This is a genomic window from Polaribacter sp. Hel_I_88 (genome assembly GCF_000687935.1).
Classification (GTDB): Bacteria; Bacteroidota; Bacteroidia; order Flavobacteriales; family Flavobacteriaceae; genus Polaribacter.
The window spans coordinates 3,492,059-3,549,729 of record NZ_JHZZ01000001.1; the positions used below are offsets into that span (position 1 = coordinate 3,492,059).

The 57,671-nt window shown below is 29.1% G+C and carries 61 protein-coding genes (2 of these 61 running past the window's edge); 27 read left to right on the forward strand and 34 right to left on the reverse strand.

Going from position 1 to position 57,671, the window contains the following annotated elements; translation table 11 throughout:
• On the reverse strand, positions 1–567 hold the start of the coding sequence (locus tag P161_RS0115570) for a DEAD/DEAH box helicase (RefSeq protein WP_026777824.1). Its footprint begins 981 nt before the window's first position; only the first 567 of its 1,548 coding nucleotides appear in the window; the start codon lies at positions 565–567; its stop codon lies off the left edge, out of view.
• 59 nt (positions 568–626) lie between these two features.
• Positions 627–1,028, reverse strand: a complete 402-nt coding sequence (gene ytxJ / locus P161_RS0115575; protein WP_026777825.1) for a bacillithiol system redox-active protein YtxJ — start codon at positions 1,026–1,028, stop codon at positions 627–629.
• 200 nt (positions 1,029–1,228) lie between these two features.
• Here ytxJ and clpB point away from each other — a divergent pair, with 200 nt between their 5' ends.
• The 3 genes from clpB to P161_RS19965 all read left to right on the forward strand — a co-directional run bounded on the left by clpB (position 1,229) and on the right by P161_RS19965 (position 5,910).
• A complete protein-coding gene (gene clpB / locus P161_RS0115580) occupies positions 1,229–3,838 on the forward strand; it encodes an ATP-dependent chaperone ClpB (protein ID WP_026777826.1) in 2,610 nt (869 codons plus the stop codon).
• A 94-nt stretch (positions 3,839–3,932) separates the two neighbouring features.
• Positions 3,933–4,433, forward strand: a complete 501-nt coding sequence (locus P161_RS0115585; RefSeq protein ID WP_026777827.1) for a histidine phosphatase family protein — start codon at positions 3,933–3,935, stop codon at positions 4,431–4,433.
• 121 nt (positions 4,434–4,554) lie between these two features.
• Positions 4,555–5,910: a transposase gene (locus tag P161_RS19965; protein WP_026775629.1), complete on the forward strand. Its 1,356-nt coding sequence runs from the start codon at positions 4,555–4,557 to the stop codon at positions 5,908–5,910.
• A 161-nt stretch (positions 5,911–6,071) separates the two neighbouring features.
• On the opposite strand, the gene P161_RS0115595 is transcribed toward P161_RS19965, so the two are convergent.
• The gene (locus tag P161_RS0115595; protein ID WP_026777828.1) at positions 6,072–6,800 is read right to left on the reverse strand and encodes a DUF6503 family protein; all 729 of its coding nucleotides are present in this window, start codon (positions 6,798–6,800) and stop codon (positions 6,072–6,074) included.
• Positions 6,801–6,954: 154 nt separating this feature from the next.
• Here P161_RS0115595 and smpB point away from each other — a divergent pair, with 154 nt between their 5' ends.
• From smpB to P161_RS0115620, 5 genes are all read left to right on the forward strand, one after another.
• Complete coding sequence (smpB, locus tag P161_RS0115600; protein WP_026777829.1) at positions 6,955–7,416, forward strand: SsrA-binding protein SmpB; 462 nt, start codon at positions 6,955–6,957, stop codon at positions 7,414–7,416.
• Between the two features lie 12 nt (positions 7,417–7,428).
• Complete coding sequence (locus tag P161_RS0115605) at positions 7,429–8,007, forward strand: Maf family nucleotide pyrophosphatase (protein WP_026777830.1); 579 nt, start codon at positions 7,429–7,431, stop codon at positions 8,005–8,007.
• A gap of 117 nt (positions 8,008–8,124) precedes the next feature.
• On the forward strand, positions 8,125–9,078 hold the full coding sequence (locus tag P161_RS0115610) for a transketolase family protein (protein WP_026777831.1): 954 nt from the start codon (positions 8,125–8,127) through the stop codon (positions 9,076–9,078).
• A 36-nt stretch (positions 9,079–9,114) separates the two neighbouring features.
• Positions 9,115–9,708, forward strand: a complete 594-nt coding sequence (locus tag P161_RS0115615) for an outer membrane beta-barrel protein (RefSeq protein ID WP_026777832.1) — start codon at positions 9,115–9,117, stop codon at positions 9,706–9,708.
• An 87-nt stretch (positions 9,709–9,795) separates the two neighbouring features.
• Positions 9,796–11,334, forward strand: coding sequence for an IS1182 family transposase (locus P161_RS0115620; RefSeq protein WP_026775472.1), 1,539 nt, complete (start codon positions 9,796–9,798; stop codon positions 11,332–11,334).
• Positions 11,335–11,470: 136 nt separating this feature from the next.
• Here the strand turns inward: P161_RS0115620 and P161_RS0115625 are convergent, their stop codons facing one another.
• The 4 genes from P161_RS0115625 to P161_RS0115640 all read right to left on the reverse strand — a co-directional run bounded on the left by P161_RS0115625 (position 11,471) and on the right by P161_RS0115640 (position 13,579).
• Positions 11,471–12,010, reverse strand: a complete 540-nt coding sequence (locus P161_RS0115625) for a DUF4252 domain-containing protein (RefSeq protein WP_026777833.1) — start codon at positions 12,008–12,010, stop codon at positions 11,471–11,473.
• Positions 12,011–12,078: 68 nt separating this feature from the next.
• On the reverse strand, positions 12,079–12,597 hold the full coding sequence (locus P161_RS0115630; protein WP_026777834.1) for a DUF4252 domain-containing protein: 519 nt from the start codon (positions 12,595–12,597) through the stop codon (positions 12,079–12,081).
• Between the two features lie 51 nt (positions 12,598–12,648).
• Positions 12,649–13,083, reverse strand: a complete 435-nt coding sequence (locus P161_RS0115635) for a hypothetical protein (protein WP_026777835.1) — start codon at positions 13,081–13,083, stop codon at positions 12,649–12,651.
• Positions 13,070–13,579: an RNA polymerase sigma factor gene (locus tag P161_RS0115640; protein WP_026777836.1), complete on the reverse strand. Its 510-nt coding sequence runs from the start codon at positions 13,577–13,579 to the stop codon at positions 13,070–13,072. The genes P161_RS0115635 and P161_RS0115640 overlap by 14 nt, the downstream gene beginning before the upstream one ends.
• A gap of 154 nt (positions 13,580–13,733) precedes the next feature.
• On the opposite strand from P161_RS0115640, the gene P161_RS0115645 reads away from it, so the two are divergent.
• A complete protein-coding gene (locus P161_RS0115645) occupies positions 13,734–15,188 on the forward strand; it encodes a S41 family peptidase (protein ID WP_026777837.1) in 1,455 nt (484 codons plus the stop codon).
• Positions 15,189–16,652 (forward strand): S41 family peptidase, encoded by a 1,464-nt coding sequence (locus P161_RS0115650; RefSeq protein WP_026777838.1) that lies wholly within the window; start codon positions 15,189–15,191, stop codon positions 16,650–16,652.
• Between the two features lie 50 nt (positions 16,653–16,702).
• On the opposite strand, the gene aroQ is transcribed toward P161_RS0115650, so the two are convergent.
• On the reverse strand, positions 16,703–17,116 hold the full coding sequence (aroQ, locus tag P161_RS0115655; protein ID WP_026777839.1) for a type II 3-dehydroquinate dehydratase: 414 nt from the start codon (positions 17,114–17,116) through the stop codon (positions 16,703–16,705).
• 73 nt (positions 17,117–17,189) lie between these two features.
• The gene (locus P161_RS0115660) at positions 17,190–18,113 is read right to left on the reverse strand and encodes a hypothetical protein (protein WP_026777840.1); all 924 of its coding nucleotides are present in this window, start codon (positions 18,111–18,113) and stop codon (positions 17,190–17,192) included.
• A gap of 53 nt (positions 18,114–18,166) precedes the next feature.
• On the opposite strand from P161_RS0115660, the gene P161_RS0115665 reads away from it, so the two are divergent.
• Entirely contained in the window at positions 18,167–18,538 is a 372-nt protein-coding gene (locus P161_RS0115665) for a TM2 domain-containing protein (RefSeq protein ID WP_026777841.1), read from the forward strand.
• 127 nt (positions 18,539–18,665) lie between these two features.
• Here the strand turns inward: P161_RS0115665 and P161_RS19190 are convergent, their stop codons facing one another.
• The gene (locus P161_RS19190) at positions 18,666–19,154 is read right to left on the reverse strand and encodes an outer membrane beta-barrel protein (RefSeq protein ID WP_026777842.1); all 489 of its coding nucleotides are present in this window, start codon (positions 19,152–19,154) and stop codon (positions 18,666–18,668) included.
• A 200-nt stretch (positions 19,155–19,354) separates the two neighbouring features.
• Between P161_RS19190 and xerD the strand changes: the two genes are divergently transcribed.
• Positions 19,355–20,260 carry a site-specific tyrosine recombinase XerD gene (gene xerD / locus P161_RS0115675; RefSeq protein WP_026777843.1) on the forward strand — a complete coding sequence of 302 codons (906 nt, stop codon included), beginning with the start codon at positions 19,355–19,357 and terminating at the stop codon, positions 20,258–20,260.
• 232 nt (positions 20,261–20,492) lie between these two features.
• Here the strand turns inward: xerD and rny are convergent, their stop codons facing one another.
• The 3 genes from rny to P161_RS0115690 all read right to left on the reverse strand — a co-directional run bounded on the left by rny (position 20,493) and on the right by P161_RS0115690 (position 22,911).
• Complete coding sequence (gene rny, locus P161_RS0115680; RefSeq protein ID WP_026777844.1) at positions 20,493–22,061, reverse strand: ribonuclease Y; 1,569 nt, start codon at positions 22,059–22,061, stop codon at positions 20,493–20,495.
• Between the two features lie 252 nt (positions 22,062–22,313).
• Complete coding sequence (locus P161_RS0115685) at positions 22,314–22,607, reverse strand: cell division protein ZapA (protein ID WP_026777845.1); 294 nt, start codon at positions 22,605–22,607, stop codon at positions 22,314–22,316.
• A gap of 13 nt (positions 22,608–22,620) precedes the next feature.
• Entirely contained in the window at positions 22,621–22,911 is a 291-nt protein-coding gene (locus P161_RS0115690; protein WP_026777846.1) for a hypothetical protein, read from the reverse strand.
• A 146-nt stretch (positions 22,912–23,057) separates the two neighbouring features.
• Between P161_RS0115690 and P161_RS0115695 the strand changes: the two genes are divergently transcribed.
• Both P161_RS0115695 and P161_RS0115700 read left to right on the forward strand, forming a co-directional pair.
• On the forward strand, positions 23,058–24,761 hold the full coding sequence (locus tag P161_RS0115695) for a M23 family metallopeptidase (RefSeq protein ID WP_026777847.1): 1,704 nt from the start codon (positions 23,058–23,060) through the stop codon (positions 24,759–24,761).
• A 5-nt stretch (positions 24,762–24,766) separates the two neighbouring features.
• Positions 24,767–27,214: a TonB-dependent receptor gene (locus P161_RS0115700; protein ID WP_026777848.1), complete on the forward strand. Its 2,448-nt coding sequence runs from the start codon at positions 24,767–24,769 to the stop codon at positions 27,212–27,214.
• 1 nt (position 27,215) lies between these two features.
• Here P161_RS0115700 and P161_RS0115705 read toward each other — a convergent pair whose 3' ends face one another.
• The 5 genes from P161_RS0115705 to P161_RS0115725 form a co-directional block, all read right to left on the reverse strand.
• Positions 27,216–28,247 (reverse strand): AI-2E family transporter, encoded by a 1,032-nt coding sequence (locus P161_RS0115705; protein ID WP_026777849.1) that lies wholly within the window; start codon positions 28,245–28,247, stop codon positions 27,216–27,218.
• 105 nt (positions 28,248–28,352) lie between these two features.
• Positions 28,353–28,712 carry a cupin domain-containing protein gene (locus P161_RS0115710; protein ID WP_026777850.1) on the reverse strand — a complete coding sequence of 120 codons (360 nt, stop codon included), beginning with the start codon at positions 28,710–28,712 and terminating at the stop codon, positions 28,353–28,355.
• 4 nt (positions 28,713–28,716) lie between these two features.
• Positions 28,717–29,106: a hypothetical protein gene (locus P161_RS0115715; RefSeq protein ID WP_026777851.1), complete on the reverse strand. Its 390-nt coding sequence runs from the start codon at positions 29,104–29,106 to the stop codon at positions 28,717–28,719.
• 8 nt (positions 29,107–29,114) lie between these two features.
• Positions 29,115–29,672 (reverse strand): hypothetical protein, encoded by a 558-nt coding sequence (locus P161_RS0115720; protein WP_026777852.1) that lies wholly within the window; start codon positions 29,670–29,672, stop codon positions 29,115–29,117.
• Positions 29,673–29,719: 47 nt separating this feature from the next.
• Positions 29,720–31,279, reverse strand: a complete 1,560-nt coding sequence (locus P161_RS0115725) for a helicase HerA-like domain-containing protein (RefSeq protein ID WP_026777853.1) — start codon at positions 31,277–31,279, stop codon at positions 29,720–29,722.
• A gap of 165 nt (positions 31,280–31,444) precedes the next feature.
• Between P161_RS0115725 and P161_RS18795 the strand changes: the two genes are divergently transcribed.
• Positions 31,445–32,575 carry a BspA family leucine-rich repeat surface protein gene (locus P161_RS18795; RefSeq protein ID WP_051605779.1) on the forward strand — a complete coding sequence of 377 codons (1,131 nt, stop codon included), beginning with the start codon at positions 31,445–31,447 and terminating at the stop codon, positions 32,573–32,575.
• Between the two features lie 60 nt (positions 32,576–32,635).
• Here the strand turns inward: P161_RS18795 and P161_RS0115735 are convergent, their stop codons facing one another.
• The 7 genes from P161_RS0115735 to P161_RS0115765 all read right to left on the reverse strand — a co-directional run bounded on the left by P161_RS0115735 (position 32,636) and on the right by P161_RS0115765 (position 36,696).
• Positions 32,636–33,391 carry a LytTR family DNA-binding domain-containing protein gene (locus P161_RS0115735; RefSeq protein ID WP_026777854.1) on the reverse strand — a complete coding sequence of 252 codons (756 nt, stop codon included), beginning with the start codon at positions 33,389–33,391 and terminating at the stop codon, positions 32,636–32,638.
• A 243-nt stretch (positions 33,392–33,634) separates the two neighbouring features.
• The gene (locus P161_RS0115740; RefSeq protein ID WP_036841593.1) at positions 33,635–33,946 is read right to left on the reverse strand and encodes a 2TM domain-containing protein; all 312 of its coding nucleotides are present in this window, start codon (positions 33,944–33,946) and stop codon (positions 33,635–33,637) included.
• Positions 33,933–34,286, reverse strand: a complete 354-nt coding sequence (locus P161_RS0115745) for a 2TM domain-containing protein (protein WP_026777856.1) — start codon at positions 34,284–34,286, stop codon at positions 33,933–33,935. The genes P161_RS0115740 and P161_RS0115745 overlap by 14 nt, the downstream gene beginning before the upstream one ends.
• Positions 34,287–34,290: 4 nt before the next feature.
• Positions 34,291–34,578, reverse strand: coding sequence for a 2TM domain-containing protein (locus tag P161_RS0115750; RefSeq protein ID WP_026777857.1), 288 nt, complete (start codon positions 34,576–34,578; stop codon positions 34,291–34,293).
• 1 nt (position 34,579) lies between these two features.
• Positions 34,580–34,903: a 2TM domain-containing protein gene (locus P161_RS0115755; protein ID WP_026777858.1), complete on the reverse strand. Its 324-nt coding sequence runs from the start codon at positions 34,901–34,903 to the stop codon at positions 34,580–34,582.
• On the reverse strand, positions 34,903–36,264 hold the full coding sequence (locus P161_RS0115760) for a 2TM domain-containing protein (protein WP_026777859.1): 1,362 nt from the start codon (positions 36,262–36,264) through the stop codon (positions 34,903–34,905). Before P161_RS0115760 ends, P161_RS0115755 begins: the two co-directional genes overlap by 1 nt.
• Positions 36,265–36,282: 18 nt before the next feature.
• Positions 36,283–36,696, reverse strand: a complete 414-nt coding sequence (locus P161_RS0115765) for a DUF2141 domain-containing protein (RefSeq protein WP_026777860.1) — start codon at positions 36,694–36,696, stop codon at positions 36,283–36,285.
• 474 nt (positions 36,697–37,170) lie between these two features.
• On the opposite strand from P161_RS0115765, the gene P161_RS0115770 reads away from it, so the two are divergent.
• The 9 genes from P161_RS0115770 (at position 37,171) to argH (ending at position 46,360) form a co-directional block, all read left to right on the forward strand.
• A complete protein-coding gene (locus tag P161_RS0115770) occupies positions 37,171–37,788 on the forward strand; it encodes a GNAT family N-acetyltransferase (RefSeq protein WP_026777861.1) in 618 nt (205 codons plus the stop codon).
• On the forward strand, positions 37,785–38,963 hold the full coding sequence (locus P161_RS0115775; protein ID WP_026777862.1) for an argininosuccinate synthase: 1,179 nt from the start codon (positions 37,785–37,787) through the stop codon (positions 38,961–38,963). The genes P161_RS0115770 and P161_RS0115775 overlap by 4 nt, the downstream gene beginning before the upstream one ends.
• Before the next feature lie 69 nt (positions 38,964–39,032).
• A complete protein-coding gene (gene argC / locus P161_RS0115780) occupies positions 39,033–40,013 on the forward strand; it encodes an N-acetyl-gamma-glutamyl-phosphate reductase (RefSeq protein ID WP_026777863.1) in 981 nt (326 codons plus the stop codon).
• A gap of 128 nt (positions 40,014–40,141) precedes the next feature.
• Positions 40,142–40,933 (forward strand): pyrroline-5-carboxylate reductase, encoded by a 792-nt coding sequence (proC, locus tag P161_RS0115785; protein ID WP_026777864.1) that lies wholly within the window; start codon positions 40,142–40,144, stop codon positions 40,931–40,933.
• Between the two features lie 4 nt (positions 40,934–40,937).
• Positions 40,938–42,068 (forward strand): aspartate aminotransferase family protein, encoded by a 1,131-nt coding sequence (locus P161_RS0115790; RefSeq protein ID WP_026777865.1) that lies wholly within the window; start codon positions 40,938–40,940, stop codon positions 42,066–42,068.
• A 42-nt stretch (positions 42,069–42,110) separates the two neighbouring features.
• A complete protein-coding gene (locus tag P161_RS0115795; protein ID WP_026777866.1) occupies positions 42,111–43,049 on the forward strand; it encodes an acetylornithine carbamoyltransferase in 939 nt (312 codons plus the stop codon).
• 82 nt (positions 43,050–43,131) lie between these two features.
• A complete protein-coding gene (gene argB / locus P161_RS0115800; RefSeq protein ID WP_026777867.1) occupies positions 43,132–43,908 on the forward strand; it encodes an acetylglutamate kinase in 777 nt (258 codons plus the stop codon).
• Between the two features lies 1 nt (position 43,909).
• Positions 43,910–44,977 (forward strand): M20 family metallo-hydrolase, encoded by a 1,068-nt coding sequence (locus P161_RS0115805; RefSeq protein ID WP_026777868.1) that lies wholly within the window; start codon positions 43,910–43,912, stop codon positions 44,975–44,977.
• A gap of 108 nt (positions 44,978–45,085) precedes the next feature.
• Complete coding sequence (argH, locus tag P161_RS0115810) at positions 45,086–46,360, forward strand: argininosuccinate lyase (RefSeq protein WP_026777869.1); 1,275 nt, start codon at positions 45,086–45,088, stop codon at positions 46,358–46,360.
• 194 nt (positions 46,361–46,554) lie between these two features.
• Here argH and P161_RS0115815 read toward each other — a convergent pair whose 3' ends face one another.
• The 7 genes from P161_RS0115815 to P161_RS0115845 form a co-directional block, all read right to left on the reverse strand.
• On the reverse strand, positions 46,555–47,151 hold the full coding sequence (locus P161_RS0115815) for a hypothetical protein (protein ID WP_026777870.1): 597 nt from the start codon (positions 47,149–47,151) through the stop codon (positions 46,555–46,557).
• A gap of 5 nt (positions 47,152–47,156) precedes the next feature.
• The gene (locus tag P161_RS0115820; RefSeq protein WP_026777871.1) at positions 47,157–47,945 is read right to left on the reverse strand and encodes a metallophosphoesterase; all 789 of its coding nucleotides are present in this window, start codon (positions 47,943–47,945) and stop codon (positions 47,157–47,159) included.
• A 276-nt stretch (positions 47,946–48,221) separates the two neighbouring features.
• Complete coding sequence (locus P161_RS0115825) at positions 48,222–49,361, reverse strand: lycopene cyclase family protein (protein WP_026777872.1); 1,140 nt, start codon at positions 49,359–49,361, stop codon at positions 48,222–48,224.
• Between the two features lie 51 nt (positions 49,362–49,412).
• Complete coding sequence (locus P161_RS0115830; protein ID WP_036841598.1) at positions 49,413–49,865, reverse strand: sterol desaturase family protein; 453 nt, start codon at positions 49,863–49,865, stop codon at positions 49,413–49,415.
• Positions 49,866–49,867: 2 nt separating this feature from the next.
• Positions 49,868–50,710 (reverse strand): phytoene/squalene synthase family protein, encoded by an 843-nt coding sequence (locus P161_RS0115835; RefSeq protein WP_026777874.1) that lies wholly within the window; start codon positions 50,708–50,710, stop codon positions 49,868–49,870.
• 1 nt (position 50,711) lies between these two features.
• Positions 50,712–52,178 carry an NAD(P)/FAD-dependent oxidoreductase gene (locus P161_RS0115840; protein ID WP_026777875.1) on the reverse strand — a complete coding sequence of 489 codons (1,467 nt, stop codon included), beginning with the start codon at positions 52,176–52,178 and terminating at the stop codon, positions 50,712–50,714.
• A gap of 63 nt (positions 52,179–52,241) precedes the next feature.
• Positions 52,242–53,135, reverse strand: coding sequence for a MerR family transcriptional regulator (locus P161_RS0115845; protein ID WP_026777876.1), 894 nt, complete (start codon positions 53,133–53,135; stop codon positions 52,242–52,244).
• Between the two features lie 118 nt (positions 53,136–53,253).
• Between P161_RS0115845 and P161_RS0115850 the strand changes: the two genes are divergently transcribed.
• Genes P161_RS0115850 through P161_RS0115860 form a run of 3 tightly spaced genes read left to right on the forward strand, consistent with a single transcriptional unit; the run spans position 53,254 to position 54,858 of the window.
• Entirely contained in the window at positions 53,254–53,748 is a 495-nt protein-coding gene (locus tag P161_RS0115850; RefSeq protein ID WP_026777877.1) for an RNA polymerase sigma factor, read from the forward strand.
• Between the two features lie 2 nt (positions 53,749–53,750).
• Positions 53,751–54,365: a hypothetical protein gene (locus P161_RS0115855; protein WP_026777878.1), complete on the forward strand. Its 615-nt coding sequence runs from the start codon at positions 53,751–53,753 to the stop codon at positions 54,363–54,365.
• A 10-nt stretch (positions 54,366–54,375) separates the two neighbouring features.
• Positions 54,376–54,858: a hypothetical protein gene (locus tag P161_RS0115860; RefSeq protein WP_026777879.1), complete on the forward strand. Its 483-nt coding sequence runs from the start codon at positions 54,376–54,378 to the stop codon at positions 54,856–54,858.
• Here the strand turns inward: P161_RS0115860 and P161_RS0115865 are convergent.
• Complete coding sequence (locus P161_RS0115865; RefSeq protein ID WP_026777880.1) at positions 54,855–55,874, reverse strand: low specificity L-threonine aldolase; 1,020 nt, start codon at positions 55,872–55,874, stop codon at positions 54,855–54,857. The two genes, P161_RS0115860 and P161_RS0115865, sit on opposite strands and share 4 nt — an antisense overlap.
• A gap of 58 nt (positions 55,875–55,932) precedes the next feature.
• Positions 55,933–57,671 carry the 3' portion of a zinc-dependent metalloprotease gene (locus P161_RS0115870; RefSeq protein ID WP_026777881.1) on the reverse strand. The gene runs 685 nt beyond the window's last position, so the window shows 1,739 of its 2,424 coding nt (coding positions 686–2,424); its start codon lies off the right edge, out of view; its stop codon occupies positions 55,933–55,935.

Sequence of the window (57,671 nt, forward strand, 5' to 3'; positions counted from 1 at the left end):
AATTAAATCTTGAATAGATTCACCCACAAACAATTCTTGATAGTTCTCATACATTGGTAGTTTAATGTTAGAACTTAAAGGTGTTGCAGTAACTCCTAAAATAAAAGAATCGTGAAAGAATTTAAAAATCTTTGTAAAAGAGTTGTAATGTGCCTCATCCACAATTACTAAACCAATATCAGAAATATCAAGTTTATCATCATTCAATCTGTTTTTCAAGGTTTCCACCATGGCTACAAAACAATTAAACTCATCTTGATCGTCTAATTTTGCAGTAGAATTAATTATTTTATTTTTTACACCAAACTCCTTTAACATTCTAGAAGTTTGTTTGCTTAACTCAATTCTGTGCGTTAAAACAAGTACTTTTTTGTTAAATTTTTGAATATAACGTCTTACTATTTCAGAGAATATAACTGTTTTTCCACCTCCTGTTGGTAGTTGATATAACAAGTGATAATCTTGTGGAGTGGAATCAAAACGTTTAAAAATCTCTGTAAGAGCGTCTTGTTGATATCCATATAATTCTTTTCCGATAATAGGTTCTGAAGTTTTTAAATCTGCCAAAAGTATAAAAATTTAGAATACAAAAATAAGACTTAAATAAGGTTTAATCCAAGTTTATCCTATACAAATCTTGTTAAATTTGTTTCTGTGATGTCAGAATGTGATGCATGATGAACAGAAACTCCATTTTGAACCACAATTAATTGTGGTGACTGGTGCATAACTTGAAACATTTCGCCTATTTCTGTAGATATATCTCTGTAATTTAATAAATCTAAATAATACACTTTTAAGTTTTGATGCTCTTCCTCGAACAAATTTTCAAACTGCTTAATCACCATTTTACTAATTCCACATCGTGTAGAATGTTTAAAAATTAAAACTGCATTTGTTTTAGATTGTTCTTTAATTTCTTCTAACTGCTCTAAAGATGTTAAAGGAATCCAATTTAAGTATGACTTTTTTTTCTCTTTTGATTTTTCATCCTTATTACCTCCAAACATGTTATTAAATATACCCATTTTCTATTTTTTATAATTTGATGATGCAAATATAAGAAACTTTAACCAGTCAAAAAGTCAGTAAAAATAGTACTTAACAAGACAATTTGACTTCTTTTAACTGTAAATATCAATTGGTATTATAATTGACATTTATCGATTGTAAAAGAAATATAGACTAACAACAAGGGGTTTAAATCCCTTGCTAAAACATAAAGAAAATGAATTTTAGTAATTATACCACAAAATCGCAAGAAACCATACAAATGGCGCAGCAAATTGCGCAAAGTTTTGGTCATAATCAAATAGAAAACGAACATATTTTCAAAGCACTAACACAAGTAGACGAAAATGTATTGCCTTTTTTATTAAAGAAATTAAACATCAATATTGATATTGTAAATCAAATTGTTGATAAGCAATTAGAAAGTCTTCCAAAAGTTTCTGGAGCAGAATTAATGATTTCTAGAGAAGCAGGTAAAACGTTAACTGAGGCTTCTGTGATTGCAAAAAACATGAAAGATGATTATGTTTCAATCGAGCATTTAATTCTAGCTATTTTTAAATCGAAAAGCAATATTGCTCAGGTTTTAAAAGATCAAGGAGTAACAGAAAAGCATCTAAATGCAGCTATTGATGAATTAAGAAAAGGCGAACGAGTAACTTCTCAATCGCAAGAAGAAACCTATAATTCTTTAAATAAATTTGCTAAAAATTTAAATGATTTAGCCAAAAACGGAAAATTAGATCCAGTAATTGGTAGAGATGAAGAAATCCGTAGATTGTTACAGATTTTATCTCGTAGAACAAAAAATAACCCAATTTTAGTAGGTGAACCAGGAACTGGTAAAACTGCGATTGCAGAAGGTTTAGCACATAGAATTGTAGATGGTGATGTCCCAGAAAATCTAAAAGACAAATTAATTTTTTCTTTGGATATGGGTGCACTAATTGCAGGTGCAAAATACAAAGGGGAATTTGAGGAGCGTTTAAAGGCAGTCATCAAAGAAGTTACCAATGCAGAAGGAGATATTGTACTTTTTATTGATGAAATTCATACATTAGTTGGTGCTGGAGGTGGACAAGGTGCCATGGATGCAGCCAATATTTTAAAACCTGCTTTGGCTCGTGGAGAATTACGTGCAATTGGAGCAACTACTTTAGATGAATATCAAAAATATTTTGAAAAAGACAAAGCTTTAGAAAGACGTTTCCAAAAAGTGCAAGTAAATGAGCCAGATACAGAAAGTGCTATTTCTATTTTAAGAGGTATTAAAGAAAAGTACGAAACACATCATAAAGTTCGTATTAAAGATGAAGCTATTATTGGTGCTGTAGAATTGTCTCAGAGATATATTACAAACCGTTTTTTACCAGATAAAGCCATTGATTTAATGGATGAAGCTATGGCTAAATTGCGAATGGAAATCAATTCTAAACCAGAAGAATTAGATGTTTTAGATAGAAAAGTGATGCAATTAGAAATCGAAATTGAAGCGATTAAACGTGAAAATGACGAAGTTAAATTAAAATCTTTACGTTCTGATTTGGCAAATCTAAAAGAAGAACGCAATGAAATGAATGCAAAATGGAAATCTGAAAAAGAAGTTGTTGATAATATTCAGAATGCAAAAGCAGCTATTGAAGATTTTAAAATTGAAGCTGAAAAAGCAGAACGTGAAGGAGATTATGGAAAAGTAGCAGAAATTAGATATGGAAAAATTAAAAAAGCACAGGAAGATTTAGAAGGTTTTCAGAAAGTTTTGGCAGAAAATCAATCTGAAAAATCCTTGATAAAAGAGGAAGTAACTTTAGATGATATTGCAGAAGTTGTTGCAAAATGGACAGGTGTTCCTGTAACTAAAATGATTCAATCTGAACGAGAAAAATTATTGAAACTAGAACATCAAATTCATAAAAGAGTTGTGGGTCAAGAAGAAGCGATTGTTGCAGTTTCTGATGCTGTTAGAAGATCTAGAGCTGGTTTGCAAAACCCAAATAAACCTATTGGGAGTTTCCTATTTTTAGGAACCACAGGAGTTGGAAAAACGGAGTTGGCAAAAGCATTAGCAGAATATATGTTTGATGATGAAAATGCGATGACCAGGATTGACATGAGTGAATATCAAGAAAAACATTCTGTAAGTAGATTAGTTGGTGCACCTCCAGGTTATGTGGGGTATGATGAAGGTGGGCAATTAACAGAAGCTGTAAGAAGAAGACCATATTCTGTAGTCTTATTAGATGAAATTGAAAAAGCGCATCCAGATACTTTTAATGTGTTGTTGCAAGTTTTAGATGAAGGTAGATTAACAGACAATAAAGGTAGAGTTGCAGATTTTAAAAACACGATTATTATTATGACATCGAATATGGGAAGCCATATTATTCAAGAAAAGTTCGCAGATCCAAAAGCAGATTTAGAAGCAGTTACAGAAGTTGCAAAAATTGAAGTAATGGGTTTATTGAAACAATCTGTAAGGCCAGAATTCTTAAACAGAATTGATGATGTAATTATGTTTACGCCTTTAAATGAAAAGGATATCTTTCAAATTGTAAAATTACAAATTGAACATTTAAAGAAAATGATTGGCAAACAAGACATTACATTAGATGCAACAGATGAGGCAATTAGTTATTTGGCTAAAAAAGGATATCAGCCAGAATTTGGAGCAAGACCTGTAAAAAGAGTCATTCAGAAAGAGGTGTTGAATCAACTTTCTAAAGAGATTTTATCAGGAAAAATTACAATTGATAGCATTATTTTATTAGATGCTTTTGATGACAAATTGGTTTTTAGAAATCAATCTGACTTAGTTGAAGAGTTATAAAATTTTAGTTTGATTAGTTCGTTCGGAAAAAGTGATGCTTGAAAAAGTGTCGCTTTTTCTTTTTTAAGTATATTTGACAATCAATATCAACCTTATGAAAAAATATTTCTTCCTTTTTGTCTTTGCTTTTAGTCTATTGGTTTCTTGTTCTTCTGATGAAACTACGACTTATTATTTAATTCGTCATTCAGAAAAAGACAGATTTGATAAGACCAACAACAATCCTAATTTAAGTTTTGAAGGTGAAAAAAGAGCACAAAAATGGGCCACTTATTTTAAAGATATTGAATTAGATGCTGTGTATTCTACCAATTATAATAGAACCATTCAAACAGCAACTCCAACAGCAATGAGCAAGAAAATAGAGTTACAATTCTATAATCCTTCTAAAATGTACGATTCAATTTTTCAAGCTAATACCAAAGGAAAAACTGTTTTAGTGGTTGGTCATAGCAACACAACTCCAGTTTTTGCCAATGAAATTTTAGGCGAAAAGAAATACGAAAATATGGATGATCATGACAATGCTAGTCTTTATAAAGTAACTATTTCTGGCGATGACAAAACGAGTTCTGTTGAAAAAATAGAAAATTAATTAGGCACTTTCAGAATTAAATAAACACTTGTTTATCAGTTAAATAAGTTGTATTTTAGATAAACCAAACCCCGTAAATAGGCAAAAAGCCTAAAAAACGGGGTTTTTCTTTTTTACAAATATGAAAATACGAAGAATTTCTGACTTCCAGTACTCTTTTTCTTTTTTATCCTCTACAGAGGAATTAGAAAAATTCAAAGCACGTTTTTTAATGTCTGATTTAGGTAAAATTTACAGTGCAATTCCTTGGAAAAATTTAGTCAAATCATTTAAAATTACAGAAGCTATCAAAGGACCAGACTGTATTTTTAGCCCTCAAGGAAAATTAGGTTTAATGTTTTTAAAACATTATGCTTGTTGTTCTGATAAGCGTTTGATTGAGCAGTTGAATTCCAATTATAATTATCAGTTTTTTTGTGGTATTTATTTAGGATTTGATACCCTTGAAAACTATAAAATAGTGAGTCAAATACGTTGCGAATTAGCTGCTGATTTAAACATTAGTTCAACAGAAAAAATACTATTTAATTATTGGAGTAAATATATTGATGAACAAGAAAAAGCAACAACAGATGCCACTTGTTATGAGAGTGAAGTTCGCTATCCAACAGATCAAAAACTATTGAAAGAATCTGTTGACTGGTGCTATAAACAAATGAAGATAATTTGTAAATCTTTATGTGTAAAACTTCCTAGAACCAAATACTTGAAATGGTCAAAAAGATATGTTGGTTATAGTAAAATGCGAAGAAAAACAACAAAGAAAAGAACCTCCATAACAAGAGCTTTTTTAAAACTATTACGCAAATTATTAGCGGAGATTAAAACTCTTGAAAAACAACATTATTTTACAATGCCAAATCGTTTTTATAAAACACTAAATACAGTAAAAAAAATATTCTCACAACAGTATTTACTGTTTGAGAAAGGAGAAAAACCAAAGAATAGAATCGTAAGCATAAGCAAAGATTACTTACGTCCAATAGTGAGAGGAAAAGAGATAAAAAAAGTAGAATTTGGGGCAAAAGTAAACAAACTTCAAATTGATGGAATTAACTTTATACAGAAAATAAGTTTTGATAACTTTAATGAAGGGACACAATTTAAAAATACAGTTTATAAGGCACAAGGATTAACCAATAGGAAAATTAAAATACTTGGTGCAGATGCTATTTATGCAACGAATAAGAACAGAGTTTTTGCAACTTCAAACCATATACAAACAGACTTCAAACCTAAAGGAAGACCTTCAAAGCATCATAAAGAGCAAAAAAAGCTCAAAAAAATGATTACCAAAGAAAGAGCTTCTAGATTAGAGGGGGGTTTTGGTAAAGAAAAGGAACATTATCATCTAAAAAAGATAAAAGCGAAAACCAAACCAACAGAAATACTTTGGATATTCTTTGGTATTCATACTGCAAATTGCCTTGAAATTGGCAGAAGAATGCAAAATCAAATTTTACAAAAAGTAGCCTAAATTTTTAAAATAAAAATTAAAAACACAGGATAACTATGCAATAAGGTTACTGCGAAACATAAAAAAGGTATATAAATTAAAAAAGTGATAGAAAATTATAATTTTCTATCACTTTTTTAAAATAATTTTCAAAAAATTAAACTACTTCTGAAAGTGCCTAATTAATCTAAAAGTTCAACTTTAATATCTTCTAAAACTATTTCAGAAATTTTTTCAAGTTGATCGTTTTCAAAAGCTTTATCTAAATTTGTGAGCTTAATTTCTTTTGATAACGGTTTGTAATTCTGATAATCAACAAAACGAATTCCGTTTTTGTTGCATTGTTCTTTTAGAACTCTAAAACGTTTTCCACCTCCATTTATATGATACGAATAGGCTAAATAATCAATTAAAAAATCTTGTTTTCCAATCCAATAAATAAAAATATCCTCAAAGTCCTCTCCTCCTCCATTTTCTACAAAAGAAATTTCAACTTTATAATATTCTTTGTCTTTTATACTTGTTGATGGCAGTAATTTTTTACGAACAGCTTTATCATTCAAACCAAAAGGCAACACAGAAAAATAATGTACAGAATTAATGGAATTGGTAATTTTCTGATTCATTTCTTCGTCAATTTCGGCTTCATTTCCTTCAATAAAACGTGTAAAACCATCATTGGTTAAAACATCTTTAATCATGTCTAACTCTCTTATTAACTCAAATTTGCCATTATTTCTAATGGCTGTATAATTCAAATCTCTAAAACTGAAGGTAATTTTTGAATTTTCAACTTTATCAGTTCCAGAGGCAACAATTGTTTTATCAATAATTTGTTGAGCTGTTAATTTTTTTTCTGTAGATGAACAAGAACATAAAAGAATAGAAAAAAAGAATAGAAAATATTTCATTAAAGGTTTTTTGGTTGATTGCAAATAGATTTCAAAATTACATTTCTTTCTTGAATGTAAAAATGTATCTTTGTTAAATTGATTATAAACTTAAATTTTATCAATTTTTTATGTTTTTCTATAGCATAAATCATCATAAAAAAACACTTTTACGTTGCAGAAAAAAATTAACATACAGAATAAAAAAGCGCGTTTCGAATATGAAATTCTCGACAAATTTGTTGCTGGAATTCAATTAACAGGAACCGAAATAAAATCGATACGATTAAGCCAAGCAAGAATTACAGAAAGCTTTTGTGAATTTAATGATCGTGGAGAATTGTTTATCGTAAATATGTACATTCAAGAATATATGTTTGGGCATCACTTTAACCATAAACCAAAAAGCGAACGTAGATTATTATTGAATAAAAGAGAATTACGTAGCTTAAAAAAAGATGTGGAAGCAAAAGGAAATACAATTGTGCCTTTAAAACTTTTTATTAATGATAGAGGTTTTGCCAAATTAGAAATAGCTTTAGCAAAAGGTAAACAAACGCATGATAAGCGTAATGTAATTAAAGACAGAGATAATAAGCGTGATTTAGCCAGAATTAAAAAGAAATTTAACGCTTAAATTTTATTGCTGATGCTTAAAGAAAAGCTTAAAGATTACAATATAATATTAGCTTCTAAATCTCCAAGAAGACAACAGTTTTTTAAAGATTTAAATCTCGATTTTACAATTCAACTGAAAGAAGTTGAAGAAATTTATCCAAAAGAATTAAAAGGCATAGAAATTACTGAGTTTTTAGCCGATTTAAAATCGAAAGCGTTTATAAATTTAACGGATAAAGACCTTTTAATAACTTCAGACACGATTGTTTGGTTAGAAAACAAAGCTTTAGGAAAACCAAAAAATGAAGCTGATGCATTTAAAATGTTACAAAATTTATCAGGGAAAAAGCACGAAGTAATTACATCTATCAGCATTAAAAACAACAATTTTCAAAAGATTATAAGTGATGTAACTTCAGTTTATTTTAAAAATATTTCTGATGAAGAAATCAATTATTACATCAAAAATTATAAACCTTTTGACAAAGCTGGAGCATATGGAATTCAAGAGTGGATTGGCTTTATTGGAATCGATAAAATTGAAGGAAGTTATTTTAATGTAGTGGGTTTGCCTGTTCATAAACTTTACGAAACTTTGATGGACTTATAAATAATAAGATTTTTTGAATAACTTTTTAATAAGTCTTTTTTCTTAAATCTATTTTCTTTGCTCTAAAGAAAAATAAAAGTTTATTTTTACGCAAAATTTTACAACATACTATTTATAATGAAAAAATACACATTCACAGAAAAGAAAGATACACGTTCAGGTTTTGGTGATGGCCTAACAGAATTAGGAAGAACAAATCCAAACGTTGTTGCTTTATGTGCAGATTTAATTGGTTCTTTAAAAATGGATCAATTTATAGAAGAAAATCCTGAAAGATTTTTCCAAGTTGGTATTGCAGAAGCAAATATGATTGGTATTGCAGCTGGTTTAACTATTGGTGGTAAAATTCCTTTTACAGGAACTTTTGCTAATTTTTCTACAGGAAGAGTGTATGATCAAATCCGCCAATCTGTTGCGTATTCTGGTAAAAATGTAAAAATATGCGCTTCTCATGCAGGTGTAACTTTAGGTGAAGATGGAGCAACACACCAAATTTTAGAAGATATTGGTTTGATGAAAATGTTGCCTGGAATGACGGTTATAAATCCTTGTGATTACAACCAAACCAAAGCAGCAACAATTGCAATTGCAGATTTTGATGGCCCAGTTTATTTGCGTTTTGGAAGACCAAAAGTGCCAGTTTTTATGCCAACTGATGCCAAATTTGAAATAGGAAAAGGAATTCAATTAACGGAAGGAACAGATGTAACCATTGTTGCAACTGGTCATTTAGTTTGGGAGTCTTTACAAGCAGCAGAGAAATTAGAAGCTGAAGGAATATCTGTTGAAGTAATTAACATTCATACAATAAAGCCTTTAGATGAAGAAATTATCTTAAAATCTGTTGCAAAAACGGGTTGTATAGTTACAGCAGAAGAACATAACATTATTGGTGGTTTAGGAGAAAGTGTTGCAAGAACATTGTCTTTAAATGCACCAACAGTGCAAGAATTTGTAGGTACGAATGATACTTTTGGTGAGTCTGGAACTCCAGAACAATTAATGAAAAAGTATGGTTTGGATGCAGAAGCTGTTGTAAAAGCTGTTAAAAAAGTAATTTCTAGAAAATAAGTACGTTTTACTACATATAACTTAAATCAAATAATTATGAAAAAAATAGTTTTATTTTTTGTACTCGCTTTTGGAATGATTCATTTTGCAAATGCACAAGTAGATTTTGGAATTAAAGGAGGAATCAATTATAATAATAATGGTGAAGAATCTTTTAAAAATGCAACCAATGATATTGCTGATGGTGCAAGTGCAAAAACTGGTTTTCATACAGGTTTGTGGTTTAGAGGTAAAATACCAATTTTAGGTTTGTATATAAGACCAGAGTTGTTGTATACACAGGTTAAAACCGAGTTTGAGCAACAAAGTGGTAGTGAAGATTATTCATTCAAAAAAATTGATGTTCCTGTTTTAATTGGTAAAAAGTTTCTAGGTTTTGCGAATGCATTCGTTGGTCCTTCTTTTCAGTATATTTTAGATGATGACATTAGCTTCAATAATTTAACTACAGATGAGTTTGATAAATTTTCTGTTGGTGTACAATTTGGTGCTGGTGTAGAGTTTGGTAAATTAGGAATCGATGTAAGATGGGAAAGAGGTTTATCTGAAAATGAAGCGAAATTTGCAAATACACAAAGAGTTGACAATAGAACAAATCAAATTATATTTGGAGTGTCTTTAGAATTATAATTCGAAATATAAAGCACAAAAAAGGAGGCTGTCTGAAAAGGCAGTCTTTTTTTTTGCAAATTTTTAAAGAATTTCGTATTTTTAAGAATGAGCAGAAAAGTTGTTTTTAAGACTTACACTCAAGATCAGTTGAGTCTTTTACCTCCCAGTTATGATGATTTAGTTCCAAAGAATCATCCAGTTCGTATTGTTAATACGATTATAGACCATGTAGATATTAGTAAATTAGAAGAGAGTTATAAAGGTGGAGGCACCTCAAGCTATCACCCAAGAATGTTGCTAAAAATATTAATTTATGCTTATTTACGTAATTTATATTCTTCAAGAAAAATAGAACAAGCTTTATCAGAGAACATCCATTTTATGTGGTTAAGTGGACAAAACAAACCTGATCATAACACAATTAATGATTTTAGAGGTAAAAGACTTCAAGAACATTTCAAGCCCATATTCCATCAAGTAGTTTTACTGCTTGTTGAGCAAGGAGTTATCAGTTTAAAAGATATTTTTGTAGATGGTACTAAAATAGAAGCCAATGCAAATCGCTATACTTTTGTTTGGGGTAAATCTATTAAAACCAGTAAAACTCGCATTGAAAAACAGTTGAAAGAGCTTTGGTCTTATGTAGAGAAGGTTTACAAAGAGGAACAACATATACCCAATACACCAGATTTTGAGCAGATAAATGCGGAGCAAGTTGAAGCTACAATTGATAAAATAAATGAAGTTTTACAAGGCAAAGTAATTGATAAAAAAGTAAAGCAGAAGCTGAATTATGCCAAGAAAAACTGGCCAGCTAATTTAGCGAAATATGAAAAACAAGAAGCTATTTTACAGGGTAGAAATAGTTATAGTAAAACTGATAATGACGCTACTTTTATGCGAATGAAAGATGATCATATGCAAAATGGACAACTCAAACCTGCCTATAATATACAAGCCTCTACCAACAATCAATACCTTACCAATTACACTTTAGCACAAACCACAGCAGACACCACTACTTTAAAAGAACACCTTAACAATCATATCGAAAATTATGACCAAACTCCAGAGACGCTCACAGCAGATGCAGGCTATGGAAGTGAAGAAAATTATACAGATTTAGAAGATAAAGAAATTACCGCTTTTGTAAAATACAATTACTTCCATAAAGAGCAATTAGATAAAAAAAGAGGAAAAACAAATCCTTTCCATCCTAATGAATTACATTATAATAGAGAGAAAGATCTTTATTACTGTCCTATAGGACAAGAAATGAAACTTATAGATACTTATAAAAGAAATACTAAGAACGGATTTATCCAAGAAATACACAGATACCAAGCACAAAACTGTAAAGGTTGCCCTTTAAGAACACTATGTCATAAATCAAAAACAAATCGAGTTATAGAAAGGAATTATAATTTAATACGATTAAAATCAAAAGCTAAAATATTACTCAACTCTGAACAAGGCATTGCAAAGCGAAAACAACGCTGTTGGGATGTAGAAGCTGTTTTTGGAAATATCAAACAAAACATGAACTTTAAACGATTTATGCTAAGAGGAACCCGTAAAGTAAATGTTGAAATAGGGCTAATTGCAATGGCACATAACTTAAAAAAGTACAGTTTAACTATTTAGAAAAACTATACTTTTTTTAAATCTGAGTATTTTTTAAATCATTCTTAAAAAATCGAAAGAAAAAATTAACAAAATAAAAAATCGCCTAAAAAATGCTTTTTAGACGACCTCCTTTTTTTTGACAAATTTTTGAGTTTTATTTTCCTTTAAAAATAGCACTAAAACTTTGTAAGTTGCTTGGATCCATTTCCATGTCACTAATTACTTCCATAATTTTTGAAGGGTTCATATTTTCTCCCAACAACCTGGCTACTCCTACTCCAACTTCTTGACTATATCCAAAAGCAACAATTTCATCTATTGAATCTGTTTCTCCTGAGTAATAAATATTCATATTCATTCCTTTCATTTTCATAGATGATAAAGTTTTATACTCTTTATTATCTTTAAAAATATTTTTTAACGTTGCTTTTTCAGTTTCGTAAACAGTTTCATTTTCTTGAGTTTTTTGAAGAAACACAACATTTATTTTTTTGATGCTTTTAATAGTTTCTTTTACATCATCTGAAACATCTGCTTTAGGACTTAATACTGAACTTACAGGTACATCTATAGAAGAAAATCCTGCTTTCTCATTGGCTTCTACTAAATAACTCTGTAGCGATTTTTCGTTTTTACAAGCAGTTGCAAAAAGGACTAAAAAGACTAAAGAACATAAGGTGGTAAATTTTTTCATTGTGTATATATTTTTTAAAATAAAAAGCCGAATTAATTACAAACCCGACTTTTTAATCTTGGTTAATTTTATTGGTTTTCTTTTACAATTTTATCTGTAAAGTCAGACATTTTGTTGATGTCTATATTACCAGTTAAAGACATCACCATAGCTTCAGACAATCCTTTTGTTTCTTTATCAATCCCTTTTATAAACATTAAAACCTCACTTACGTAATCTTTATTTTTTGTTGCTTTTACATAAATTTTAATACGAGAATCATCTTGTTTTATTCGCATTAATTGGGTTAAATTCGAGTTTTTGATAGACGAGTTTACCATTTTCTCCATTTTAGAAGCAATCTCTAAATTACTTGTGGAAAACATTTTAAACTCTTTTAAATCGTTAATGATTTCAAAAGCTTGCATCACTTCATTACCATCGTTTTTAATATCTTTAGATTTAAATTTGTTTAACAATTCGAAAGCATCTTTGGTAACAATTACCATATCTACTCCATCCATATCTTCTAAACTATCAAAGATACTTTGCGCGTTTGCGAACATTGGTGCTACTATAAACGCTATTAATATTATTATTTTTTTCATAATTACTGTATTTACTTGGTTTTACTATTTTTACTTGGTTTATCTTTTTTATTATTTTAATGCTTCATTTACTTTGTCTTCCACAGTGTATAAAGTGGCTACAGCTTGTTCGCCTTTTTTAAGGTTTGTAGACAATAGTTTTAGTCCATTAGTAAGATCTGCATAAATTTTTTCTGCTTTTTTTCTTTGTTGATATTCATCAAATTGATGTTTACCTACAAATACACTAAGCAAAAGTGCTACAGATGCTGCAACAGAAAGCCATTTTAAGTTTCTCTTCTTAGATTTTTTAGGTTCTAGCTTAATGGGTTTTGTATACGTATCTTCTTTGGCAGTATTAAAATACGCAAACATTAATTTGTACTCTTGCAAATGTGGTGCAACATCCTCTTTTGTAAAATAGTTTTTAAGGATTGCTTCTTCTTGCAAAGTAGTTGTTGCATTTTCGTATTTTTCTACTAATTTTTCTATGTTAGCTAACTCCATAGTTGTGTTTTTTAATTAATTCTTCTCTTATTGTTTTTCTTGCTCTAGACAAAGCAACTCTTACTGCTGTTGGTTTCATATCTACCATTTTACAAATCTCATCAAAATCATATTCTTCAATATCTCTTAATTGAATGATTATTTTTTGTTGTTCTGGTAATTTTTCTATCAATAAATGTACTTGGTTTACACTGTCTTGATATTCCAACTTTTTATCTAAAGACGTATCTTTTTCTTTATAATTACTGTGTACTAATGTTAAATTACTGGCTTGCTTACTTTTTAAGCGATCATAACAATAATTTTTTGTCATAGTCATTGCAAAAGCTTCTACATTATTATAGTTGCCAATTTTTTCTTTGTTTTTCCATAACTTAAAAATAAGTTCTTGAGTGGCATCTTCTGCTTCTTCTCTAGATACTAGCAATCTTTTTGCTAATCTAAAAACCTTATCTTTAAAAGGTAAAACAACTTTTAAAAAGTCTGACTGGTTCATTGGTTAATGTTGTTTTTCTGATATTTTTTCATCTCATATATCAGGTTTACATAATTAAGACGATTCATAATTTATTTTGTTACTTCTTATTTCAAATAAATACTAAAAAAGTTTAAATTGCGTTAAATTTACTAGAATCTATATACATTTTTACATGAAGATTAATTTCAAAATTATTTTACTATTAATATGTATTTCAACAATAGTAGGTTGTACAAAAGAATATGAAATTCCTCAAGATTTAGTTATTAGTGATTTTGTTTGGAAAGGTTTAAACGCCTATTATTTACATCAAGATTTAGTGCCAGATTTGGCAGACACACGTTTTAACTCTGATGAACAACTAAATAATTATTTAAGGTCATTTCCAGATTATACTACACTGTTTTCTAGTTTATTAATTTCTTCGGATGTAAAATCTACTTTAGTAGAAGATTACAATACCCTAACTGAACCATTACCAAGAACAGCATTTACTAATGGTTTAGAGTTTGGTATTATTGCAAATCCTGCAAATAGCGATACTGTATTAGGATATGTAACTCATATTCTACCAAACTCTAATGCATCCACAAAAAATATTGTTAGAGGTGAATATTTTTTTGCAGTTAATGGGGTTCAACTAACTAAAACAAATTTCCAAGACTTGCTATTAAATGGTTCAGATACTTTTACTTTACAAATGGCAAATTTTGATGGAACAATAATCATCCCAAACACAAAGACAGTTTCTTTAGAAAAACAAGCATATACATATCCTACTACATTTATAGAGAAAGTTATTCCTGTAAATAAAGAAAACATTGGTTATTTAATGTATCAAAATGATTTTTCAAATAACTACATTAATGATTTAAATAACACCTTTTTAAACTTTAAGAATCAAAATGTTACTAAATTAATTTTAGACCTTAGATACAATATTGGCACTGGTGGTTTTTCAAAAAATATTGCAAAAATTGCTTCTATGATTTCAGAGCAAAATGAAGATGAAATTTTAATAAAAGAACAATGGAACGCAAAAGCACAAAGTTGGTTTTTGGCAAATCAGCCAGATTCATTAATTACAAAATTTCCAAAAACAATAGGCTCAAACATCAACATAAATAGTTTAAATAGTACTGATGTTTACATCATTTTAAATGGTACTAATTTTGAAGGTTCTTCTGCAACTGAATTATTAATTAATAGTTTAAAACCACATACAAACGTTCACATAATTGGTAGACAAACTGCAGGAAACAACACAGGATCCATTACATTGTACAATTCTGAAGATTATGATTTTCCTTTGAAAAACGAAACTCATACAGTTGCTTTACAACCAATAGTGTTAAGTTTCTTAAATAAAAACGACCAAACCTATGAAAACGGGTTTTCACCAAACATAAACCTTTGTGAGAATGAAGATATTTTAGATTTAGGTGTTTTGGGCGAAGATTCAGATCCTATTTTAAATAGCGTTTTAAATTATATTTCAACAGGAAATGCAGTTTCTAATACAAACTGTAATCCTAATAATTTCGATTATTTATTTAATAGCATCAATACACAAAAAACAATAAACACAGGCATTTTTATACAGCAAAATTTGCCAAATACAAATTAGATGAAAAAATTTACATTATTTTTAATAGCAATTCTATTTATATTTTCTTGCGAAAGAAAAGAAACTTCATTTATTGATCCTACAACAGATGATGACATCAATTATTTTATTTGGTCAGGTTTAAACTTATACTATTTATGGCAAAAGGATGTGCCTGATTTATCTGATAATAGGTTTGCTAATTTTGACGAATTATACGCCTATTTTAGAGGTTTTGAATCTCAAGAAAGTATTTTTGAGAGTTTATTAAACAGACCAGAAGATCGTTTTTCTGTAATTGTTGATGATTATATTGCCTTAGAAAACTCTTTTCAAGGTATTAATTTAAGCAATGGAATGGAATTTGGGTTGGTACAATACAGAAACGGAAGTACAAATGTATTTGGTTACGTACGTTATGTAGTACCAAATTCTGACGCTGTTACTAAAGACGTTAAAAGAGGTATGATTTTTAATCAAGTTGATGGGAATCAACTTACTGTAAATAATTTTAGTAATTTACTGTTTGGCAGTTCTACGAATTATACCATTGGTTTAGCAGACTTTAATGACGGAAATCCAACTAGTAATGGAACGTCTATTTCTTTATCAAAATCTGAAATTCAAGAAAATCCAATTGCAATATCAAAAATAATTAATGATGGAGGTCAAAAAATAGGATATTTAATGTACAACCAATTTGCTAGAAATTACGATAGCGAATTAAACGCTGCTTTTGCAAATTTTAAAGCCGAAAATATCGATAATTTAATTATAGATTTAAGATATAATCCAGGAGGATCTGTTAGTTCTGCAACGTATCTAGGCAGCATGATTACTGGTCAGTTTGATGGTATGTTGTATTCTAAAGAAGTTTGGAATAGTAAAGTTACTAGTGCTTTAGCTGCAGATCGATTCATTAATAATTTTACAAATCAAATTAGAAATACAGATGCAAGTGGAAATGTTATTTCCCAAGAAAACATTAATACTTTAGGGCTAAATAACGTTTATTTTATTGTTACAAATAGTTCAGCATCAGCATCAGAATTGGTTATTAATTCTTTAAGTTCTTATATTGATGTTGCTTTAATAGGTACAACAACCAGAGGAAAACAAGTAGGTTCTATCACTTTGTATGATTCAGACAATTTTCAAAGAACAGGCGATAATTTAAATACAAATCATAGATATGCAATGCAACCTTTGGTTTTTGAAATTAGTAATAAAGACAATAAGAATTATCCTGGAGGATTAATACCTGCAAGTACCGATTTTCCTGGAGTAGATTTAGGTGAAAATTATGGAGATTTAGGTGTTTTAGGTGAACGTTCAGATCCATTATTGGATAGAGCATTAATTTATATTTCTACAGGAGCTAAAAGCTATTCTTCTAAAAATAGTTTTTATAATTTTGATGAAATTTACGACTCTAAATTGGCAACACCTGCAAGCGATTATATGTTTGTTGAGGCTCGAAAATAAAAAATCAGTAGCTAAAAAACTTTTAGTAGTTTACAAATAATAATATTTCTTTACAAAAAACTTTGTATAGCTAATTCGTAGCCTTTTAAACCAAAACCAAATAAAACACCTTTTGCATTTGGAGCTATATAGCTATGCTGCCTAAATTCTTCACGAGCGTGAATGTTAGAAATATGTACTTCTACAACAGGTGTTTCAATACCTTTTACAGCATCTCCAATACCTACTGAAGTGTGTGTATAAGCAGCTGCATTTAAAATAATACCATCAAAACTAAAACCAACTTCATGTAATTTATTAATAAGTTCACCTTCAATATTCGATTGAAAATAAGACAATTCTACATTTTTATACTTTAATTGTAAAGTTCTATAAAAATCTTCAAAAGTATCTGAGCCATAAATTTCTGGTTCACGTTTTCCTAAAAGATTTAAGTTTGGTCCGTTTATAATAATGATTTTCATAAAGTAAAGATATTAAAAATTGAGCAAAAAAAAAGGAAGCAAAAATGCTTCCTTTAAATTTAGTATTTATTAATTATTTTTTAAGTGAACTTGTTTTTACTGTCAACTTTACAATATTTATGATGGCAGCTTTTCCTTCTTCTAAATTTGCAACAACTTCATATTCTCTTCTAAAATCATATAGTTTTAATTTAGTAGTATTCGTTTTTAGTTTTCCAGAATTAACAGTTATAATTTTAAATGAATTTTCTTTTTTATCTAAATTCAACGTAATTCTTTTCTTCCTTCTGGTTACTATAAAATTTTCTAAAATGGGTTTATCGTTTTGTAAAATAGTTATAATATCTCCATCTTCAATTCCAAAATCCCAAATATCCACATCAATTTTATTTGAATACACAAATACAGAAACTTTTTCACCAGACTTTATTGTTGTTTCACTAAATTTCTTTAAAAAATTTTCTGGTTTTAATTCAGCAATAACAGTGCTATCTATTTTTTTTACTTTATCTATCTTCTTAACTTTCTTATAGATTTTTTTTACTTTTTTTTCTACAAATTTGGTTCCAACCAGCTTAATCTTTCCAGTTGCACACGTATCTTTATCTTCATAAATTCCTACAAATTCTCCTTCTAAAAGTTTCTTTTTTGAATCTCCTTTAAATGTTCCATCAAAACTAATAAAACAAAATTCTTCAGGTAAATATTTAGATTTTGTGTATAAAATATCACTTTCGTTAAATTTTATATTGTCAGTTTTTTCATCATAATAACCTCTTATATATGATTTTGTTTCGTTTTCTCCATCTAAATCTGTTAAAGAGTATCCTTGAATAAAGTTATTGGCTTCAACATTAAATTGAATTTTATAAGAAATTAATTGATTTTCATCTAAAACTATAGCACCAAGTAGTTCATAATCAAACTGCTTCTTTTCTTGAGAATTTATATTTAAAAAAGTAAAAAGACAAATTATTAAATATTTGTTTATTTTCATGACCATTTTTTAATTACATTAGTAGCAAATTAACTAAAATAAATACTATTATTATGAAAAAATCATTAACTATTTACACATTTTTATTTGCTTTTCTAGCATTTTCATTTACAGCTGAAGCATCTTTTCCTGTAAAAAAAACAGTTAAAACTGTTGAAATTACAAAAGGAGATACTGTAGAAAAAGAAGAAGTAACCAATTACACAGCTGTTTCTTATTCTGGAAAAAGCCAAACAACAGCACTTTTATTATCTATCTTTTTAGGTGGTTTAGGTATTGATCGTTTTTATTTAGGATACACTTTACTAGGTGTTCTTAAATTGATAACATTAGGTGGATTTGGAATTTGGTATATTATAGATCTTGTAATGATTATTACTGGAGATTTACAACCAAAAAATGGTAGTTATTCTAAAACTTTATAAAAAATAAACTCATTTATTTTATAAACCATCCAAAATTTGGATGGTTTTCTTATTTCAATTAATCAAATTAAATAAAAAAAAAGGAGGCAAATCTACCTCCTTCTTAATTCTCATTATTATTATTTAATTATAAGCCAAACGTAAATCCTAAACCTACATTATTAGCATTGATGCCATCATTACTAACACCTTCATAAAATAAAGATAAACTTGTTTCATTACCAACTGCATAACTTAACATTGGTTTGTAATAAAATCCACCATCATTTCCATCATTAATTCCAAATGCGTAACCAAGCTTAGAACCTGCTGATAAACTATCTGTTAATCGAAACATTAAAGAACCAGCTACTGGTAAAAACTGTGTAGATTCAGCCTCAAAAGTTGTACCTAATACCTCATAGTCTTTTCCAAAATAATTTAAAAAACCTACAGAAACTCCTAACATTAAATTGCTTTCAGTTGCAAAAGAGTAACCAACATCTCCACTTAATGCAAAAGAAGAAAACTCCTCTACATCTGAAACTGGTAAACCTGCATTTACACTAACCGAAAGCTGTGCATTTGCAGCTAATGAACTTAAAACTAAAGCGAATACTAAAATTACTTTTTTCATTATATTTATTTTTAAGATTATTGAACAAATTTAAAATAATGTGAATTTCTACTTTAACTCAATCACTTTTTTTAAGAACTATAATGATGTTTTGTTATCATTACACTTTTATAGTTTTATCTTTTTTTAAACCTATCATTATAAACAAAACAACAAAATCATCTCTATTAAACATAAAATATAAATCGTAATTTTACAATATGAAATGGAAAAACGCAATAAGAGATTATCAATTGTATTTAAAAATTGAACGTGGTTTATCTCAAAACACTATCGAAAGTTATTCTAGAGATTTAGATAAATTAATTTTATTTCTTCAAGAAAATGATATTAAAGAAACTCCTATTTCTATTGATAAAACTATAGTTCAGCAATTTATTTATGAACTTGCGAAAAAAGTAAATCCGAGAAGTCAAGCAAGAATAATATCAGGATTAAGAAGTTTTTTTGATTACTTAGTTTTTGAAGATTACAGAGAAACGAATCCTACAGATTTATTAGAAACACCAAAAATCGGTAGAAAATTACCTGATACTTTATCCGAAGAAGAAATAAACGAATTAATTTCAGCTGTTGATTTAAGCCACTCTCAAGGTGAAAGAAACAGAACTATTTTAGAAACTATGTACAGTTGTGGGTTAAGAGTTAGTGAATTAGTTACACTAAAAATTTCTGATTTATTTTTTGAAGAAGGTTTTATAAAAGTAACAGGGAAAGGAGATAAAGAACGTTTTGTTCCTATTCATTACAATGCACAAAAATACATATCAATGTATATCAATGAAATTAGAACTCACTTAAAACCTAGCAAAGGTTTTGAAGATACGCTCTTTTTAAACAGACGTGGAAAAGGTTTAACTAGGCAAATGATTTTTACAATCTTAAAAGAAGTATCAGTAAAAATAAACTTGAATAAAAAAATAAGTCCACATACATTAAGACATTCTTTTGCAACACATTTATTAAAAAACGGAGCAGATTTAAGAGCAATACAACAAATGTTAGGTCATGAAAGCATCACTACAACAGAAGTTTATGTTCATTTAGATACCAGTTATTTAAAAGAAGTTGTGGAAACTTATCACCCTAGAAGAAGCCCATTCTAAAGGCCCATCCTAGCCTTCCCAAAGGGAAGGGACTCTTACTCTTGTGGAAGAAATATGAATGAAGATTCTTTAACAAGGGGTTTAAACCCCTTGTAAAACAAAAAAATCTTGCTTTTAAAAGCAAGATTTTAAAAATTTAATATTTTATAAGAGTGAAGTGAAACTCCTCATGAGTGTTTCTTCCTGACGTCTATATTGAGCGAAGTCGAAATAGGAAGATTAAAATGGGCTTTTATTTAGCCACATTCACAGCTCTAGTTTCTCTAATTACAGTAACTTTTACTTGTCCTGGATACGTCATATCATTTTGTATTTTTTGCGAAATACTAAACGATAATTCAGCCGCTTTTGTGTCGTTTACTTTATCACTTTCAACCATAACACGTAATTCACGACCAGCTTGGATAGCATAGGCTTTTTGAACCCCAGTAAAACCGAAAGCAATTTCTTCTAAATCTTTTAAACGTTGAATGTAAGAATCCAAAACTTGACGTCTTGCACCAGGCCTTGCACCAGAAATTGCATCACAAACCTGTACTATTGGAGACAATAAACTCTTCATTTCTATTTCATCATGGTGAGCTCCAATTGCATTACAAACTTCTTCCTTTTCGCCATATTTTTCAGCCCATTGCATTCCTAAAAGTGCGTGAGGTAATTCACTTTCTTCATTTGGTACTTTACCAATATCATGCAACAAACCTGCTCTTTTGGCTAATTTTGCGTTTAAGCCTAATTCTGATGCCATTATTCCACAAAGATTCGCAACTTCTCGCGAGTGTTGTAATAAATTTTGTCCATAAGAAGATCTGTATTTCATACGACCTACAGTTTTAATCAATTCTGGATGTAAACCATGAATCCCTAAATCAATCACTGTTCTTTTACCAACTTCTATAATTTCTTGGTGAATTTGATTTTCGGTTTTCTTAACAATTTCTTCAATTCTTGCTGGGTGAATTCTACCATCTGTCACCAATTTGTGCATTGATAAACGGGCAATTTCTCTACGAACAGGATCAAAACAAGAAAGAATAATTGCTTCAGGAGTATCATCAACAATAATTTCTACACCAGTTGCAGCTTCTAAGGCTCTAATATTACGTCCTTCTCTACCAATAATTCTTCCTTTAACATCATCTGACTCTAAATTAAAAACAGAAACACAGTTTTCTACAGCTTGCTCTACACCCACTCTTTGTATGGTTCCTAAAACAACTTTTCTTGCTTCTTGTTCTGCTGTTAATTTTGCTTCTTCAATAGATGTTTGTACAAAAGCCATTGCTTCTGATTTTGCTTCCTCTTTTAAAGAAGAAACCAATTCTTTTTTAGCTTCTTCAGCAGATAAGCCAGAAATTTGTTCTAACATATCTACATGACGTTTGTGCATTTTATCTAAATCATCTTCTTTCTTTTCTAAAAAGTCTAGTTTATAATCGTAATCTTTTTCTTTTTGTTCTAAAGATTGATTTAAACGCTTATTTTTATCATATTCTGATGCCACTTTAGATTCTCTATCTCTAATTCTTTTCTCTACATCAGAAATCTTTTTTTCTCTTGTTAAAATAACTTTTTCATGCTCAGATTTAAGTTCAATAAATTTTTCTTTTGCTTGTAAAATTTTATCTTTCTTAACAGATTCTGCATCTATTTTAGCTTCTTTTAAGATAGTGGCTGCCTCTTTTCTAACCCCATTAAGCATTTTTTTACCTTTAGCTTTTTCCATCGATTTAAAGATTACAAAACCTAAAGCTATTCCTATTAAAACTCCCATAATAATGGGTAGTATCATTCCTTCCATAATTTAAATTTATATGTATAAAAAAAGCCTACGTTAGATAGGTTTTTAAACTCCAATATGACATTTATAGGACTAACTAACTGTTCAAGGATCCAATGAAAACTGTATCAGACTGAAATAAATTTCAGTATAAATGTTCAGCATTATTGGCATGCTATAGTAGTTAAGACTCATCCTTCATAATAGAATAGTGTTGAGTTTAATAAACAATTACTAACGTAGGCAGTGTGTTGTTAATGTATTTTAATGAACTTATTCTAAATGACTACTTACCAGTTTAGTAAGGGCATTTAATTTTTGCATTTCTTCTTCTTTAATATCAGTTTTATTTAAAGATAATAACTCTAATTTCGAAGCAAATTGCAATGCAGACATAGCTAAAACATCTTGTTTATCGCTTACTGCATAATTTTGTTCGTACATAGAAATTAACTTATTGATTGCAGTTGCTGCTTTACGCATTGCTTCTTCTTCTTTAGTGTTATTAACACTTAAAGGGTAGGTTCTACCTGCAATTATAATTTTAATCTTTAATTTTCCACTCACAATTTAAAGAACTTTATTCTTGTAACTGAACAATACACTTATCAATTTCTTTGATTAATGAATTTATTTTCAGCTTTGTATCTTTTGTATTTGAACTACTGCCTTCAATAGTTTTCGCTATTTTAAGCAAATCAAACTCCTTTTTTTGAGTTTTTAACACTTGCTCTTTTTCTAAAAGTTGCTGTTGTAATACTTGGTTGTTGTGAAGCAAAATTGTGTTTTCTTTTTTTAAAAACTCATAATTAGAAAGCAAGTTTTGCAACGTTTTTTCTAATAAATGAATTGCTTCTAGTGTATTACTCATTTTACTTTTTAGCATAAACTATCTCTACAAAGTTAGCATTCTGTTTTAAATTTTACAACATTTTATTGCTTTTTTAATAATTCATTGATCGTGAACACATTACAATAAAAATGATTTTTACTATTTTTACCCAAAATTTGCATCCTTTGAAACATTTAATAATACTCGTATTTTTAGCAATTTCTTCTATTAATTTTTCACAAGAAAAATATCCTCAAGATTATTTTAGAGATCCTTTAGATGTGCCTATATTTTTGTCTGGTTCCTTTGGTGAATTGCGAAGCAACCATTTTCATGCTGGTTTAGATATCAAAACCCAAGGCAAAGAAGGTTTAAAAGTTTATGCAGCTGCAGAAGGCTATGTATCAAGAATAAAAGTGCAGCAATTTGGATATGGAAAAGCAATTTATATTACGCATCCAAATGGTTTTACAACTGTTTATGGACATTTAAGCAAGTTTAATGATGAAATTGATGCACATGTTAGAAGTGTTCAATATGAAAAAGAGAATTATGATACTGGCAATCTTTTTTTTAAGAAAGATGAATTCCCAGTAAAAAAAGGAGATGTTATTGCCTTTTCTGGTGATACAGGTGGTTCAGGTGGCCCTCATTTACATTTTGAAATTAGAAATACTATTACCGAAAATATAATAAATCCTTTGCTATTTGGCATCAAAGTAAAAGATACAAGAACACCCACATTTCAAGGTTTAAAAGTATATGCTCTGAATACAGATGCTCGAATAAATCAACAAAATAAAAGCTTTCAAATACCGATAAAAAAAATTAGCGAAGGCAATTATACAGCAGATAGAATATCTGCAAGTGGCCTTATTGGTTTTAGTGTAAGTGCTTTTGATCAATTTAATGGTGTGCCTAATAAAAACGGAATTTATAGTTTAGAAATGCTAGTAAATGGCAAACGTGTATATTATCATGATGTAGAAATATTTTCGTTTGCACAAAGTAAATTTTTGAATTTACATATTGATTATGAGCATTATAAAAATTACAAAAAACGATATCAAAAAACACACAAAGTAACTTCAAACAAATTATCTATCTATAAAGATTTGATAAATAATGGTAAAATTGACATTCAAAATAACATGAATTACGCAATAGAAATTATTGCAAAAGATTTTGAAGGCAACACTAGTTCTCTAAAATTTTCTGTAGTTGGAAAAGAAAGTAATGCGCTCTTTTCTGAAATTAAAGACACTACAAACTATAAAATAATAGCTAAGAAGTTTCATAAATTTAGTCAAGAAAATGTAACCATTGCATTTCCTAAAAACACGTTTTATGAAGATGTATATTTAGATTTTACAGTTGATGAAAAAATAGCTAAAATCCATACACCAACGATTCCCCTTGATAAAAATTTTACACTTACTTTTAACGTTTCAGAATATTCTGAAGAGGAAAAAGAACAACTTTATATTGCAAATTTAGAGAATCCAAGATATCCTAGATATCAATATACTAGAAAAAAAGACAGCACTTTTTACACTACATCTAAAACTTTAGGTGATTACACTTTATTAACTGATAATGAAAAACCTAAAATAAATATTTTGTATTTTAAATATGAGCAATGGATATCAAACCTAGAAACCATACAAGTAAAAATAAGTGATATTGGTTCTGGCATTAAAGATTGGAAAGCCACTATAAATGATGAATGGATTTTAATGCAATACAATCATAAAAAAGGAATATTAACTTATAATTTTAGTGATAAAAAATTGGTTGGTAGCAAACATATCTTTAATCTTGTAGTATCAGATAATGTTGGGAATACGAATACGATTTCTACAACGTTCTTTAAGAAACAAATAAACTAATTTTTGTGAAAAAAATACTTTTCTTACTTCTACTCCTTCCTAATTTTTTAGCGGCTCAAAAAACAACCATCTTAAAAGGTACTGTAAAAAACAGCCAAAAAGAAGGTATAGAAGAAGTTTCTATAAAATTTGGAAACACAGGAACTGCCACAGATATCGATGGTAACTACTCTATAAGAATTCCTTTAAATCAAGAAATAACAATTGTTTTTAGCCATGTTTCTTACAAAACACTTACCAAAAAAATAACGGCAACCAATAGAACAGTAATTCGCTTCTCACCTACTTTACTTCTCAAAACAGAAAAATTAGATGAAATTATTGTAAAAGATAGTAGAAAAGAAGCATCAGGCCTTATAAGTATCGATATAAAAAAAGCACAAAATATTGTAGGGCCAAATGCTGGTGTAGAAAATGTTTTAATGACATTGCCAGGTGTAAATAATAATAACGGTTTAAGTACACAATACAATGTTAGAGGTGGTAATTTTGATGAAAACCTAGTTTATGTAAATGGAATTGAAGTTTACAGACCTTTTTTAATACGATCTGGTCAGCAAGAAGGTTTGAGTTTTATCAACACAAATATGGTACGAAATATCGATTTTTCTGCTGGAGGTTTTCAAGCAAAATATGGTGATAAATTATCATCAGTTTTAGATATTACGTATAGAAAACCAACAGAAACAGCAACTACTGTAGATGCAAGCTTATTAGGCGCAAGTGTAACTTTTGAAGGGAATTTTTTAAATGATAAATTAAGTACAATTACTGGGGTTCGTTATAGAGACAATAGTTTGTTTGTAAATAGTAAACAAATAGAAACCAATTTTAGACCAAGATTTACAGATGTGCAAACCTATTTGTCTTATCAATTTTCAGAAAAATTTGAATTAAATTTTCTAGGAAATTTTTCCTTAAACAATTATAATTATCAACCTATCTCTAGAAGAACACGTTTTGGAACGGTTGCAAATCCTTTAGAATTAATTGTTTTTTATACTGGTGAAGAGCAAAACAATTACTTAACACTTTTTGGAGCTTTGTCTGCGGATTATGAAGTGAATGAAAATTTCACTTTAACGACAACAGCGTCAAGATACAACACACAAGAAGAAGAACATTTTGACATTGCTGCACAATATAATTTAGGAGAAGTTGATGCCAATATTGGTTCAGAAAATTTTGGAGAAGTTGAGTTTTCTCAAGGAATTGGATCGCAATTAAATCATGCACGTAATGATTTAGATGCTTTAATTACCAATGTGCAAATTAGAGGAACCATTAAACAAGAAGATATTCAGTGGAATTTTGGCGTAAAATATCAAAAGGAAGATATAAAAGACAGAATTAGAGAATGGGAAGTAATTGATTCTTTAGGTTTTGCTATTAGACCTCCTTTTAGTCCATCAAACAATCAACCTTATGAACCTTTTGAAGGCGCAATAACACCTTTTCAATCGATAAGAAAAGATAATAATGTTGCTATCAATAGAGTTTCTGGTTTTGTGCAATTTAACAAACGTTCAGTTTGGAACGATCACGATATTTGGTACAATGTGGGTGTGAGAGCTCATAATTGGTCTGTAACAGGAAATGGAATTACTTCAAAAAATCAATTGATATTTAGTCCAAGAGGGCAATTTGCCATCAAACCAAATTGGGAAAAAGACATGTTATTTCGCATTTCTGGTGGTTTTTACTCACAACCACCTTCTTACAGAGAATTAAGAGATTTTGATGGAAATGTAAATGTAGATGTAAAAGCTCAAAAATCGATTCATTTTGTATCTGGAATGGATTATAGCTTCACAATGTGGGAAAGACCTTTTAAATTAACTACTGAGGTGTATTACAAAGATTTATCGGATGTAAATTCTTATACAATTGATAATGTTAGAATTCGTTACAGAGCAGACAATGTTACAGAAGCTTTTGCTTATGGTTTAGATTTACGCTTAAATGGCGAGTTTGTTCCTGGAAGTGAAAGTTGGGTAAGTATTGGGTATTTAAAAACCGAAGAAAACATCAATAATAGAGGTTATATTGCAAGACCTTCTGATCAGCGAATAAAGTTCGGAATTCTATTTCAAGATTATGTGCCAAATTTACCAGATTTAAAAGCTTATTTAAATTTAGTGTATAATTCTGGAGTACCTGGAGGTGCACCTGCATATTCAGATCCTTATAATTTTCAAAATCGTTTAAGAGATTATAGACGAGCAGATTTAGGTGTTTCTTATATCTTTGTGGATGCTAACAAACAATTTTCTTCTGGTTGGTTATCTCAGTTTAAAGAACTTTCAGCAGGTTTAGAATTATTTAATATGTTTGATATTCAGAACGCAATTACCAACACTTGGGTTAGAGATGTGTATTCTAAAACACAGTTTGGAATCCCAAATTTTATGACAGGTAGAGTTTTAAATTTTAAGGTAGCTATGAAGTTTTAGTTTATAAAACTTTATGATCCTCAAACATAACTCCGAACTCTTTTTTGTAAATACGAACTACAACCAAAAACAAACTGATTAAAAGAGGTCCAAAAATCAACCCAATAAAACCAAATAAAGGCACACCAACAATAACTCCTATTAAAGTTATTAAAGGGTGAACATTATCTAACTTTTTCAATACATACAGTCTAATTATATTATCTGTAGAACCTACAACAGCAATTCCGTAGATCAAAATTCCCCAAGCAGAAAAAGCATCTCCATTAGACAATGTTAAAATAAAGACTGGTAAAATACCAATAAAAGTACCTATAAATGGAATCATGGAACCTACTGTAACAATAATAAACCAGAAAAATGGATCTTCTACATTGAAAATCAAAAAACCTATCAATGCAATAACACCTTGTGCAATTGCTACTAAAGGAATACCAATTGCATTAGAACGAACTATGGCTTGTGATTCTTGACCAATTATTTTTAAATTTTTTTCGCTAATAGGAATGTATTCATACAATGACTCTTTTAATTGTTTCCTGTTGGTTAGCATATAATAAAGCATAAAATACATCAATCCAATACCAATAAATATATTAAAAGTACTTCCTGCAAAATTTTCTAAATTATTTGCGATCCAAGTAGAAATTTCTTCAACATTGATTCTAGAACTTAAGTCGTATCCAAATTTGTTCTCAAAATCGCTCATGTGCCCTTTTAAAGCTTTCGCAACTTCTTTAGAGTTATCTACAGCCTCTCCTATTTTATTACCCAACATTATTATAATTCCTGTAACAGGTAATAAAATGCAGACAAAAGAAATCAGCATTAAAAATAAAGCAGCTAAATCTGGATTCCATTTTTTCTTAACCAAAAAAACCATGGGCTTTCTTAATAAAACATAAATAGTAATGGCTCCTAAAACTCCTGATAAATAAGGTAATAATTCAGTAAAAATTAAAATAGCAAAAATTACAATTAAAAGTAAAACAAATACTTGTCTTATTGTTTTTGGCGGAATTACATTTTTCATTATTTCAATTATTTTGATGCAATATATTATGAAATCATTTTAAAAAATAATACTATCAAATTTATTATTAATACAATCCCTAAAGCTAAAAAAAAACTTACTAAACTATTCTCTGTTTACTAAATCTATAGAAAAAGCAGGGGTACACACAGCAATATATTCGCATTCCTCATCAAAAGGATTTGAATATTGAACACGTGTATTTTTTTCTATTTTAATAGATTGACCAGCCTCTAATACAACTATTTCCTCTTCAATTATAAATTGCTTTTTACCTTTAATAATATAAGTATACTCATCAAATTGAGGTGTTTGAAAAGGCTCTTTCCATTTTGGAGGGGCAACCATATGTGCAATACTAATTCCTGATTGCTGGTTTGTAGCATTTCCAAAATGTTCTTCAATTAATTTGCCATCAGTGGTTGGTACTACAAATGGTGCTTTTTGAATTGTATATTTTTTCATAATTTTAAGTACAAATTGTTAAGTAAACATTGGTAACATCTACTTCTACTTTTGAAAAACTATCATAACTTCTTTCAACAAAATAAAAAGTATCTGCTGTGTTTACATCTAAATTTAATAAAAGTTCTTTTGATAGATTTGCTAATTTTTTATTCGATTTATTTTTTGAAGCAATTGCTAATCTTAAGGTATTTAAGTGCGATTTATCGTTTAAAAGGCAACCAATAATCCCAATATTTTCTGGCTCTACAGCAACACATTCCAGAAGTATTTCTCTTTCTTTTTCTGTTATTTTAAGATCATTATCCAAATAATATTGAAAGATAATCCTTCTTTCAAACTCAGAATTTGGATGCAAAACTGTTTCTTTATGAACTAATATTGATTTGTCCAAAAACCTTTTTAATTAAACCAAATCACAAAAGATTTTATTTTAGCCAAATCTGGTATTTGCTCTAAAGATACTTTTTGAGTTCTAAAATCTCTTAACCCTAATTCATCCTTATCAATTGTCATAGTTGCATTTAATTCATCTAAAAACAATGTTACAGATTGTAAAGTAGATTCTGGCCTTAAACTATTAACAGCATTTATTTCTGAAAAATTAGATTTTAAATTGATGCCAGCATTTGTTTTATAGCGATCGTCATGGATTTCAATACTTTTAATAGTTGATGTAGAATCTAACTGTTCTTTTGGTACAATGGTTAGCAAGTGCTTCCCTCCTTTTTCGTAAATCAAATATTTATCATCATCTTGAAAATAATTATCACCTAGAGCACCTTCGCTTAATTGGGTTACAATGGAATCATTTTCAAAAATTCCACCTATTTCTTTTACTGTAGTTTTTGTGGTAATTAAACCTACTCTTCCTTTTTCAATTTTAAATTGATCATTATTTGAACAACTTATTATTAAAAGTGATGCTATAATTAGCGATAGGAAACTTCTTTTTATCATGCTTATTTAATTTTTATAAAATATAAAACGTTCGTTTTTAAATTTTGTTATTTCATTACTTTTCTTAAAATACCAAAAGCAGCTCTTATAAAAGTTGCACTTGTTAATACTTTAACAATCGGATTCATTCTTGTGCTTGCTCTTCTTGTACTTCTTGAACTTGTTCTTCTTTCTTTTTCTCTTTCTCTTGCTATTTTTTCTCGTTCTTTTTCATCTTCTGCATCTTTAATAGCTTTTTGCTCTGCTAAATTAACCTTTTCAATTTTACTATTTAGCATTTCGTAAGCACTTTCTCTATCAATATTTTGATTGTATTTTGCTGCTAACCTTGAGTTGTTAATTACCGTGTTTAATTCTTGCTCTGTTAAAATATCCATTCTACTCATTGGCGCTCTTAACATAGTTCTTGCTAAAGGTGTTGGAATTCCTTTTTCGTTTAAAACCGATACAAATGCCTCTCCAATTCCTAATTGCGTTAACACTTCTTTGGTATCATAATATGCTGATATTGGATAATTTTCTGCTGCCAATTTAATAGCTTTTCTATCTTTTGCAGTAAAAGCTCTTAAAGCATGTTGCACTTTTAAACCTAATTGTGCTAAAATATCTTCTGGCACATCTTTAGGATTTTGAGTAACAAAATACAACCCAATTCCTTTGGAACGAATCAATTTTACAATACTTTCTATTTGACTTAACAAAGCTTTTGAGGCTTCTTCAAAAACCAAATGTGCTTCATCTATAAAGATGATTAATTCTGGTCTTCCAGAATCTCCTTGTTCAGGAAACGTTTCATAAACCTCTGCCAATAATTGTAACATAAATGTTGAAAACAATTTTGGCTTGTCTTGAATATCAGTTAAGCGTAAAACAGAAATTATTCCTCTTCCATTTTCATCGATTCTTGTTAAATCTTCTACCTCAAAAGATTTTTCTCCAAAAAATAAATCTCCTCCTTGTTGTTCTATTTCTACAATTTTACGCAAAATTGCACCTGTTGATGAAGATGAAATTCGACCATATTCTGCCTGAATTTCTTCCTTCCCTTCATTCGTTACAAATTGTAAAACTTTTTTAAAATCTTTAATATCTAAAAGCGGATATTGGTTATCATCACAATATTTAAAAATGATAGCTAAAATACCTGATTGTGTCTCTGTTAAATCTAAAATTCTTGACAATAAAACTGGACCAAATTCAGAGACTGTGGCACGCATTTTAACCCCTTTTTGTTCAGAGATTGATAAAACTTCTATTGGAAAACTTTTAGCTTCGAAAGGAAAACCAATTTTTGCATGGCGTTCATCTATTTTTGCATGTCCAGGACTTGCTTTTGCCAAACCAGACAAATCTCCTTTAATATCCATTAACAAGACAGGAATTCCTTTTTCTGATAAATTTTCGGCTAAAACTTGTAGTGTTTTTGTTTTTCCAGTTCCTGTTGCTCCAGCAATTAAACCATGTCTGTTTAAAGTTTTAAGAGGTACTTTAACAATAGCATCTGTAATGGTTTCCTCACCCAACATGGCTGCACCTAATTCTATAAAATCGCCTTTGGTTTTGTAACCGTCGTTTATATATTCAAAAAACTCCTCTTTTTGACTCATTAATTTAAATTTTGATAAAAATAATCAAAGTTTAAGAAGTGAGAAATTATTTTAGACTTTTGTTTTTATTCAAAAAAGTATTAAAACCATAATTTCTAATCAATTCAAATAATAGTTTTCTTTCTTTGTAAAATATTCTAAATTTATACACTTATTCTAAAAGCGATGAAAACATCAAAATATATTTATTTTTTCGTGCTATTTACTCTTTTTGCGTGCGCTGGTACTGAAATTGAGGAGGAAACAGCAACAGATTTAGATAAAGATATTATTTATTTAGATGACAATGGCGTTACTATTAAGGCAAGTAGCAGATCTAAAATAGGAGATATTAAAGAAATAAATGGCATTACTTATACTGTTGTAGATTTAGATTCTTTAAAAAAATTAATTCAGATAAATGCAGATCTTTCTAAAGTTGTAGTTTCTAAAATTACAAACATGAGTTTACTTTTTCAATACAAAGCAGATTTTAATCAAAATCTTAGTAATTGGGATGTTAGCAATGTTACTAGTATGGATAACATGTTTAGAGCTACAAGTTTTAATTCTGATATTAGTTTTTGGGACGTTAGCAAAGTAACAAATATGAATGCGATGTTTAGAGACACTCCTTTTAACCAAGATATTAGTACCTGGAATGTTAGCAATGTTACTTTTATGGGAGAACTTTTTAGAAACACACCTTTTAATAACGATATAAGTAGCTGGAATGTAAGTAATGTACAAAATATGGGTGGCATGTTTAGAGGCACTCCTTTTAACCAAGATATTTCTAATTGGGACGTAAGTAACGTTACCAAAATGCCAGAAATGTTTAGAGACTCAGATTTTAATCAAAGTATTAATAGTTGGGAAGTAGATAATGTAGACAATATGGGTGGTTTGTTTCGAGACTCAGATTTTAATCAACCTCTTAACTCATGGAACATGAGCAATGTTTTAACGATGGCTGCCATGTTTAAAAACTCTTCATTTAACCAAAATGTGGAAAATTGGAATGTGAGTAAAGTTAAGGACATGACAGATGTTTTTCAAGATTGCGTTTCTTTTAACCAAAATATTAGTAATTGGGACATATCACAAGTTACATTTATTGATGGTATGATTGATAGAACTGCTATTTCTCCTGAAAATTATGACGCTATTTTATTACAATGGTCTTCTTTAAACTTAAATAAAGATCTTAATTTTGGAGCTAGAGAAGTAACCTATTGTAATGAAGAATCTTCCAGACAAAAAATAACAACTAATTTTAATTGGATAATTTCTGATGGTGGTTTAGATTGTAATTAATTACTAAATTAATAAGCTAAAATGTCTTTTTTAAGGAAATACCAATAAAAAATGATTTTCTCAGTCAATCCAGTTTTTAAAATCTTTAACACGTTCTCTGCTCACAATAATTTCTTGTTCGTTGTAAGAATGTAAAATTAATTTTAAACGCGAATTAGAATACGCTATAATATCTTTTATGGCATTTATCTGCACAATAAAAGTTCTATTGACTCTAAAAAAATGTTCTGGATCTAATTGTTCTTGCCAATATTCAAGAGAATTATCTAACAAGTGATTTCGGTTTTCTTGTGTATGAATGAAGGTTGATTTATTTTCACTATAAAAACATTCCACTTCATCAATATTGATAATTTTAATATGCTGACCAACTTTAATCGTTAAACGTTTTTTGAATTTTCTATCAACAGGATTTATTAATAATTTTCTAATATCATCTAAATTTACTTGAACATTAGATTGTTTTGGGTAGTTGGCTTTGAACTTGTTTACAGCAACTTCTAACTCATCATCATCTAAAGGTTTTAGCAAATAATCGATGCTATTAAGTTTGAAGGCTTTTAGAGCATATTCATCATAAGCTGTAGTAAAAATAATGGCAGATTTTACCTCAATTTCTTCAAAAATCTCAAAAGACAAACCATCAGAAAGCTGAATATCTAAAAAAATTAAATCTGGATGTTCGTTATTTTGCAACCAATTTAAAGATTCTTCAACAGAATGCAACATTTGCTGCACATCAATTTCTAAAGCTGCTAACATTCTGTGTAGTCTTCTTGCTGCTGGTTTTTCGTCTTCTATAATTAGTACTTTCATTTTTAAACGGTGGTTAGTGGTTAGTGGTTAGTGGTTAGTGGTTAGTGGTTAGTGGTTAGTGGTTAGTGGTTAGTGGTTAGTGGTTAGTGGTTAGTGGTTAGTGGTTAGTGGTTAGTGAAGTTAAAAAACTTAAAACAAAATAGTTAACTAAGAGTTATTTTTTTTAAATTTAAAAAGTACTCTTTTATCTTTTATCTTTTCTCTTTTTTCTATTTTTTCTCACTCAACTATTTTTCAACCAATTTACTCATTCATAAATTCCTTAATCTTTTTTTCTTCCCAATTTTTGGTAAACCTATTTGTAAATCCAAAAGTATTTATGGCATCAGCAACCAAAAATATTCCCCAAATAAACCAAATAGGAATATGTGTAAAACCATCATCGTTAAAATGATTACTGATTACAAAATCTCCAAAAATTTTAAATGAAAATTTCCAAACAAAAGCCAAAAACAAATTTACTAGAATATAAGCTACAACATGTTTATAGAATTCTTTTAGGTCTTTAACTCTTTTCTTGGCTTTTAGTAAACTTTTATCCTTAGAATTTTTCATGATTTTTAAAATTTATTTTTCGTTGATCTTCTTTCTCTAACAGCTCTTTAATTTTCTTTTCTTCCCAGTCTTTCCCTAAACCTAAAGATTTAAAACCGAAAACGCCCATGAAATGAAAAAACAATCCTATTCCCCAAAAAAGGATTGTGGAGTATACTCCAAAATTAGTGATAGCATCATAAAAGCTATAACCACTTTGCATTAAACCGAAAATAATAATTCCGCTTAAAAAAATATTTACTAAAACATATACAATCAAATGAATATAAAAACCTTTTATAGCTTTTACCCTCTTTTTAGCCTTCATATAACTGTGTTCTTGTGCATAATTCGATTCCATATTTTTACTTTTGTTCGTTAATAAATTCTTTAATTTTTTTCTCTTCCCATTTTTTTCCGAAACCTAATAAATTAAACCCGAAAATTTTAAGCCAGTGCATAAAAAGTCCTGTTCCCCAACCAACAAGAGAAAACCAAAACCAATGAAAATGAGGTTCGTATGTTAGGTTGATAAAAATAAGTACAGAAATTACCACACAATAAATGGCTAAATGTGTATAAAATCCTTTTACTTGTTTTACTCTTTTTTGAGCTTTTAAATAGCGTTCGTCTTTTTTTAGTGTTGGTCTCATCTTATTTTCTAATATCTTGTTGATTCATATATTCCTTTATCTTTCTTTGTTCCCAATTATTATTAAAAAGCAATCCTAATCCAAAAACATTAATAGCTCTAAAAACAATTCCTATTCCCCAGAAAATCCAAATTATATAATTACCAATGTTATAAAAAGAATCCTTAAAAGTGTCTCCATCATTCATATCACCTACTATAAAAATGCTTGTTAAAAAGGTATTTACAATAATGTATATTGCCAAATGTTTATAAAATTTGCTAATTTTTTCAACCCTTTTTTTAACTAAAACATACTTTTGCTCTTTTGTGAATTGCGTTTCCATTATCGTAATCTTTTTTGTTTATTTTCTTCCTCCATCAACTCATTAATTTTTCTTTCCTCCCAATTTTTGCCAAGAAATACACTGTAGTTATTTACTTCTAAAAAGTGGAATGTTAAACCTAATCCCCAACCAAATAATGGAAACCAGAACCAATAAAAACCAGGAGAATAATTTAAATTGATAAAAATTAAAAAAGGAATTACTATACAGTAAGTAGCTAAATTCTGGTAAAATTCTTTTAATTTTTCTACCTTTTCTACTGCTTTTACATACTTGTTGTTTTCTAAATTGTCTGAATACATACTATCGTTCATTTTATATAAGAGAGGCAAGCTCACCTTAAAAGTTTTGTTATTATTTTCTATTTTCACTCCTTTTTGAGTGATAAGCCCATATCTATCAGCAATGTTCTGCAAACCTACTTTGGTACTTTTGCCAATCGCTTCTTTTGGGTTAATGTTGTTTTCAATGATTAAATAATTATCCTCCTGATAAATTTTAATTGTTAATGGTTTAGAAGGCGAAACCACATTGTGTTTTACTGCATTTTCTAGTAATAATTGTAAAGAAAGTGGTACAATTTTTAAATTACTGTCTTTTATTTCTTCAGGAATATGAAACTGAACAGCATCCTCAAAACGCATTCCTAATAACTGCATATAGGTTTTAGCAAATTTAAGCTCTTCTGAAACTGGCACTAAATCTTTATTTCTCTGCTCTAAAACATATCTGTAAACTTTAGATAGTTTTGTGGTAAATTTTTCTGCTTGCGCAGGATTTTCGCCAATTAAACTTGTTAATACATTTAAGCTGTTAAACAAAAAATGCGGATCTAACTGATTTTTTAAAGACTCGAACTTGGCTGTTTCTGTTTTTGCTACAATTTCTTGTTTTGTACTTTCTTGTTTTACAGAGTTTTTCCACTCAATCATAAAATCTCTTGCATGTAAAAAAGCAGATACCCCAAAAGAAAGGATGATGTAAAAAATGTGTTGCCAAAGAAAACTACCTGAAAAAAAACGTTCTGAATTATTCCCTGAAATAATGATAAAATTCACATAATTTATTAGTAAAACAATAGGTACTGTATATATTATTGTGCTAATTATACCAGCCCAAACTCTAGCATTGGTTTGCTCTACCCAATCCCATTTTATACTTAAAAAGTCATTTATAATACCTTGAGCAAAACCCAATCCAAAAGAATACATAGCAGAAATTAAAATACAATAACTTATTGCTTTTATAGAAAAGTCTTGATTTATTAATGTAAAGAATAATGCAAATATTAAAGTTATTTTAAGGCTTACAATAAAACTTTCTTTGTAATTACTTTTTGATATTCTGCTATTAGAACTCATATTCTATATAATGTTTTACTAAAATTTAATATCTAAAGATACATTTTTATCAGCAACTACAAACTTTGCTTTTTCAAAATTTGGTGGCCCTAAAGTCATGTCGTTGTTAGATGCTCCATAATCTTCTAAAGGCATTCCATTTGTTGCAAAGTCCATTTTATCATTGTTATTTTTATCATGGTAACATACAATTGCATATTCACCTGCTGGAACATCTTTAAAAATTACTGTACTTTTTCCATCTATAATTTCTGCGTTTTGAGCCTGTAAAGGTATTTTTTGAAATGTGGTTTTATTATACAAAGCAAAACCAACTTTACCAGAATCTGATGTTACATTTACAACAGTTGCTGTTATTGTTTTGTTTTGAGCTGTTATTGATGTTGAAATAAATAAAGCTGCTGCTACTAAAAGTGTTACTAAAAATTTCATAATATTAAGTTTTAATGATTAATTATGATACAAAGATGCAACTGAAGTCTAGTTTTTAAAAGTAAAGAATACCCAACTGTGTTTTTTTTAGGCTGAATTGTAAAAATTTAAATCTTTTGGTGAAATCAAATTCTATAAATTGAATAATTCTTAATAAACATAGGTCTAAAAAAAGGAATATTTTTGAAACTAGATGAATTACTTAAATAATCATAAAAATTTTAAAAAAAACTTCGATAATTACTAATTTTTAAAAAAAATAAATACATTTGTTTTTCAAAAAAGATATAAAGTTGTTTAAAACAAATTTCATAAATGCATTATCTGTTTCTACTTTAACAAGTAAAAATTTTATTTTGCGTCGCTTTTTTTCTCCTCGCCCTTTGGGTGTATAATCTCTTTGGAATTAGGTGCGTCCAATTCTTCATTTAAGTACATATCAACAAAACATTTTTCAACTTAAAATACAATACAATGAAAATTGTAATTGCAAATACAACACATATAAAATACGCAGAAATCATCTGTGAAACTATTGCTGAAGCTGCGCTTGTTAGAGGTACAGGAATTGCCAAAAGAAAACCTGAATATATTGCAACAAAAATGGAAAATAACAATGCTGTTATTGCTTTAGATGGCGATAAATTTGCAGGTTTTTGTTATATAGAAAAATGGGGACATGGAAAATTCGTTGCCAATTCAGGTTTAATTGTGCATCCTGATTATAGAAATATTGGATTGGCAAAAAGTATTAAAGAAGTAATTTTTAAACACTCCAGAACCAAATTCCCAGATGCAAAAGTATTTAGTATCACAACTGGTTTGGCTGTTATGAAACTAAATAGCGATTTAGGCTATAAACCAGTAACATTTTCTGAACTTACAGACGATCAAACCTTTTGGGATGGTTGCCAAACATGTAGAAACTATGACATTTTAACTAGAACTAATAGAAAAATGTGTTTATGCACAGGCATGTTATATGATCCTAACAATAATAATAAATCAGCTTCTAAAGAAGTAAAAGAAAGTGTTTTTAAAAGATTAAAAAATATGAAACAGAATTTGTTTCTAAAACATGAAAAGAAATGAAAAAATTAGTTATTGCTTACAGTGGTGGTTTAGACACATCTTACTGTGCTGTAAGTTTATCAAAAGAGTATGATGTACACGCAGTAAGTGTAAATACTGGTGGTTTTACATCCGAAGAAATAAAAAACATAGAAAGTAATGCTTATAAAATGGGCGTTTCTACCTATAAAAATATTGATGCAGTTGCTACTTTTTATACTAAAGTTGTAAAGTATTTAATTTTTGGGAATGTTTTAAAAAACAATTCTTATCCACTTTCTGTAAGTGCAGAAAGAATTATTCAAGCCATCGAAATTATTGAATACGCTAAAAGTATTGATGCCGAATATATTGCGCATGGAAGTACTGGAGCAGGAAATGATCAAGTTCGTTTTGATATGATTTTCCAAACATTGGCACCAAATATCAAAATAATTACGCCAATTAGAGATCAAAAGTTAACAAGACAAGAAGAAATAGATTATTTAAAAGCGGAAGGGATTGATATGCCTTGGGAAAAATCTAAATATTCTGTGAATAAAGGTTTGTGGGGCACAAGTGTTGGTGGTGTTGAAACCCTAACGTCAGAAGATGCTTTACCAGAAACTGCTTATCCATCTCAACTAGAAAAAGAATATCCTGTTAAAGTAAAGTTGACGTTCAAAAAAGGGGAATTGGTTAAATTTAATGGAAAGAAAAACAAACCAGAAGTAAACATCGAAAAGCTAAACGAAATTGCATCAAAATATGCCATTGGTAGAGATATTCATGTTGGTGATACTATTGTTGGTACAAAAGGTAGAGTTGGTTTTGAAGCTGCAGCTGCTTTAATTACTATAAAAGCGCATCATTTGTTAGAAAAACACACGTTAACAAAATGGCAATTGCAACATAAAGAATATTTGTCTAGTTTTTACGGAATGCATTTACATGAAGGCCAATATTTAGATCCTGTTATGAGAGATATTGAATCGTTTTTACAAAATTCTCAAAATATGGTATCTGGTGATGTTGTTGTAACACTAAAACCCTATCATTTTTCTTTGGATGGAATTGTGTCTAAACACGATTTAATGTCGAGCGCATTTAGTACGTATGGTGAAGAAAACAAAGCTTGGACAGCAGATGATGCCAAAGGTTTTATCAAGATTTTAGGAAATCAGAATAAAATATATCAACAGGTAAATAAAAAATAAGCTTAACTGTTGAATTGTTTAATTGTGTAACTGAACAATTAAACGATTAAACGATTACACAATAAAACAATGAATTTAGAAGTAGGAATTATTGGTGGAGCAGGTTATACAGCAGGAGAATTAATTCGTTTGCTATTACATCACCCTGAAACAACTATCAATTTTGTGTATAGTACTTCTAATGCTGGCAACAAATTGTATAAAGTGCATCAAGATTTAATTGGATCTACAGAAATTAGTTTTGCTGATACAATAAATACCAATGTTGATGTTCTCTTTTTATGTTTAGGTCATGGAAATTCTACAAAATTCTTAAAAGAAAATAGTTTTTCTTCGGATACAAAAATTATCGATTTAAGTAACGATTTTAGATTAAATGCTGATAAAGTTTTAGACGAAAAAGAATTTGTATATGGATTGCCAGAATTACAAAAGGATAAAATAAAATCAGCACAATATATTGCAAATCCTGGTTGTTTTGCAACAGCGTTACAATTAGCCATTTTGCCTTTGGCTGCAAATAGTTTACTGAAAAATGATGTTCACATCAATGCTGTAACTGGAGCAACTGGAGCAGGAACTTCTTTATCTGAAACCACTCATTTTACATACAGAGATAATAATTTTTCTCATTATAAAGCATTTACACATCAACATTTAGGTGAAATAAATCAAACTGTACACCAATTGCAAAATGATTTTAATTCAGAAATTAACTTTATGCCAAATAGGGGTAACTTCTCGAGAGGAATTTTTGCAACTACCTACACAAAATTTAAAGGTTCTTTAAGTGATGCAAAAAAAATGTATCAAGACTTTTACAAAGATGCTGCTTTTACGTTTGTTTCTGATGATGAAATTCACATGAAACAAGTTGTAAATACAAATAAATGCATCATTCATTTAGCAAAACACGATAACAAATTATTAATTACAAGTGTTATCGATAATTTATTAAAAGGAGCTTCAGGACAAGCAATTCAAAACATGAATTTAATGTACAATTTTAAAGAATCTTTAGGATTGAATTTAAAAGCAAATTATTTTTAACAAGGGGTTTAAACCCCTTGTTATTAGATAGGTAATAATTAAAACACCTAAAAGGTCAAAAAAAAGACTTGCAGGATATAACATAACAATAAGAATCACTTTCCTTTGGAAAGGTTAGGATAGAAATTATGAAAGTAGCAATTATAGGCGCAGGAAGTTTAGGACAATCCATTGCAAAAGGTTTAGTAAAAAACAAAGTTGTAAGTTCTTTATATTTAACAAAAAGAAATCCTAATACTATTGTTGGTTTCGAAAATTATAATGAGGTAATTTTAACATCAGATAATAAAGAAGCGATTAAAAACTCAGATATTTTAATATTTGCTGTGCAACCAAGACATTTAAAAATCATCTTAGAAGATTCCAAAGATTTATTGCAAAAAGAACAATTGATTATTTCTGTAATTACAGGTTTTTCAATTGATAAAATTGAAGCAATTGTTGGATCTGACAAATATATAATTCGATCAATGCCAAATACAGCAGCTTCTGTTGGGCAATCTATGACATGTCTTTCTCCAAATGAAAAAGGAAAAGAAAAAGTAGCAATTGCAAAAACTATTTTTAACAGTTTAGGAACTTCTATGCAAATTCCTGAAGAGCAATTACAAGCTGCAACTGTTATTTGTGCAAGTGGAATCGCTTTTTGGATGCGTTTGATAAGAGCCACAACCCAAGGTGCAATTCAGTTAGGTTTTGAGGCACATGAAGCACACGAATTGGCAATGCAAACCTGTTTTGGAGCAGCAAGTTTGTTAAAAGAATCTGGCAATCATCCAGAAGCAGAAATTGATAGAGTTACAACTCCTGGGGGTTGCACCATAGAAGGTTTAAACGAGATGGAACATCGAGGTTTAAGTTCGTCTTTAATAAAAGGAATCAATGCTTCTTTCGAGAAAATAAATCAAATTAAAAATTAATATTATGCCACTATTTAATGTTTATCCATTATACAATGTTACTCCAGTTTCAGCTAAAGGAGCTTATGTGTATGATGAAAACAACACAGAATATTTAGATTTATATGGAGGTCATGCAGTAATTTCTATTGGTCATGCACATCCTAAATATGTGGAGGCAATTACCAATCAAGTTTCAACTTTAGGTTTTTATTCTAATGCTGTTCAGAATCCTTTGCAGGTTGCATTAGCCAATAAATTAGAAACGCTTTCTGGTTGTAAAGATTATGAATTATTTTTATGTAATTCTGGTGCAGAAGCAAACGAAAATGCTTTAAAATTAGCGTCGTTTCAAACTGATAAATCAAGAGTTATTGCGTTTAAAAATGGTTTCCATGGACGAACTTCTGCTGCTGTTGCTGCAACTGATAATAAAACCATCATTGCACCAATAAATGCACAACAAAAAGTAACCATTCTAGATTTAAATGATTTAGAAGCTGTAAAAACCGAACTTGAAAAAGGAGATGTCTGTGCTGTTATTGTTGAATTTATTCAGGGTGTTGGAGGTTTAGACCAAGCAACTGCTAACTTTTTTGAACAAGTTGATCTTCTCTGTAAAGAAAACAACACGCTTTTTATTGCAGATGAAGTTCAGTCTGGTTATGGACGTTCAGGAAAATTTTTCGCTTTTCAGCATTATAATGTAACTCCAGATATTATTTCGATTGCAAAAGGAATGGGAAATGGTTTTCCTATTGGTGGAATTTTAATTCACCCAAACATAAAAGCAAAATACGGAATGTTAGGGACTACCTTTGGTGGAAATCATTTGGCTTGTGCTGCTGGTTTGGCTGTTTTAAATGTTATTGAAGAAGAATTTTTGATGGATAACGTACAAGTTATTTCTGAATATTTTATCAAAATTGCAGAAACTATTCCGCAAATAAAACAGATAAAAGGAAAAGGCTTAATGATTGGATTAGAATTTGACTTTGAAGTAAGCGAACTACGAAAAAAACTAATTTACGACCATCATATTTTTACTGGTGGAGCATCCAATAAAAAAGTATTACGAATATTACCTCCTTTAAATATTAATAAAGGACATATCAATCAGTTTTTTGAAGCTTTGGTGGAAGCTTTAGATTCATAAATATAGCTATCAAAACAACTCCAAACTCTGGAAAATTAAAATATGAAAAATTACACCTCCATAAACGATATAGATAACATCAACACCTGGATTAAAGAAGCTAGAGAAATCAAAGCAAATCCATTGGCTAATATTGACTTAGGAAAAAATAAAACGTTAGGATTATTATTTTTTAATTCTAGTTTGCGAACGCGTTTAAGTACGCAAAAAGCAGCTTTAAATTTAGGCATGAATCCTATTGTAATGAATGTTTCTGGTGATGCTTGGGGAATTGAATTTGGAGATGGAACTATCATGAATGGCAATACAGCAGAACATATAAAAGAGGCTGCAGCTGTAGTTTCTCAATATTGTGAAGTGATTGCAGTAAGAGCTTTCCCAAGTTTAACAAACAAAGATTTGGATGAATCAGAACATGTTTTAAAATCGTTTGTAAAATTTGCTTCTGTACCAATTATAAGTATGGAAAGTGCCACTGGCCATCCTTTGCAAGGTTTTACAGATGCAATTACCATTGCAGAAAATTCGACGAAAAAAAGACCAAAAGTAGTGTTGAGTTGGGCTCCACATATTAAAGCTTTACCACATGCAGTTGCCAATAGCTTTACACAAGCCATGCAAAAAATGGATGTTGATTTTTTAATTACAAACCCTGAAGGTTATAACTTAAATAAAGAGATAACAAAAGATACACCAATTATTCACAATCAAGAAGAGGCTCTTAAAGATGCCGATTTTGTGTATACAAAAAACTGGAGTTCTTACGAATCTTATGGAGAAATTTTAGAGGTTGATAACAATTGGATGATTACAAAAGAGAAATTAGGAAATGCTAAATTCATGCATTGTTTGCCTGTTAGAAGAAATGTAATTGTAGAAGATGCTGTGTTAGATTCTGAATCTTCTTTGGTGATTGAACAATCAAACAACAGAACTTTTGCAGCGCAATTGGTTTTGAAAAAGATATTAGAAAATCTGTAAGATTTTTTAATGCTGAACATGATTCAGCATCTCATTAAATAAGAAACAACTCAAAAAAGATACTGAAACAAGTTCAGCACTTATGGAAAAATTATCAATCATAAAAATTGGTGGAAATATTATTGAAGATGAAACTTCATTAAACTTATTTCTGAACCTATTTTCTAAAGTAGAGGGAAAGAAAATTTTAGTTCATGGAGGAGGAAAACGTGCAACGCAAGTTTCAGCCAAATTAGGTATTGAGTCTAAATTAATAAATGGTAGACGAATTACTGACAAAGAAACCTTAGAAGTAATTACGATGGTTTATGGAGGTTTGGTCAACAAAAATATCGTGGCTAAATTACAAGCTCTAAATGTTGATGCCATTGGTTTAACTGGTGCAGATATAAATGCAATTCAATCAGAAAAAAGACCTGTAACAACTATTGATTTTGGTTTTGTAGGTGATGTAAAAAAAGTGAATTCTAATGCAATTGATAAACTAATAAAAGCCGATTTTACCCCTATTTTCTGTGCAATTACTCATGATAAAAACGGACAATTATTAAATACAAATGCAGATACCATTGCAAGTACAATTGCAGTTGGAATGAGTACAATTTATGAAACCTCTATTTATTATTGTTTTGAGTTAAATGGGGTTTTAAATAATTTTAATGATAAAGATTCTGTTGTAAAACACATCAATTCAGAGACGTATAAATCATTATTAAAAGACAAAATTATTACAGATGGAATGATTCCTAAAATAGACAATTGTTTTGATGCTTTACATAATGGCGTTAAAAAAGTTTATATAGGAAACACAGCTATGTTAACAAAAGAAAACGAAAATTTCACCACAATTACCTTATAAAATGAGTCTTGAAAAATTAACAGCAAACGCAATTTCACTTTTAAAGAATTTGATTGAAACCCAATCTTTTTCATCCGAAGAAGAAAATACAGCCTTATTAATCGAAGGTTGGTTCACAGAAAATGAAATTCCGTTTCAAAGAACAAAAAATAATGTTTGGGCAACCAACAAATATTTTGATGAAAGCAAACCAACATTATTACTAAATTCTCATCATGATACAGTAAAACCAAATTCTGCGTACACAAACGATCCTTTTAAAGCCATTGTAAAAGATGGTAAATTATTTGGGTTGGGTTCTAATGATGCTGGTGGTTGTTTGGTTTCTTTAATGGCTACTTTTACACATTTTTATGCTCAGGAAAATTTAAAATATAATTTGGTTATTGTAGCTTCTGCAGAAGAGGAAAGCAGTGGACCAAATGGCTTAAACTCAATGTTGACAATTATTCCACATATTGATGTTGCCATTGTTGGCGAACCAACCTTAATGAATTTAGCAGTGGCAGAAAAAGGTTTGGTGGTCTTTGATGCAAAAATTGAAGGAACCCCAAGTCATGCAGCACATCCAAATGATAATAATTCAATTTATAATACAATTGAAGTTTTACAATGGTTTAAAGATTTTAAATTTGAGAAGTCTTCTAAAGCTTTAGGTGATGTAAAAATGACAGTTACGCAAATAAATGCTGGCAAACAGCACAATGTAGTTCCTGCGCATGTAGATTTGGTTGTTGATGTTCGTGTAAATGATGCGTATTCAAATCAAGAAATTGCAAACATCTTAAAAGAGAAATCTCCTTGTACAGAAATAAAACCTAGAAGCTTACGATTAAATTCATCTTCTATTTCTAAAAATCATGATTTAGTAAAAGCAGGAATTGCAATGGGAAGAGAAACCTATGGTTCTCCTACCCTTTCTGATCAATCTGTGTTGAGTTGCCAATCTTTAAAATTGGGTCCTGGAGATAGTACTCGTTCTCATTCTGCAAATGAATTTATATATTTGAATGAAATTGAAGAAGGAATCAAAATATACGTTGAATTGTTGAATCGTGTAATTGTTTAAACGTTCTCTCATTCCTGCAAGGTTTCTAAAACCTTGTAAGTATTTAAAAATAAATAATGTAATAATACCTTCAAAGTCTTGAAGAACTTGAAGGATAAACAAAACAGTATGAAACTTTGGGATAAAGGGTTTTCAATAGATAAACAAATAGAAAACTTTACAGTAGGTAATGATAGAGAAATTGATATTCATATTGCAAAATATGATGTCCAAGCTTCTTTAGCACACGCAATTATGTTGGAATCTATTGGTATTATTACTGCTGATGAATTAAAAGACTTGAAAAAAGGTTTAAATGAGTTAGCTGCTGATATTGAAAACGGAACTTTTGTAATTGAACCTTCTTTTGAAGATGTACATTCTAAAATTGAATGGGAATTAACAAATAAATTAGGGGAAGTTGGTAAGAAAATTCACACAGCTCGTTCTAGAAACGACCAAGTTTTAGTGGCTTTACAATTGTATTATAAAGAGAATTTAGCGATTATCAATGATAAAACTAAAACACTTTTTGATACATTATTAAATTTAGCTGAAACGCATAAAAAAAGTCTTTTACCTGGTTATACACATTTACAAGTTGCAATGCCAAGTTCTTTTGGATTGTGGTTTTCTGCATATGCAGAATTACTAATAGATGATGTGTATATGCTAAATGCAGTTGCCAAAGTTGTAGATCAAAATCCTTTAGGTTCTGCTGCTGGTTATGGTTCTTCGTTTCCTATTGATAGAGAGTTAACCACGAAAGAATTAGAGTTTGCAACCTTAAAATACAATGTAGTTGCAGCACAATTAAGTCGTGGAAAAAGCGAACGTTCAATCGCTTCTGCTTTAGGTGGATTGTGTAATACTATGGCTCGTTTTGCAATGGATGTTTGTTTGTATATGAGTCAGAATTTTGGTTTTATTTCTTTTCCTGATGAACTAACAACAGGAAGTAGCATTATGCCACACAAGAAAAATCCTGATGTTTTTGAATTGATTCGTGGAAAATGTAATAAAATTCAGGCTTTACATACAGAAATGGTCATGATTACCAATAATCTACCAACAGGTTATCACAGAGATTTTCAATTATTGAAAGAAAATATAATTGCAGCTTTTGAAGATGTAAAAGATATTTTAGACATCTTTAATTACTCCATTCAACAAGTAATTGTGAAAGATATCGATTTGAATGATGAAAAATATCAATATTTATTTACAGTAGATTCTATTAATAATTTGGTAGTTGAAGGCATGAGTTTTAGAGAAGCCTATCAAAAAATTGGTGGAGAAGTTCAAAAAGGAACTTATAAACCAGATTTAGGAAAACAACATACGCATGAAGGTAGTATTCACAATTTGAGTTTGGATAAGATTCGTGAGAAGTATCCTAAATAAGATTACAAAAATACCTTTCAGGTTTTGAAACTTTGAAAGGTCTTAGTTTAAATAGTTAAAAAAGTATTTATTTTCGGAAACTCATATAGTTAGCAAATAAATTGCGTTAGGGATTGTAGCATTTGTTTGAGCTCTTTTTTGTTTTTTTACAAAAAAAGCGAGTGCGAAAAGCCCGTTAAAACGCCCAAAAAAAATTATAAGTAAAAATTTACGCCAACTGAAGTACTAAAAACATTTTTAAATGTTACTGATTTATTTATAATTGCATACCATAAATAAGATTCTACAGTACCAACTTCTATATAAAAATCGGCTCCTTTAAAAATACTTTTATTTTTAAAATTTTGATGAACCATAGCTCCTGCATACATAGTTGCATGAAACGCTGTTGGAAAATAATAACCATCAGGAAATTTATCTGGAAGTGTTGTAAAGGTTGTAGATCCAACATCATAGGTTACAGCAAAACCAGCAATCGGTATTAAAGTTAACTCTTTTCCTATTTTTTTTCTATACAAAGGAAATGTGTTTTTGATAGTTATTAAATGAATATTTTCTGCTCTTGAAATAGATTTTGGCACAAAGCCGTATAATAATTCTGTGTACAAAACATCATTAAATAATTGATAACCAGCCCCAACTGACAGAAAGCCAATATTGCCTGCAAACTGCATTTTTACGTAATCTGGAGTATACCAAGATTTATCTTGAATGGTATCCTTTATTTGCGCAAACGATTTTACAAAAACCAATAAAATTAAGGGTACTATTAAAATATTTTTAAAATTCATCTCTATTATAACTCTATAAGTTCTACATTAAAAGTATCGTTTTGAACGCTTATAATACCATAAGCAGTGTCTTTAACTGTTGGTATTATTAAATAACTTACTACTCCAGGTTCGTAAGAATAACTGTGTGTATGTCCATGAACAGAAAGTGCAACATTATTATTGAGCATAATATCTTTATACTTTTCTTGCATTTCTGGAGTAATATCATCGCTAATTGTTGGAATGTGTGCAAATGAAAACACTTGGCTAAAATTAGCATTATCACTTAATTCTGATGACAACCAATCGAAATCTACTTCGTTGTCACTTTCTAAATAAATATTATCGAACATAACAAATTTATTATTGTTAAATTCAAACGAGTAGTTATATGCTCCAAACATTTGTTTGTATATAAAAGCGCCATTTGAATTATAATCGTGATTCCCAATTACAGTTAGATATGGTTTTTTAAGAGATGTCATAATATCATAAAAAATTTCATATTCTTTTAACAATGCCTGGTCTGCGATATCGCCTCCAAAGATTACAAATTTTACATCGTCTCTTTTATTAATATCATTTATTATTGCTTCAAGATCATCGTAATAATAATGTACATCTGTTATAAATGCAAACTTAAAATCTTGGGTATCTGTAGTTACATTTTTTAGTAATTCTAAATTTTTTGCAGTTGTATTTTTATGTTTTTGAATTACGTTTGCCTCATAAACGCTAAATTCAAAAAAATGATCGCAATTATTAAACGTAAAAGCAATTACAATTAAAAGTATGATTTTTGAGAACTTCATATATTGTTAATAAATTTAACTAAGTAATATTAATGTTTTTGATTGAATTGAAAATAAAAGTTAGTTGATACAAATTAATAAAAATTTCACCTACTATTGCTTAAAAAGTTGCAAAGATAGCTATACTGTTATACCTGTAAACTATAATACTTGTTAAAGTATCTTGTTTGCAACATCAATAATTTATATGATTTTATAAAGTTTTGAAATTACACTTTATTAAACTTACACTTTAAAATAATAGCGTTTTAAAGTATATAGAAAATAAAAATATTTTTAAAATATTCTTTTAAATAATGCTTTAGAAAATAATCTTTTCTGCATTTTTACAAAAATCTTTAAATCTTCAAAGATTGATGTTTCTTCATCTAAAAATTTAAATATTTTTTGTGGAGATACATTTTTAAACATTTTTGCAAAAACAGCTGCTCCTAAATGATTGTTTTCTGCTAAAATATCTAATAGCAATAAATCATAAAACCAAAAATTAGTCTTTTTATGAAACGTATTTAATGATTTTTCTTGTTTTAAATGATTAATTAATTGAACTGTTTTTTTATCAATATTTTTAAAAGTGTATCCTGTACTTGCTTTGCTCCAACCACCTGCAGTGCCAATATGTAGAATGTTTTTTGAATTACTTTTCCAAAACTCATAACAAGTCATAGGTATTGAACCTTGCTCCTTTTCTACAATTTCGTATTCTGTGATTCCTTTTTCTAACAAATATTTTTCAATTTCTGTTTTGTATTCATCATAAGGTAATAAATCAGCAGAAAAAAGCGTGTATTCAAAAAGCGCTTCATTTTTTTTGTACGGAAGAATATACATGAAACGCGTGTTACCTCTTTGTTCTACTGTAAAATCCATAAAAGTAACAGTGGAATTATCAAAATAATTTTCTTTTGTTTTGATAAAAAAACCGACAAAATGCTGCTGTAAAACTGGGTATTTTGTTTGTTTTTTATAATCATCAGAAAACAAAATACTATTGATGATATTTTTTGAAAAATAAATATTCTGAGAAGTAACAACTTTGGCAAGTTCTTTTTCTTGAAATATTTTTGTGACAGGTTCTTGTATAAAAGTAATATTTGATTTATTCGCTAAAGATTTCCATATTTTTTGATAGAAATCTTCACTTCTAATCATTTTATATTTATAAGGAGTAATGTTTTCTTTTGATGAATAAAAGTTTGATGAAAATTGTATGTTACTCCAAGAATAGTTTAAGATATCATCCCACTCTCCACTAGCCTGTTCCCAAAAACACCAAGTTCTATCGTTGTCAGTTTTTTTTTCTTTGTCTAAAATTAAGATTGATTTATTAGCAAAATAAGGGTCTTTTGCCATTCTAAATGCTGTCATTAAACCAGAAGCTCCTGCACCAACAATTATATAATCGTATTTTATCATTGTTGCTTAAACTTTACATTAGAACTTAATTTTTGAGATAATTAAGTAAGATTAATTACTTTTTTTATATTCTTTAAAGTACTTAAAAGGGACAAAAAGCATCCCAAAACATTGGCTATCTTCTTTGCCCATATTTTTATGGTGAATTTTATGCGCTTTTCTTAATCCTTTTAAATACCAATTATTAGTTCTTTTAAACCAATTAAACCTTTGGTGAATTAAAACATCATGCACTAAGAAGTATGCAATTCCGTAAAATAAAATACCTAAACCTATAAAAAACAAATAAGTATGAGATGAGTTAGCTCCATAATAAATTAAACCTGCACTAGGTATTGCAAAAATTATAAAAAAAGCATCATTTTTTTCGAAAACGTGAGGATAACCAGGTTCATGATGATCTTCATGCAAAAACCAACCAAAACCATGCATCACATATTTATGTGTAAGCCAGGTTACACACTCCATCAATAAAAAGACACCTAAAGTAACAAAAATTAACATGTTTAAATTATATTCAATTTGTATTTAACATAACTCCTAGCCAGTAAATTTATTTTCATTGGATCAGAAATTCTTATTCTTGTATCCATAATTTTTTCTGAAGGCACAGATTTTAGCTTTTTTAGCAACCTTCTATAATAACGATATGCCATATAAACTCCGAATTTTGCTTCTACTGGTAATTTTAAAATTCCGTTATTATAAGCATAATCAAAATCGGCTTCAATTTCATCAATAATAAGTTGTTTTGATATTTTGTCTAATTTTCCTAAGTCTATATTCGGAAAATAAGAACGACTTAACAGCTCAAAATCGTCTTTTAAATCTCTTAAAAAGTTTACTTTTTGGAATGCAGAACCTAAACGCATTGCTGCATCTTTTAATTCTTCATACATTTTATCATCACCATTCACAAAAACTTTTAAACACATTAAACCTACAACATCTGCAGATCCGTAAATGTATTCATCATACTCTTCTTTGGTATTATATTCTGTTTTATTCAAATCTGCTTTCATGCTTTTTAAAAAAGCTTGAACCATATGATCTGGAATATTATATCTTTTAACAGTTTGTTGAAAAGAGTTTAAAATAGGATTTAAACTAATACCTTGTTCTAAAGCAAAATAATAATCGCGCTCAAAATGCGCCATTAATTTTTCTTTATCAAAATCATGAAAAGTATCTACGATTTCATCTGCAAAACGAACAAATCCATAAATATTATAGATATCTGCTCTTATTTTCGGAGACAACGTATTTACAGCCAAAGAAAAAGAGGTACTATATTTTTTAGTAACCAATTCACTGCAACTATTAGAAACGCTATCAAACAATTCTTTCATACTACTTTTGATTTTTTTTAATTAAGTCCGTTGCAATTTTTCCAGAAATTAATGCTGGAGGAACACCTGGACCTGGCACTGTTAATTGACCCGTAAAATACAAATTATTTACTTTACCACTCTTAATTCTTGGTCTTAAAAACGCAGTTTGTAAAAGCGTATTTGCCATTCCATAAGCATTACCCTTGTAAGAATTGTATTCTTGTTCAAAATCTTTTACACAAAAAGATCTTTTAAAAAGAACGCTATCTTTTATTTTTTGATTTGTTAAAGCCTCAAACCTGTCTAATATTTTATGAAAGTATTCTTCTCTTAATGCTTCTGTATCTTCAATTCCTGGTGCTAAAGGTATTAAGAAAAAACCAGCTTCTTTGCCTTCAGGAGCAGAAGTTACATCTGTAATTGATGTAAAATTTGCATAAAATAATGGTGCTGTTGGCCATTTTGGTTTGTCATATATTTCTACTGCATGTAAATCGAAATCTGTATCAAAAAATAAGGTGTGATGACTTACATTTTTTACTTTTTTATCAAAACCAACATAAAATAGCAAAGATGAAGGTGCAAAGGTTTTTTTGGCCCAATATTTCTCTGAATATTGTCTTAAATTTTGAGGCAATAAAGTTTCTGTATGATGATAATCTGCACCACTTAAAACTAAGTTAGCTTCAACTTCTTTGCCATTAACTACTAAACCTTTTACACTATTGGAGTCATCAACCAAAATCTTTTCTACATTGGCTTCCACTTGAAATTTAACGCCTAAAGTTGTTGCTAAAGTAACCATACCTTCAACTACTTTATACATTCCTCCTCTTGGATGCCAAGTTCCTAAACCAAAATCGGCATAATTCATAAAGTTATAAAAAGCTGGAGTATTGCTAGGTTTTGCACCTAAAAATAAAACAGGAAACTCTAAAATTTGAATTAATTTTTGACTTTTTATGTTTTTACGAACTTGTGTTCTTATTGTTGAAAAAAATTGACTTACTCTTGCAATTGTTGTAGAATTCACTAACTCTAAAGGAGAAATACCTGGTTTGTAAACCAAATCTAAAATTGCAGTTTCGTAGTTGGATTTTGCAGAATCTAAAAAACTTTTTAAATGTTTTGAGCTTCCTTTCTCTTCTTCTTCAAAGAGTTGATAAATTTCTTCTAAACGATCAGATATTTTAAAAGAATCGTTTTTACCAAAATAAACTTCGTAACCAGGACTTAATTTATCTAAAATATAGTAATCGGAAGGTTTTTTGCCAAAATCTGCAAAAAAACGTTCAAAAACATCTGGCATCCAATACCAAGAAGGTCCTAAATCGAAGGTAAAACCTTCATTTTTATATTGTCTTGCTCTACCTCCTAAAGTATCGTTTTTTTCTAAAACAGTAACTTCATATCCTTCTTTTGCTAAATAACAAGAGGCTGATAAAGAGGAAAAACCAGAACCTATTATGTATACTTTTTTATTCATTTAGTTGATTTGTCTAACAAATATAAATATTAATTAAACAATTTATTTTATAAGATTAAAACTTTATAAGACTTTTAACAAATCAGATATAGAATTGTACAAGATAATATTTGAACCTAAATCTAAATGTTCCACCTTTTGCACTTTTCTACCAACTGCTATAAATTCGTTATTAGTGTTGGTCATTATCTCATTAATATCATTAAAATATTTTTCTATCTTATCATCATAAGGTTGTATTGTTAAAGCTGCTATAAAGCAAATTTCGCGTTCACCTTTTAAAAAGTAATCAAGATTATTTAATGGTAAACTCTGACCTAAATATATGGTGTGAAATCCTCTTAAAACTAATTCATAATTTAAGTACAACAATCCTAATTCATGAATTTCATTCTCAGGTAAAAACAACACAAAGGTTTTATTTGTATTGATAATATTAAATTGTAATTTCTCTGTATTTATTTGGATTTTTTGTGCAATTAAATTTGATATAAAATGCTCATGAGCAGGCAATAAAGTTTCTGTATGCCATAATAAACCAATATGTTCTAAAAAAGGAATAAATACATCTTTAAAAATATCTCTAAATGTTTTTTTATGAAGTAAAGTGCTATAAGTGTTGTTAAACAAAACTTTATCGAACTGAAACATCGATACTTTAAAAGAATTGATGGCTTCATCATTAATAGCAGTTTTAAAAGCCAATTCTCTAGATTGAAGGATAATTTCTTCATCTGACATTGCTGCTATTTTAGATACTTTGTAATTATTATTGTTTAACAAAACGATATTAAGAAGCTTTGTTAAGTCTTCTGGTGTATAATACCTAATATTTGTTTCAGATCTTTTGGGAGTTAATAAATTGTACCTTTTTTCCCAAATTCTAATTGTGTGCGCTTTAATTCCAGAAATATTTTCAAGGTCTTTTATGGAAAAATCTTGTTTTATATTGTTCAATTTATTTAATTTTATATTTAACAAATCTAATAATTTAAATTGATAATAAAATTTATTTTAGAAAAATGTAACATTTCTTCTTTTTAAACTACTAATAAATTAACTAACTATACTTAAAGTGCAGAAAGATTTAGAGACTAGATTTTTATCGGACTTTGAAACAAACCAAAATATTGCGCATAAAATTTGTAGAATTTATACTACAGATAAAGACGCTCATAACGATTTGTTTCAAGAGATTACCATTCAGCTTTGGAAAAACTACCCAAAGTTTAGAGGTGATTCCAAATTTAGCACTTGGATGTATAGAGTAGCTTTAAATACAGCGATTTCTTTATATAGAAAATCGACAAGAAGAATTAAAACACAAGATATAAGTGATTTTGCATACAAAATAAAAGGAAGTGAATATGATGACACTGAAGAAAAGCAATTAGCCTCTTTATACAAAGCAATTCACCATTTAAATGATATTGATAAAGCTTTAATTTTTTTGTACTTAGAAGATAAACCTTACAAAGAAATAGCTGAAACATTAGGAATAACTTCTGTAAATGCTAGAGTAAAAATGAACAGAGCAAAAGAAAAATTAAAAAACATTTTAAACCCATAAATATGGATTTATTAGAAAATTATAAAAAAGCTTGGATTAACCAGCCAGAAGATACTAAAAAATTATCTTCTTTAGAAATTTACAAGTTGGCACATTCCAAATCGTCATCAATTGTAAAATGGATATTTATAATAGGTATTTTAGAGTTTGTTATTTTAAACTCTGCCTATTTTATTGTTGATATGGATGAAGCATATACTGAGTATAAAAAAATGGGATTGGAAAATTTTATTTTTTATTCTCAAATTGCAGCTTATGGTATTTTATTTTATTTTTTAGCTATGTTTTATCTAAATTATAAAAGAATTTCAACAACAGATTCCACAAAAATTTTAATGAAAAAAATTATTAAAACACGTAAAACAGTTAGAGATTATGTTTTATTTAATTTGAGCTATTTAGCGTTGGTGATGATAGTAGTTACCATAGCATCTATCAATAATAATTTCGAAGATTTAAATAACAAACAAATATTTTTAATCATTTTAGCAACCTTAATAGCTACACTTTTACTTTTAGGTATATTGTGGTTATTTTATCAATTATTATATGGTTTCTTATTAAAGAAGTTAAATAGAAATTATAAAGAATTGGCCAAATTAGATTCTATGAACTAATCTTTTACTTATGAAAAAAATAATCGTTTTAATATTTTCTATTTTTTCATTAACAACGTTTTCGCAAAAAACTGATTTTTGGGAGAATGTGCAATTTGGTGGTGGCTTTACGCTAGGTTTTGGAAATCAAACAACTGTTGGTATTTCACCAAGTGCTATTTATAATTTTAACAATGGTTTTGCATTAGGTGCAGGCCTTGGTTATTTATATAGCGAAATAAATGATTTTTCTACAACTGCATACAGCACAAGTATTATTTCATTATATCAAACAAAATTTAATATTCAGCTTTCTGGCGAATTCGATTATTATTTTGCAAACCAAAAAACACAAGGTTTAAACACTTTCAATTCAAACTTCCCAGCATTACATTTAGGAATTGCTTATAATCAAAACAGGTTTGCTATTGGTATTCGTTATGATGTTTTGTATGATGAAAATAAAAGCATTTTTGCGTCGCCAATTTCACCAGTTTTCCGTTTCTATTTTTAGAAATTTTTCAATGCTTTTAGTAAAATTTCATGCATTTCGTCTGTATAATCTAAGTGTGTAACAATACGTATTTTTCCTTCGCCCATTGGTGTTAGCAAAATATTGTTTGCTTTCATTTTGTTGATAAAAAACTCATCACCTATTTTTTTATCAACATAAAAAATAACAATATTAGTTTCTATAGGTTCTACTTTTGTGATGTAAGAAAGTGCTCCTAAAAGTGCACCTATTTCTTTTGCCTTTTGATGATCTTCTGCCAATCTTTCCACATGATTATCTAAAGCATACATTCCTGCTGCTGCTAAAAAACCAACTTGCCTCATACCTCCTCCAAATAGTTTCCTTAATCTTAAAGCATAATTTATATCTTTTTTAGAACCCAATAAAACTGAACCAATTGGTGCTCCTAAACCTTTAGATAAACAGATGGAAATGGTATCAAATAATTCTCCATATTGTTTTGGAGTTTCATTTTTTGCAACCAAAGCGTTAAATAAACGCGCTCCATCTAAATGAAATTTTAAATTATTTTTTTGGGCAACTTTTTGTATTTTTTTAATTTCTTCAAAATCCCAACAAGCTCCTCCTCCTTTGTTTGTAGTATTTTCAAGAGAAATTAGTTTTGTGAGTGGCAAATAAATCTGTGGTTTTACAGCTGCTACATCTTCAATTTGATTGGCTGTAAACATGCCTCTTTCTCCATCAATCAATTTACAAGTAACGCCAGAATTAAAAGCGACTCCTCCACTTTCGTAATTATAAATATGGGCATATTTATCTGCAATCACTAAATCTCCAGGATTTGTGTGTAATTTTATAGCAGTTTGATTTGCCATAGTTCCTGATGGAAAAAACAACGCATCTTCCATTCCAAACATTTTTGCCACTTTTTCTTGTAACGCATTTACTGTAGGATCCATTTGAAAAACATCATCGCCAACTTTTGCGCTCATCATGGCATCCAACATTCCTTTTGTTGGTTTTGTAACTGTATCTGAAATAAGGTCTATAATCATAATTTTTTGATGTACTTTTTTTATAATTTGAATTTAAACGCAAAGAAATAATATGGAATTAAAAAGGGCTACTTCCAATTGGAGAACCATCAGGAATTTGTGGTGCTGACGATTTTTTAAATGAAGTTGGATTCTTCAAAAAGCCATCAATCGTTTTTATCATTGCAGCATCGTATATTTTTTGAACACCTTTTGTATTTTTGCCTTCAAGGATTTCTTTAATTTCCTGTAGCTTAAACATTGCAATTGCGTTTACTTGTTGGTATTGATTTTTATAGGTTGATAAATACATTAATGCTTCTAAAAACTGCGTATTTACAACATTTTGCAACTCTTGGTAATACGTATCTTTATGATTTTTTCTGATTGTATTTATTATTAAAATATCAACTAATTCATTAAACCCTAATTGTGAATCGTCTAAACTTTTATGTGCAATTAATCGAGATATTCTTTGTGGATGCAACAATAAATCTAGCGTCATTTCAGAAGCAGTTTCTACAGCAGAAAAAGCATCGAAAGCAACTCCTAATTTACTATTAAAAGATTCGCGAGTTCTATTATACCCATAAGCTCTTGGAGGAAAAAGTGCTAATTTTTCTTTAGGAATTGCAATTTCATCTACAGCAATAGTATTTATAACTGCAGCTAAAGCTTTTAGTTCTGTATCTCCAGAAACTCTTTCTACCACTTTTTGATTTCCACCTTTTACTGCATAAGAATACTCCAAACCTCCAATTAATTTTACGGTTGCTTCTGTTTGAAAACGATGTAAAAAATAAAGTGGCACAAACACATCTTCTAACACAGAATAAGGTTCGCTAGATTTTATATTATCCAAAGAAAAATTAGCAATGGCTGTTTTTCTTACCCTTAAAAGATTCATTAATTCATCATAAATATTGTCTCCATTATCCCATAAATGTGCTGTTGCACTTGCACTTCCTGTTGGTCTTGCATCTGCATCAGATAAATATTTTAAACCACTTGCATACGCATTTTCTAAAATATTTTTCAATTCAGTTTCTTCATTTTTATCATTTGCAAAATCTTGATAAGAGTAGTTTACAATTACTTTATCCCAAGCACCAATTTTAGTGTCATACGCATCAGAAAAATCAATTTTACCATTTTTTAAACTGAATTTAGGATGTGGATAATCCATTACAGAAGTTCGTCCATTTGTGCTTGCTGCAAAATTATGGCTGAAGCCTAAAGTGTGTCCAATTTCATGTGCAGCTAATTGTCTAATTCTTGCAATTGCCATTTGCATTGCAAAATCATCATCAACTGTATTATTTTTATAAGGTGCTTGCAAAGCTTGTGCAATTAAAAAATCTTGGCGAATTCGCAAACTTCCTAAACTGACATGACCTTTTAAAATCTCGCCAGTTCTTGGATCAGAAATATTGGCTCCATAACTCCAACCTCTTGTAGATCTGTGAACCCATTGCACAACATTGTAACGAACATCTAACATATCTGCACCTTCAGGCAACATTTTAAACTGAAAAGCGTCTTTGTAACCAGCAGCCTCAAAAGCTTGATTCCACCAACGTCCACCATCTAAAAGTGCGCTTCTTACAGGTTCAGGAGTTCCTCTATCCAAATAATAAATAATTGGTTCAACTGCTTCAGAAATTGCTGCATTCGGATTTTTTTTCTCCAATCTGTGTCTATAAATAAAACGTTTTGTAATTGATTCGTTTACAGGAGTTGAATAATCCAAATAGCTCATTTGCCAAGAACCAGCTCTTGGATCATACTTTCTTGGTTTGTAGTTATTATCTGGTAATT

Coding starts and splice junctions, on each gene's coding strand:
- ytxJ (WP_026777825.1), bottom strand. CDS start 1,028: ATGGGTATATTTAATAACATGTTTGGAGGTAATAAGGATGAAAAATCA.
- clpB (WP_026777826.1), top strand. CDS start 1,229: ATGAATTTTAGTAATTATACCACAAAATCGCAAGAAACCATACAAATG.
- P161_RS0115585 (WP_026777827.1), top strand. CDS start 3,933: ATGAAAAAATATTTCTTCCTTTTTGTCTTTGCTTTTAGTCTATTGGTT.
- P161_RS19965 (WP_026775629.1), top strand. CDS start 4,555: ATGAAAATACGAAGAATTTCTGACTTCCAGTACTCTTTTTCTTTTTTA.
- P161_RS0115595 (WP_026777828.1), bottom strand. CDS start 6,800: ATGAAATATTTTCTATTCTTTTTTTCTATTCTTTTATGTTCTTGTTCA.
- P161_RS0115605 (WP_026777830.1), top strand. CDS start 7,429: ATGCTTAAAGAAAAGCTTAAAGATTACAATATAATATTAGCTTCTAAA.
- P161_RS0115610 (WP_026777831.1), top strand. CDS start 8,125: ATGAAAAAATACACATTCACAGAAAAGAAAGATACACGTTCAGGTTTT.
- P161_RS0115615 (WP_026777832.1), top strand. CDS start 9,115: ATGAAAAAAATAGTTTTATTTTTTGTACTCGCTTTTGGAATGATTCAT.
- P161_RS0115620 (WP_026775472.1), top strand. CDS start 9,796: ATGAGCAGAAAAGTTGTTTTTAAGACTTACACTCAAGATCAGTTGAGT.
- P161_RS0115625 (WP_026777833.1), bottom strand. CDS start 12,010: ATGAAAAAATTTACCACCTTATGTTCTTTAGTCTTTTTAGTCCTTTTT.
- P161_RS0115630 (WP_026777834.1), bottom strand. CDS start 12,597: ATGAAAAAAATAATAATATTAATAGCGTTTATAGTAGCACCAATGTTC.
- P161_RS0115635 (WP_026777835.1), bottom strand. CDS start 13,083: ATGGAGTTAGCTAACATAGAAAAATTAGTAGAAAAATACGAAAATGCA.
- P161_RS0115640 (WP_026777836.1), bottom strand. CDS start 13,579: ATGAACCAGTCAGACTTTTTAAAAGTTGTTTTACCTTTTAAAGATAAG.
- P161_RS0115645 (WP_026777837.1), top strand. CDS start 13,734: ATGAAGATTAATTTCAAAATTATTTTACTATTAATATGTATTTCAACA.
- P161_RS0115650 (WP_026777838.1), top strand. CDS start 15,189: ATGAAAAAATTTACATTATTTTTAATAGCAATTCTATTTATATTTTCT.
- aroQ (WP_026777839.1), bottom strand. CDS start 17,116: ATGAAAATCATTATTATAAACGGACCAAACTTAAATCTTTTAGGAAAA.
- P161_RS0115660 (WP_026777840.1), bottom strand. CDS start 18,113: ATGAAAATAAACAAATATTTAATAATTTGTCTTTTTACTTTTTTAAAT.
- P161_RS0115665 (WP_026777841.1), top strand. CDS start 18,167: ATGAAAAAATCATTAACTATTTACACATTTTTATTTGCTTTTCTAGCA.
- P161_RS19190 (WP_026777842.1), bottom strand. CDS start 19,154: ATGAAAAAAGTAATTTTAGTATTCGCTTTAGTTTTAAGTTCATTAGCT.
- xerD (WP_026777843.1), top strand. CDS start 19,355: ATGAAATGGAAAAACGCAATAAGAGATTATCAATTGTATTTAAAAATT.
- rny (WP_026777844.1), bottom strand. CDS start 22,061: ATGGAAGGAATGATACTACCCATTATTATGGGAGTTTTAATAGGAATA.
- P161_RS0115690 (WP_026777846.1), bottom strand. CDS start 22,911: ATGAGTAATACACTAGAAGCAATTCATTTATTAGAAAAAACGTTGCAA.
- P161_RS0115705 (WP_026777849.1), bottom strand. CDS start 28,247: ATGAAAAATGTAATTCCGCCAAAAACAATAAGACAAGTATTTGTTTTA.
- P161_RS0115710 (WP_026777850.1), bottom strand. CDS start 28,712: ATGAAAAAATATACAATTCAAAAAGCACCATTTGTAGTACCAACCACT.
- P161_RS0115720 (WP_026777852.1), bottom strand. CDS start 29,672: ATGATAAAAAGAAGTTTCCTATCGCTAATTATAGCATCACTTTTAATA.
- P161_RS0115725 (WP_026777853.1), bottom strand. CDS start 31,279: ATGAGTCAAAAAGAGGAGTTTTTTGAATATATAAACGACGGTTACAAA.
- P161_RS18795 (WP_051605779.1), top strand. CDS start 31,445: ATGAAAACATCAAAATATATTTATTTTTTCGTGCTATTTACTCTTTTT.
- P161_RS0115735 (WP_026777854.1), bottom strand. CDS start 33,391: ATGAAAGTACTAATTATAGAAGACGAAAAACCAGCAGCAAGAAGACTA.
- P161_RS0115740 (WP_036841593.1), bottom strand. CDS start 33,946: ATGAAAAATTCTAAGGATAAAAGTTTACTAAAAGCCAAGAAAAGAGTT.
- P161_RS0115745 (WP_026777856.1), bottom strand. CDS start 34,286: ATGGAATCGAATTATGCACAAGAACACAGTTATATGAAGGCTAAAAAG.
- P161_RS0115750 (WP_026777857.1), bottom strand. CDS start 34,578: ATGAGACCAACACTAAAAAAAGACGAACGCTATTTAAAAGCTCAAAAA.
- P161_RS0115755 (WP_026777858.1), bottom strand. CDS start 34,903: ATGGAAACGCAATTCACAAAAGAGCAAAAGTATGTTTTAGTTAAAAAA.
- P161_RS0115760 (WP_026777859.1), bottom strand. CDS start 36,264: ATGAGTTCTAATAGCAGAATATCAAAAAGTAATTACAAAGAAAGTTTT.
- P161_RS0115765 (WP_026777860.1), bottom strand. CDS start 36,696: ATGAAATTTTTAGTAACACTTTTAGTAGCAGCAGCTTTATTTATTTCA.
- P161_RS0115770 (WP_026777861.1), top strand. CDS start 37,171: ATGAAAATTGTAATTGCAAATACAACACATATAAAATACGCAGAAATC.
- P161_RS0115775 (WP_026777862.1), top strand. CDS start 37,785: ATGAAAAAATTAGTTATTGCTTACAGTGGTGGTTTAGACACATCTTAC.
- argC (WP_026777863.1), top strand. CDS start 39,033: ATGAATTTAGAAGTAGGAATTATTGGTGGAGCAGGTTATACAGCAGGA.
- proC (WP_026777864.1), top strand. CDS start 40,142: ATGAAAGTAGCAATTATAGGCGCAGGAAGTTTAGGACAATCCATTGCA.
- P161_RS0115790 (WP_026777865.1), top strand. CDS start 40,938: ATGCCACTATTTAATGTTTATCCATTATACAATGTTACTCCAGTTTCA.
- P161_RS0115795 (WP_026777866.1), top strand. CDS start 42,111: ATGAAAAATTACACCTCCATAAACGATATAGATAACATCAACACCTGG.
- argB (WP_026777867.1), top strand. CDS start 43,132: ATGGAAAAATTATCAATCATAAAAATTGGTGGAAATATTATTGAAGAT.
- P161_RS0115805 (WP_026777868.1), top strand. CDS start 43,910: ATGAGTCTTGAAAAATTAACAGCAAACGCAATTTCACTTTTAAAGAAT.
- argH (WP_026777869.1), top strand. CDS start 45,086: ATGAAACTTTGGGATAAAGGGTTTTCAATAGATAAACAAATAGAAAAC.
- P161_RS0115815 (WP_026777870.1), bottom strand. CDS start 47,151: ATGAATTTTAAAAATATTTTAATAGTACCCTTAATTTTATTGGTTTTT.
- P161_RS0115820 (WP_026777871.1), bottom strand. CDS start 47,945: ATGAAGTTCTCAAAAATCATACTTTTAATTGTAATTGCTTTTACGTTT.
- P161_RS0115825 (WP_026777872.1), bottom strand. CDS start 49,361: ATGATAAAATACGATTATATAATTGTTGGTGCAGGAGCTTCTGGTTTA.
- P161_RS0115830 (WP_036841598.1), bottom strand. CDS start 49,865: ATGTTAATTTTTGTTACTTTAGGTGTCTTTTTATTGATGGAGTGTGTA.
- P161_RS0115835 (WP_026777874.1), bottom strand. CDS start 50,710: ATGAAAGAATTGTTTGATAGCGTTTCTAATAGTTGCAGTGAATTGGTT.
- P161_RS0115840 (WP_026777875.1), bottom strand. CDS start 52,178: ATGAATAAAAAAGTATACATAATAGGTTCTGGTTTTTCCTCTTTATCA.
- P161_RS0115855 (WP_026777878.1), top strand. CDS start 53,751: ATGGATTTATTAGAAAATTATAAAAAAGCTTGGATTAACCAGCCAGAA.
- P161_RS0115860 (WP_026777879.1), top strand. CDS start 54,376: ATGAAAAAAATAATCGTTTTAATATTTTCTATTTTTTCATTAACAACG.
- P161_RS0115865 (WP_026777880.1), bottom strand. CDS start 55,874: ATGATTATAGACCTTATTTCAGATACAGTTACAAAACCAACAAAAGGA.